Genomic DNA, 55,785 nt, shown 5'->3' on the forward strand with positions numbered 1-55,785 from the left:
GAGGGTGTTCGGGTGGTCCTCGCCCAGCAGCCGCTGGATGTCGGCGACGACCTGCTCTTCGATCTCGATCGCCTCGCTCGTGCGCCCTGCCTGCCAGTAGGAACCGGCCAGGTTTCCGCGAGCGGTGAGAGTGTCCGGGTGGTCCTCGCCCTGCAGTCGTAGCCGATCGGCGACGACCTGCTCCAGGATCTCGATCGCCTCGCTCGTGCGCCCTGCCTGCCAGTAGGAACCGGCCAGGTTTCCGCGAGCGGTGACAGTGTCCGGATGGTCCTCACCAAGGATGCGGAGAGCTTGCGCTGTGATTTCGCTCCAGTGCTTGATGGCGGGCGTGTGGTGGCCACATCGCATCAGGCTTATGCCTGCCTTGTAGAGAAGTGCATGCCCGTCGGGGTGCCAGAGAAGATCGCCTGCGATGGCGGCCAAAGTGTTGGTATTGCCGATCAAGGTCGTGAGTAGATCGGTAGCGGTGTGGTCGTTGGCTGGCCAGAGTTGCAGGAGTGCGTCAGCGGCGGCGCGAACGGCAGACGGTGTGAAGTCCGTTGTCTCGCGGGCGGCTCGTGCCGTCAACGCGTGGATTCGAACCGCCTGATGGCCATCGTTCGGCGTGTGGACGACCAAGCCGTAGTTGTGCAACGTGCGCAGTACTGCACGTACTTGTTGCGGCGTGACGGGCACGTCCGCAGCACTGGTGCGGTGGGCAGTGAGATAGTCGGCGACCGCCTGCACGGTCCAGAGGTCGTCCGGATGCCCGTCGGGGTCGAGTACTGCGGCCAGTGCAAGAGCCGGGCGGGCCAGCCCTACCGGCTTCTTGGCGTCTGCTGCGTCGAGCGCGAGAAGGAGTGCGACGGCCACAGGTCTGCCGTAGTCATCCGGGTCCACCCCTTCAGGCATCAGCTCGTCGAGCTGCTCATTGCCAGCCGTGTACCGGGCGAGATAGGCAGCGCACGTCTCGTGCTGATCGAGCATGTACGCCGCAGCATGCGACAGCGCCAAAGGCAGATGTCCCAGCGCCGCGGCCAAAGCCGGAACGGCGTCGTCGAGCAGGTGAGCGCAGTCGTCGCCGGTGAGGCGGTCACGCAGGTAAGCGGCGGATTCGTCGGCAGTGAAGGTGTCGATGTCGACGCGGTGGCGCCCTGAGCCGGTCAGCGATGCCTGACGCAGGCGGGTTGTAGCCAACGTCCACCTGTCTGGACGTCGTGGAGGCCATCTGCCGTTCAGGTGGGCTGCGTCGGTTACGTCGTCGAGAACGATCAGCCACGTGCGGTCGGTGGTGTGCAGCCACTGCAAGAACGCTGACGCATCACCAGCGGCGTCGCTGCCGTCCACACCAGATACACCCACCCGCTGAGCTGCCATGCCGTACGCAGTGGTCAGCTGCTCCGGGCTGGAAGCATTGACCCAGACAACCAGGTCCGTGCCATTGTCGAGGGCGTGGCGGGCGAACCAGGCTGCCAGCTGCGACTTGCCAACCCCTCCTCCTCCAGCTAGTACTTGCGTTCCTGCTGCTCTGGCGGAGTCGCGCTGGGTGAGAACAACGTCCTCACCCCGGCCGCTCGCGGCCAGCACACGGTCTCGTAGCTCACGCCGAGGCTGAAACGCCGACGCCAAAGGGGGTGGGTGCCCGACCAATACTGGCCAGTCTGGAGTCTGGGCGGACGCGGCGTAGTGGTAATGGTCTCCAGTAAAGACATCGCCCATCACGCCGCTGCTGGCCACGCCACCCTGGCTGGCGGTCGCCGACCCCGAGCGCTCGACCTCCACCGCGCCTTGGACCTTGGCGGACTGGGGTTCTGGACTGGTCACGAGCGGGGAAGACGCCGGACGCCGGTGTTCGCTACCGAGCCGGGTCCGTTGGCGACCGCTTTTCCCGATCCGGTCACCCGCACCGCACCCGTACCGCCGTCGACAGTCTCAACGCCGGCGTTCGCCACCCCACCTCCGGTGGCCTCCGCGTCACCAGAGTTCTCCACCACCACATCGTCGCTGACCTGTGGATCGTCTGGCACGAGGCTCTCCTTTCGCGGTTGCGGCAGCAGGTAGGGCGCTCCTAGCGCAACGAACGCGATGACACCACCGATGCTGCTACCTACTTTGTCGGCTTCATCCAGACCAACGCTGAACAGGTACACCACTAGTCCGACCACGATCACCGCGAAGACAACACGCCCAGCCCAAACCCACAACGCACTACGCCGAACGACCACGGCTCAGCCTCTCCCGAAGATCAGCGAAGGACCAACTCCGGGTCACAGCATCTATCTAGCTCTAACCCATCTTTGACCATCGTCGTCGGTATCCCGAACTGCGTTACGAGCTCAAGGCGATGTTGGTCGGACCAGGCTCCAAGTGCCCTGACCAAGCCACGCCCAATGCCAATAGACATGGAATTGCGGTGCTGGTCAGCTGGCATACGCCGTCGATGACCACAGCTCGTGCAGTACAACGGTGTCGTGGGTCTTCACTGCCTCAGTTCGCCGGAACCGCTCGGGTGTAAATCAGGTGGTTCGCTCCGTTGACGTGCTCGTTCCTCCGGACAGACGCCTCTAGAACCTTGGCTTCGCACCAGGTCAGTTCACGGCCGTACATCGCCGTTGATGTCGCGCGGTGATGTCAAGGACTTGGCAGCGAAGGACGTCCACGGGGTCCGGTACATGGTCACGAGGTGGTCGTGCAGTCCAATGCAGTGCGGACTCGCCCTCCGGCGATAGGGATGCACAACCGAACGCGTGAACAATCCAAGCGAGCGCCAGTCGGTACTATTGTGGCGCACCCACCATTCGCCCGAACTCATGTAGGTCGATCCTCGCTATGCATGATTAGAGGTGGACTCACTTTTCTGACCAGGCCAGCCTGAGCGCTGCACGGTTAGCAATCGTTACGCGGATTTGGCGGCACCTCACGACAGATCGCGGCTTGAAAACTCCTATATGCCTGGTGCCGATCCTCACTGTTGTAAGCGGTCGGATCATACTTCCTCGGGAATGGAATCTCTGAAGCCGGAAGAGTCTGCATTAACGCATCCGCAAGCTTGTTTGCATTCGAAGACCCGTACACGTAGACCGCGTTCCTGGCCTCATGGAGCGGCTTGCGGGCATCGTGAAATTCTGGACGGATCATGATGCACGACAACCCAGTTAGAGGATATGGGTCAGCTTCCGTCCAGACGGGCGGAGCATCGCACCTTGTCGTTAGAGGCGAAATTTTATCGACGTAAGTCGTACTTGCGTCGAGGAACTTCAGGTATACGTCGGCCCTCTTATCGCGCTCAACCTTCTTACGTTCCTCATCAACCTGCTTTTCCTGAACGCGGCGGCTCCCCTCATTCGCCAGACTCGCCCCATAGAACGATGAGCCGAAGGCAGCGATCGCGGCTACCGCCGCGAGGACGAGCGGCATGATGACTCGATCAAACCTCCTTGCGGAGATCAGGTCTCCGTTTTGACCGTCTTCAGGCATTCACGCCTCCACATAAGTTCTACACATCTAGAGTATTCCCCTAAGTAGCGTCGGCCATGGCCTGCCCGTTACAAGCTCAACGGCCTACCGAGCAATTGACCCTGAGATCTCTTCGTCCCGAACTAAGTTCACCTGCCGGATGACCTGCAATGAAGCTTCCCGACGTCGATGGCGAGTATGCAAAAACTACCCTTAGGAATACCGAATGACTCTGGCTTCGGTGCCGACTGGTCGATAGATGGCGCTGTCTATCGTCGACCTGCGTTGGCGGAGCCGTTCGGTGCGTTGCTGCTCGTGTCTGATCGCACTGTCACCTCGGACACGCTCCTGCGCTCTGATGGGAGTCAATGCCGTTCCGCTGGGGGAGGGCCGCTGGGAGCTTGAACGACCTGCTGCGGACCCGAATGAGACTGGGAATGAGACTGGATGCGAACGGGGGTGGCCCGCCGGTCGGTGGGCCACCCCCGTTTATGCTGGTCAAACTGCGGAAGCGGAGGGATTTGAACCCCCGGACGGTTGCCCGTCTCCCGCTTTCAAGGCGGGTGCATTCGGCCGCTCTGCCACGCTTCCAACGGCGCCACGAAGCGCCAGGCCCAAAGCCTAGCCGTTCGTGTCCCGCAGGTGTGTCATGACCCGGTCGAACACCTTGGCCAGCACCTCGCCCTCCTCCGGTGAGATCAGGTCCACGATGTGCGCCCGCACGCCGCGCAGGTGCGTGGGAGCAGCGGCGACGAGTTGGGCCAGGCCGGCGGCGGTCAGTTCGGCCAGCACTCCTCGGCCGTCCTCTGTGCACTCGCGGCGCGAGACGAGGCCGGCCTTCTCCATGCGGGCCACCTGGTGCGAGACGCGCGACTTCGAGGAGGCGACGTCTTCTGCCAGTTGCGTCATGCGCATGCAGTTGTTCGGCTGTTCGGAGAGGCGGACCAGGATTTCGTAGTCGGCCAGTGACACTCCGTGGGTGTCCTGCAGTTCGCGGTGCAGGCGGTCCATGAGCATCGAGGAACCGTTCACGTAGGTGCGCCACGCGCGCATCTCGCCCTCGTCGAGCCAGCGCGGCTCCTGCTCACTTGGTGTCACGGGAACAAGGCTAGACCGCAGGATGACGATCCTGTCATTCCTCTGGAAAACGTCGCAGCAAAAAGGCAGACTCCCACGCCGTACACGCGCGTTAACCACGCCTTCGAGAGGCTCTACCCATGAGTTCGTTCAGACGGCTTTCCGTTCTGGCGATCACCGCCGCCGCGGCCACTGTCATCAGCGCTACCGGGCCTGCCCAGGCCGATGTCCAGTCACTGCGCGGTCGGGGCACGGTTGACGTGCGCCTGATCGGCATCAACGACCTCCACGGCAACATCGAGCCGCCCAGTGGGTCCTCGGGGCGGGTCATCCTTCCTGACGGCACGACCGTCGACGCTGGTGGTGCCGCGTTCAACGCGACGCACATCAAGAACCTCCAGAAGGAGGTCAAGAACTCCGTCATCGTCGGGCAGGGCGACCTGATCGGCGCGTCACCGATCGTGTCCGCGCTGTTCCACGACGAGCCGACGATCGAGGTGCTCAACAAGGTCGGCATGGACGCGACCGCGGCGGGCAACCACGAGTTCGACGAGGGCTACAAGGAGCTGCTGCGCATGCAGCGCGGCGGCTGCCACCCGGTGGACGGGTGCCAGTTCAGCGAGAAGTACAAGGGCGCGAACTTCCCGATCCTCGGTGCGAACGTCACGGACGCGAAGCACGGGCTGCCGGCCCTGCCTCCGTTCTGGGTCGAGATCCGGGACGGGATCCCGATCGGCTTCATCGGCATGCCGCTCAAGGACGTGCCGATCCTGGTCGACCCGAACGGCATCAAGGAGATCAAGTTCGGTGACGAGGTGAAGGCGGCCAACAAGTACGCCAACCTCCTCGACGCCATCGGCATCAAGTCGATCGTGCTGCTCGTGCACCAGGGCGACCAGGTCACCTCGTCCGGTGGCGGCCCCAACGCGTGCAACGTCGCTCCCAACAACCCCGGCAGCGTCATCGCCACGCAGGTCAGCCCCAAGATCGACGCGGTCTTCTCCGGCCACAGCCACCAGCACTACAACTGCGTGGTCAAGGACCCGGCGGGCAACCCGCGGCCGTTCATCGAGGGCCTGGCGTTCGGTCGTGAGCTGAGCGTCGTCGACCTCAAGATCGACCGCCGGACGCGCGACGTCATCCGCGGCGAGACCAAGGCCGACAACAAGATCGTCACCCGCACCGTCACGCCGGACCCCGAGGTCCAGGCGCTGGTCGACACGGCCAAGGTCAAGGTCCGCCCGATCGCCAACCGGCCGGTCGGCACGATCAGCTCCGACATCCTCCGCGCGCAGAACCCCGCGGGTGAGTCGGCGCTGGGCAACCTGATCGCCGACTCGCAGCTCGCCGGAACCACGGGCAACGGCGCGGTGCTCGCGCTGATGAACCCCGGCGGTGTGCGTGCCGACCTCACGTTCCCCAGCTCGACGGAGAACGAGGGCAACGGCGTGGCGACGTACGGCGAGGCGTTCACCGTCCAGCCGTTCGGCAACATCCTGCAGACGGTCACGCTGACCGGTGCGAACATCAAGACCGTGCTGGAGCAGCAGTTCAGCGCGGCCAGGACGTTCGTCCTCCAGCCGTCGGCCGGCCTGAAGTACAGCTGGTCGCAGTCCGCGGCATTCGGCTCGAAGGTCTCGAACGTCACGCTCAACGGCGTGCCGCTCGACCCGAACGCCAGCTACCGCGTCACGATCAACAGCTTCCTGCAGGGCGGTGGTGACGGCTTCAGCGAGTTCACCAAGGGCACCAACATCACCGGCGGTGGCATCGACCTGGACGCGTTCTCCGCGTACCTGACGGCCCACCCCGGCCAGGGCGCCCCGGCGCTCGACCGCATCACGGTTCTGCCGTAACCGCAGACCGCACCAGAAGGGCCGTCCCGGCGACGCGAAGTCGCCGGGACGGCCTTTTTGACGCCCGGGACTGCTCCATTTGATCTAGGGTGAGGGCCGATGTCCTGGTTGCGTCGGCTCCTGCTGCTCGCCGGTCTGCTGACCGGCGCCTGGCTGCTGGGCGGAGCAGGCGAGGCGCACGCCGACGTGAAGATCGAGATCGACCAGCTCAAGATCGCGGTCGAGCTCCCCGTCGTCGAGATCGCGCTGAAGGTCGAGACCGCGCCGGAGCAACCGGAACCGCCCGTCCCGCCGAAGCCGGCACCGCGCGTCGAGACGACTCCCGAGGCCCCGGCACCGCCCCAGGCCGCGCCCGAACGTCTCACAGCACCCGTGCGAGCCGAGGTGCCCCAGCAACGCCAGGAAGCGCCGGCGCCACCAGAGGCGGCACCCGAACACCCCGCGCCCGTCCCGCAGCCCCAGCAGGCGGAGCAGCCGGTCCCCGGCACGCTCCCGCAGAGCGGCGCGGGCACGAGCACCAGCACCCAGACCCCGGTGGGCACGCTGCCGTGCACAACGCGCCCGCCCACCACCACAGTGCAACTCACGAACACCGAACACCACGACGTGCCGCACACCGTGCGCGCGGAGGAGCCGACGTTCTCCCCTGACTGATCTCCCCCTGGAAACCAGAAGGGATCAGCCACGAACCAGGGAGAACCAAGTCATGCGCAAGAACCTCAACCGCACCATGTCCGCCGCCCTGCTCACCGGTGGCCTGATGGTCGCGACCGCCGGCTGGGCCCAGGCCGTCCCGGTGCCGCTGAACATCGACGACGAGGTCCGCGTCGGCAACCTCGTCAGCGTCCCGGTCAAGGTCTGCGGCAACGCGATCAACGTCCTCGGCCACAGCGACGCCACCTGCGACACCGAGCCCGCCGAACGCCTCCAGGCCGACAAGGCACTGGTCTCCGCGCCCGTCACGGTCTGCGGCAACTCGGTCGGCGTCGCCGGCGGCGGCACGGGCAGCTGCGGCGAGACCAAGCCCGAGCAGGCCAACGGCACCATCGAGGCCCCGGTGACGGTCTGCGGCACCGCCGCGGGCGTGCTGGGCACCGCGAGCGGCGACTGCGGCAAGGCCTCCGAGACCCCCGAGCAGCCGGGTGAGAACCCCGAGCAGCCGGGTGAGAACCCCGGCGAGAACCCGGGCCAGAACCCCGGTGGCGAGAACCCCGGCGGCAACCCGGGCAACGAGAACCCCGGCAACGGCAACCCCGGCGGCGGCAACAACCACGACAACTCCGGCAGCGGCACCACCGGCGACGACTCGGGCGCGGGCCTCCCGCAGACCGGCAACAAGGCCTCCGAGCACGCCGCCCCGGTCATCCCGAACCTGTCGAGGACGGGTGCGGACCCGCTCGAGTTCCTGCTGGTCGGCCTCGGCCTGATGGCCGCCGGCGTGATGGCCCGCAGGGGTGCGCGCCGCATCACGAAGGCCTGATCAACAAATATCCGATCTTTTCTCACAATCGCCCGGCGAGATTTTCTCTCGCCGGGCGATTGCTGTCTGCAGTGTCGATCTCCGCAGGTCACCCGTCTGACTTCACCAATTCAGGTTTGCGGTGAGGTGTTGTGAAATGTGGCGATCAAGCGCATAGTCGATAACGAGCTGGCAACCGGCAGGTGAATGAACAAGACCGCCCGGAGGCCACGCCCAGAAGGGGTAGGTGGTGCTGTGCAGGTATCTCCTCGCTGTGGCGAAACGCGGTCTGTCGCATCCCCGCGAGTGGATCGGACGTGACCGGTCCGGTCGCGACTGTGTAGCGACGGACACGAGGTTTCGGGTGCCCAGGCGCCGTCAGGCGTTCGCTCGGCGCACTCCGACGCTGTTGAGCTCGGCATCGGTGTCGTCTCAAGGCGTCACCGGCTGAGCGCCACGCCAACCTTCGTGGGCCGTAGTCGTCACTTCCAAATGGGAAAGCCCAGGTGCGGTGCCCCGACGTCGGGTCCCGCACCTGGGCGTCTTTTGTGCTTTATCGTGTGCCGCCTACGGGTCCTTGGCATGGAGGCACGCGGTGCAGTTCAACGAAGGCGCGGAACTCGACCTTTCGCAGGTTTCGGACCAGCGCGGTGTCGGCGGGCGGGTCGCCGGTGTCGGTGGCGGCCTCGGCGTGGTCGGCCTCATCATCTACTTCCTGTTCCAGCAGTTCACCGGGATCCAGCTGCCCGCGAGCGGCCTGGAGGGCATGGGCAGCAACACCCAGGTCGAGTCCGGTCAGCTGGCGGAGAAGTGCAAGACCGGCGCCGACGCGAACCGCGACAGCGACTGCCGGGTGGTGGCCACGATCAACTCGATCCAGGGCTTCTGGACCGACCAGTTCGCCCGCTCGGGCAACACCTACCAGGTCACCAAGACCAACTTCTTCCGCAACAGCGTGAACACCCGCTGCGGCAACGCGACCTCGGCGGTCGGCCCGTTCTACTGCCCGGCCGACTCCCAGGTCTACATCGACCTGGACTTCTTCAACGAGCTGCGCACCAAGTTCGGCGCGACCGGCGGCCCGTTCGTCGAGGCCTACGTGCTCGCCCACGAGTACGGCCACCACGTGCAGAACCTGCTGGGCACCTCGGACCGCGTCCGCCCCGGCACCGGCCCGACCTCGGACGGCGTGCGCCTGGAGCTGCAGGCCGACTGCTACGCGGGTGCCTGGGGCAAGGCGGCGACGACCGTCCCGTCCGCCAACGGCCAGCCGCTGATCACGAACATCACCCAGGAGGACGTGAACGCGGCCCTCGACGCGGCGGCCCGCATCGGTGACGACTTCATCCAGCGCGAGCTCGGCGGCGGCAGGGTCGACACGACCAAGTTCAGCCACGGCAGCTCGGAGCAACGGCAGAAGTGGTTCACGCTCGGCCTGCAGACCGGCGACCCGGCCCGCTGCAACACGTTCGACACGAACAACCTCGGCTGACGGAACGAGCGGCCCGCCCTGGGAAGGGACGGGCCGCTCGTTTCTCACCGACGTGCCACGGCGAGCAACCGGTGGTCGCCCAGCCGGAACGCCCGGCCGTCGACGTCACCGAACAGCTCGACCGACGAGAACCCGGCAGACACGAGCATCCGGGTCAGCTCGGCGACCGAGTAGACGTGCTGCACGCAGGCCGACTCCTGGACCCGCTCCCCGTCGGTGAACGTGAAGTCGATCAGCAGCCGCCCGGTGGCGATGTCGTAGGTGTTCACGGCGACGCAGTCGACGCCACCGAACGACATCCGCAGCTCACCCGGCAGGTTCGGTAGCAACGACTCGGCCGTGCAGCCGTAGTCGATCACCAGCACGGGCGCGGCGGCGGCGAGGTCGCCCAGGAACCGCTGCGAGCCCTCGTGGTCGAGGTACCCGAAGCTGTTGCCCAGACAGAGGGCCAGATCGGCGGTCACGCCGAACGAGCCCAGCGACGCGAGGTCGCCCTCCCGCCAGTCGAGGTCCGGAGCCGACGCACGGGCGTGCGCGATGGCTTCAGAAGAGATGTCGATGCCGACGGTCGTGTAGCCACGGCGGGACAGCTCGATGCTGTGCCTGCCGCTGCCGCACGGAACGTCCAGCACGCGCGGACCGGCGCTGAACCGGGTGATGAAGTCGATCTCGGCCGAGGTCTGCTCCGGCTGGACGGCGCCACGCCAGAACCTGTTGGCGAGATCGGTGAAGAACGAGGTGTACCAACTCAAGGTGATGCTCCTGGTGATCGCGAGAATCAGTGCGCGAGAGTCACCGGGTACGGCTGAAGCACCCGGTGTGTCCGGGGGCTGCCATGGCATCGACCTTGTCTGTGTAACCGCCTGAGGGAACTACTGAAGCACAGCGGCGACCTATCCGGGAAACGGATTTCGGTGCGTCGACGAGAAGCGGATCATGTTGCCGGACGGGTCGCGGAACGCGCAGTCGCGCACGCCGTAGTACTGGTCGATCGGCTCCTGCATCACCTCGGCGCCGGCCGCCCGGACCTGCTCGAACTTCGCGTCCACGTCGTCGTGCGCGAAGATGATCCCCTGCAGCGATCCCTTGGCCAGCAACGCGTGCAGCGCCTCGTGGTCGGTCGGCGGGACGGGCGGGCCGATCAGGGCCAGTCCGATCTCGACCTCCGGCTGCTCGGCAGGACCGACGGTGAGCCAGCGGTAGCCGTTCTCGATGGTGGCGTCGGTGCGCACCTCGAGCCCGACGACGTCGCGGTAGAACTTCAGCGCGGCGTCCTGGTCGTGGACGAAGAGGAACGTGTGCGAGAGCTTCATGCCGCAAAACCCTAGGTACGCGGCGAAGGAGTCGCTTCTCGAAATCTGCTCGGCCGCGTCAGCCCCATCAGCCGGCAGCCGGGTACCGCGGCCAGCGCGTCGTGCGAGCGCGCACGGTAGGCCGACGGCGTCTCCCCGACCAGTTCGGTGAACCGCGCCGAGAACGACCCGAGCGACGTGCACCCGACCTCGACGCACACCTCGGTCACCGACAGCTTCCCCAGCCGCAGCAACGCCTTCGCGCGCTCGATCCGCCGCGTCATCAGGTAGCCGTGCGGGGTCTCGCCGTAGGCCGCGCGGAACTGCCGGGAGAAGTGCGACGGCGACATCAGCGCGGCACGGGCCATCGCGGGCACGTCCAACGGCCGCGCGTACTCGCGGTCCATCAGGTCGCGTGCCCGGCGCAGGTGCGCGAGGTCCTCCGGCGTCACGAAGACCAGCATGCCACCCCGAGAGCAGACGAACCCCCGCGATGCTCACGCTCGAAGAGCCCCGCCGGTTGCCTTCGTCCGCAGGAAAGTTCGGACCGGGTTTTTGACGCTGAACAAAGGGCTTTTGCCAGGTCACAGGCTTGCGGTACGGTCCGCGCGTGGTCAAGACCGGTGCACTGACAGCCGTCCTGATGCTCGCTCTCGGCACGACACCCGCCCTCGCGCAGGACGCCCCGACGGGCGGCGTCTCCGGTGTGGTCTACCTCGACAGGAACGACAACGGCGCGCTGGACCCCGGCGAGATCGCCAAGGGCGCCAAGGTGACCGTCACCGAGTGGATGGGCGCCGAGCACGAGACCACGACCGACGACGAGGGTGCCTTCGCCTTCACCGGCCTCCGGCCCGAGACCTACGAGGTGGCGTACGAACTGCCGGACGGCTGGGTCGTGCACAGGAGCCAGAGCGAGGACTACGAGCACCGGAACTACGAGTTCGAGGTCGTCGCCGGCCAGACCGCGCAGCTGACCGCCCGCGGCGAGCGCCCGTACTCCGAACAGCTGACGATCACCACGTCGGCCGACCGCGACAGCTACACCTACCCGTCGACGGCGAAGATCACCGCGACCCTGGAGAACATCAGCGCCCGTCGAATGGAAGGAATCCGTGCCCAGGCGGTGCGCCTGGGTTCGGGCAGCGAGGACGCCATCGCCGGCGCGTGGTGGGGCTTGGGCGGCAACCAGGGCATCGCGCTCGACCCCGGTCAGCGGGCGACGTACGTGATCGAGCAGCCCATGCCGGCGGACGCCCTGCCGGATGGGCGATTCGTGTACGAAGTGATGTTCTCCCCGCACGTCTACTCGAACAACGACGGCCCGAAATCGCGCATCGAGATGAAGCTGACCGGCGGCCTCGACCACAGCATGATCCTCGGCGAGGACCGGAACGCCGATCAGCGCATCGACGAATCCGAGCTGGTCAGCGGTGCGCAGGTCGTCCTGGTGAACCCGAAGGACGGGACGCGGATCACCGAGCGCACGAGCGGCGCCGACGGCAGGATCGACTTCAGCGGCCTGAGCGAGGGCGAGTACCAGGCGTTGCTGGTCGGGTCGTGGGACTTCACCGACGACAGCCAGCAGCGGATGGTCGTGCCCTCCCCGAGCGGCGCCGTCAGGTTCCTCAAACGCGCGGCTCCGGCGGCGTTGAGCGCCACGTTGAAGTTCGACAAGCCGAGCTACGGGTCGCACGAGACGGTGCGAGTCGACCTGACGGTCACGAACACCGGCGGCAAGACCGCGGAGCTGTTCACGGTGAACCCCGACTTCCAGGAGATAGGGGTCGACCCCGACACCTGGCAGGAGCTGATGGTGGTCGGGACGCGGATCCCGGCGGGGGAGTCGCGCACGTTCAGCGCCACGGCCACGATCCACGCTCCCCGCGACAACACGGTGGGCGCCGCGGCGTGGATCGACTACTTCGGCCTGCAGGAGAGCTGGAGGGTCAGCTCGGAGAGGGCCGAGGTCGTGCCGACCGACGGTGACGTCACCGGCGTCGTCTACGTCGACCGCAACGCCAACGGGCAGCGGGATCCCGGCGAGGAGGCCCCGGACGCCGTGGTCGAGGCCAACGGCGGTGCGCCCTACGGCTACTTCAAGACCACGACGGACGCCCAGGGCCGGTTCACGTTCCGCGACATCCCGTCCGGCCAGTACGTGTTCAGCTACACGTTGGCGGACGGCTGGATCGTGCGCTGGGAGACCTTGAGCATCCAGCACACCGTGAGCCCGGAGGAGCAGCTGCAGCTCGTCGCCCGCGCCGAGCGCCCGTACAACGAGAAGCTCGGGGCGACGGCGGTGCTCGACAAGTCGTCCTACGCGGTCGGCGAGGACGCCAAGATCACCATCACGCTCACCAACCGGACCAGTAACCCGTTGAAGGGCATCCAGGCCTACTGCAACCCGGCGGGCAAGCCGGACGAGTTCGGTGGCAGGCCCATGACCGAGGGCTGGGGCGACCTCCGCGACAAGGGGATCGACCTCGCACCGAACGAGACCAGGACGTTCACCCTCACCGAGAAGGTGCCCGAGAGCGCGCGCCTCCTCAGCCGCGTCACCCTGAACTGCAGGTTCTCGTCGTTCGTCGAGTGGAACGAGGACGGCTCGACGGCCTACGACTGGGCGGCGATCTCCGGCGAGACCGGCGACCTCAGGGTGACGCTCGGGCACGACGTGAACGGCAACGCGTGGCTCGACCCCGGTGAGGCGATCCCGAACGCCCGAGTCGTGCTGATGACCGAACGGGAGTTCGGCGGCATCGTCACCGAGGCCACCTCGGACGCCGCGGGCACCGTGCTGTTCTCGCAGGTGAGGTCCGGCGAGTACTGGGCGAAGATCGACGGCCCGTGGCAGTTCAAGGGCGACGACGGCCACGTGTGGGTGGCCGGTGGGCGTGAGGACAGGTACGCGTTGTGGGTCGTGCCCGGACCTCCGCCGGACCAGCCGAACCGGCCGGGTGAGCAGCCCGCCGACGACAGCGCGGTGCAGGGCGGGAGCAAGGCGCTCGCCAGGACCGGTGCCAGCGTGCTCGGCCTGGGTGTGGTCGCCCTGCTGCTCGTCGCGTTCGGCTTCGGCGCCCGAGTAGCGGCCCGCCGCCGCTCCTGAACCACGAGAAACGCAGGCCCGGTGCTCACGCTGAGTACCGGGCCTGTTGTCATGAGCGCCACAGTTCGTGGTCGCGAGTCAAGTGTTAGCGTCGCGAACCATCGGGTATCTGGGGGTGACATGTCGTTCTGGGAAGCAGTCCTCGTGGTCGTCGCGGGGATGTTCGCGGGCGGCATCAACACCGTGGTCGGCAGCGGCACCCTGGTGACGTTCCCCGTGCTGCTCGCCGTCGGTTACCCGCCCGTGGTCGCGAACGTGTCGAACAGCCTCGGCCTGGTGCCGGGCTCGCTCTCCGGCGCGTGGGGCTACCGCGAGGAGCTCAAGGGCCAGGGCGACCGGATCAAGCGGCTGCTGCCCGCGTCGATCCTCGGTGGCGTCATCGGCGCGATCCTGCTGGTCACGCTGCCGGACAAGGCGTTCACCGCGATCGTGCCGGTGCTGATCGTGATCGCGCTGGTGCTCGTGGTGATCCAGCCGTGGCTCAACCGCAAGCTCGCCGACCGCCGCAACGACAACGATGGCGGTCTGCTGCTGTGGTTCGGCGTCTTCGCCGCGGGCATCTACGGCGGCTACTTCGGCGCGGCCCAGGGCGTGCTGGTCATGGGCATCATGGGCGTGCTCGTCAGCGAGCACCTGCAGCGGATGAACGCGCTGAAGAACGTGCTGACGGCGTTCGTGAACCTCGTCGCCGGCGTCATGTTCATCTTCATCGCCGACGTCGCGTGGCTGGTCGTGCTGCTGCTGGCCGTCGGGTCCGTGGTCGGTGGCCAGATCGGCGCGAAGATCGGCCGCAAACTCCCACCCGCCGTGTTGCGCGGCGTCATCGTGGTGGTGGGAGTCGCGGCGATCGTTCAGCTGCTCACCAAGTAGCCACTACTTGAGGAACGCGCGGGCGGCGGCCAGGAAGGCGTCGTTCTCGTCCGGCTCGCCGATGGTCACGCGCGCGCCCTCCTCGACGAACGCCCGCACGACGACCTTGTGCTCCAGGCAGTGCGCGTTGAACTCGGCGGTGCGTTCGCGCAGCGGCAGCCACACGAAGTTCGCCTGCGTCTCCGGCACGTCGTAGCCCATGGCCAGCAGTTCGCCACGCACGCGCGTGCGTTCCGCGACGATCGCACGGCAGCGGACCATCAGCTCGTCCTCGGCGTCGAGCGACGCCATCGCGGCCACCTGGGCCAGCGCGTTCACCGAGAACGGCACGTAGACCTTGCGCAGCACGTCCGCGACGACCGGCGGCGCGACCGCGTAGCCGACCCGCAGGCCCGCGAGGCCGTACGCCTTGGAGAACGTCCGCAGCACGGCGACGTTGTCGTGGCCCGCGGCCCACTGCTGCTTCGCGAGCTCGACGCCGTCCGGCACGTGCGCGTCGTCGACGAACTCCTTGTAGGCCTCGTCGAGGATCACGAGCACGTCCCGCGGGACCTTCGCGATGAACGCCTCGATCTCCTCGGTGCGCAGCGCGGTGCCCGTCGGGTTGTTCGGGTTGCAGACGAAGACCATCCGCGTGTTCGGCGTGATCGCCGCCAGCATCGCGTCCAGGTCGTGCGTGTGCTCCGAGTTCAGCGGCACGCGGATCTGCTTCGCGCCCGCCACGTGCGTGACGATCGGGTACGCCTCGAACGACCTCCACGCGAACAGCACCTCGTCGTTCTCGGTGCAGGTGGCCTGGACGAGCTGCTGGCACAGGGTCACCGAGCCGCAGCCGATGGCGATGTGGTCGGCGGGGACGCCGAGCCGGTCCGAGAGCCGGTCGGTGAGTTCGACGCTGCCCGAATCGGGGTACCTGTTGATGCCGGTGGCCGCGTCGGCGATCGCCTTGACGACGCTCGGGAGCGGTCCGGCGGACACCTCGTTGCTCGCGAGCTTGATGGCGCCGGGGATGGACCTGCCGGGCACGTAGGACGGCAGGGACGCCAGGTCGGCACGGGTTCGCACGCTCATACCCGCGATCCTCGCATTGCTCCGTCCGATTGGTCACGTTGACTGGAGTTCACCCCGTCGTGGAAGGGTGGGAATCATGACCAGTACCCGCGTCGAGACGCTTTCCCTCACCGACGGCCGTGAGCTGAGGGTGACGATCGCCGAACCCGACTCCGCCGTCCGGGGCGGACTCGTGGTGCTGCACGAGGCCCGCGGTATCACCGCCGGTGTGCGCACGCTCGTCAGCAGCCTGGCGGACGAGGGATGGCTCGCGATCGCGCCGCACCTCTACGACGCCGACCGCGTGCACGGCGACGACATCCGGGACCAGGTCAGCAAGCTCAACGGCGACCGGTTGCTCGCGGACACCGACGTCGCGTTCGTCTGGCTGGGCCAGCAGGGCGTGAGCGCTGACCGGATGGGCGTCGTCGGGTTCGACATCGGCGGCACGATCGCGATGGTCGTCGCCGCGAGCCGCACGATCGGCGCGGCCGTCACCGTGCAGGCGCCGGGCATCCTCGAGCCGCTGTCGGAGGGCCTTCCCGCCCTGGTGGACGTGGCCGGCGACCTCACCTGCCCGTGGCTCGGCATCTACCGCGACGAGGACTCGGAAGAAGTGAGCAAGCTTCGCGATGCTGTGATCAGCTCCGAAACCGCGTCAGATCTGGTCCGTTTCAACGTTTCGAGTGACGAAGCATGGGTTCGTGCGTTGAACTGGTTTGACGCTCACATGAGGTAAGAGTCTTTCCGGCGGATTGGAACCGAACCGTCCTCCAGGTACATCTAAGGAGTGCTTCGGACGGCTGACTGGGTGTAGCTGTGAGTAACGCCCAGTGCTGCGGTGACGAGTTATGCAGTGCAGGGGGTTATAAGGGATGGCTGAAGGCACTGGGACAGGCACCACCACTGGTACGACGACCGGTACAACTGCGACCACGCCGACGACGGGCACGGGCGCTCCACCGGTGACGCCTGACGTCTCGACGTCGGTCACCGCGCCGATCACGGCTGAGCAGCTCGCGGCGGCGAAACCCGTCCTCCAGCAGCAGATGCTGGCGGACAAGGCGGGCGCGAGTCACGCGGCGGCCAAGCTCGACGAGGCCGCCGACTCGGGCAAGCTCACGCTCGACGTCGAGGCGGCCGACGCGCTGATCAAGGCCGTCGACACCGCGCGCGACCAGGTGATGGACCTGTGGCAGCGCGCCACCGACCAACTGGCCACTCCGCTGCAGCTGGGGGAGAACCCGGTCGCCAAGGCGATCAGCGCGAGGTTCTCCGACCTGGCCGTGGGGGAGGACTCCGGGGCCGCCAAGGCGTTGCTGGACCTGTTCAAGGTCCTCGACGACATCGGCAACGCCCTGCGCCGCAACCGCGACAGCATCCGCGATGCCGACGAAGAAGCCGAGAAGTCGATGAAGAACGCCGGGGGGTCCTGGTGAGCCACGGTTCGCACGGCAACAAGGGCAACGACAACAGGGGCGACGACGACAAGGACAACAAGTCGTCGCACCACGACGACGACAAGTACGACCGCAACGACCTGCACGAGCCGGTCGACTGGATGACGTACACGCACGAGCAGCTCTACAACATGGTGCACACGGGCGTGAACCTCGACGGTGCCCAGGCCGCGGCCACGAACTGGAAGAAGATCGGCGAGGACATCGCCGGCGTCCGGACGAGCCTGCTCAAGGCCGTCGAGGACTCCTCGGTCGGCTGGGACAGCGAGTCCGCGCGGCTCGCCCGCGGTGGCATCACCGAGGTCACCAACTGGGTCGACGACACCGCGAACTACGCGACCAAGGTGTCGGCCGCGATCACGACGGAGACCAGCAACGTCGAGACCGCCCGCGCCGCGATGCCGCCGCCGCCCGCCGCACCCGCACCGCCGGTGCCCACGGACGCCGCGGTGGCGAACCCGGCGCTGGCCAACCCGGCGCTCGTCAACCGGTTCCAGGCCATCGACCAGGTCGACAGCTTCAACAGCCCCGCGTTGCGCGATCGGCTGATCACGCAGAACACCGCTGATTTCGCGGGCTTCCAGACCGTCGGCAGCAGCCCGGTCGACACGCTCGCGGCCAACGACGCCTCGCACCGCCTCGCCGCGGACGTGATGGCGGCGTTCCAGCGCAACTCGGCGGCCGTCGACCAGACCGTGCCGTCGCAGTTCACGCCTCCGGTCAACCCGCTCGCACCGACGCCGACCGGTCCCGACCTCACCACCCGCGGTCCGGGTGGCGGCGACGGTGGTGCCGGTGGTGGCGCGGGTGGCCCCGTCACGACGACGAACCCGCAGAACGCGCAGAACCGCGGCACCACGAACACGTCCTCCCGCTACGGCGGTGGTGGCGGTGCCGGTGGCCGCGGTGGCGCCGGAGGGTTCGGCGGCTTCGGCGGCATGGCCCGTCCGTTCGGCTCCGGCAACCAGGGCGCTGCCGCCAGCGGTGGCGGCGCGGGAGCCGGTGGCGGTGTCGGTGGTGGTGCGGCCGGTGTGAGCGACGGCGCGCGCGGTGGTGGCGGTGCCGGTGGTGCGGCGGCCGCGGCCTCGGCGGCACCGGGCAACACGACCAAGGCGTTCCAGAACCCGCTCGCGATGGGCGGCGCGCCGATGGCGGCCGGTGCTCCCGGTGCCGGAGGCCAGAACGACTCCCGCGAGCACAAGACGGCGAGCTACCTGGAAGAGGACGACAACGTCTTCGGTCTGGACCGCAAGGCGGCCCCGCCGGTGATCGGTCAGTGAACCAACGCCAGTTCACGGTGAGCTCGCAGGAGTTCTTCCTGCTGTGGCAAGCCGTGCACGGCGAGGACCGCGTCGTGCCGCTCGGCACGCCCCACGTGGGCGCGACCAGGGCGGCACGGCAACGTCTCGTCGAACAGAGCTCGCAGACGCTCAGCGCGCGGCGGCTCGGCACGATCCAGCGACCGGACCCCGACCTGCGCGCCCTCGTCGCCGGCCTGGGCGAGTTCGACCGGGCGCTGGAGATCGCGTACTTCAAGGGGACCGAACTGGCCCGCGGCATCGCCTGCGCGGGCTGGGGCGGTGCCTTCGCGGCCCGCGTGAACGACCAGGTGCACCTGTACCCGTTCCACCCGACCGCGCTGGCCTCGGCCACGGTGTCATCGTTGCCAGGCCTCGCGCCGGGTACCGGCCGTGCCGTGAACGTGCGCTGGGACGACTACGTCCGCGCAGGTCAGGCGGGCGAGCAGGAGGGCAAGCAGGCGTTCCTCGACATCCTGCGCGACGCCGGCATCCGCGAGCCCGAGGCCCACAACCTGATGCGGATCATCACGTCCCGCATCGGCGGCGGTGAACTGGGCCTGACCGCCCGCAACCGCGACGGCGTGCCGCGCCCGACCGGCCGCTCGGTCTCGTGGCTCGACACCCGCGAGGGCCGCTACCTCCTGCGCAAGCAGGACGGCTGGCTGGTGCTCGCGCCCGCCGACGCCTCGCGGCTGACCAGCGCCGTCGACGAGCTGATCGCGGCGGGCTGAGACCACACAGGCGGGCTGCGGCAAGTCCGCCAATCACACATGGACGTGCGGTTGTGCCTCGGTTAGACATGGGGCATGACCGACACCGACGTCGAACTGCTGTGGCGCCCGGACCCCACAAGGGACAACGGGATGACCGCGTTTCGCTCCTGGCTCGCCGACCGCGGGCACTCCTTTGACGACTACGAGTCGCTCTGGGCGTGGTCCGTCTCCGACCTCGAGGGGTTCTGGGGCGCCATTGCTTCGTACTTCGACGTCCGGTTCCACACGCCTCACGAGCGCGTGCTGGGGTCCGCGGAGATGCCGGGCGCCTCGTGGTTCCCCGGCGCGACCCTGAACTACGCCGAGCACGCGTTGCGGCGCGGAGCCGACGACGACCTCGCCGTGATCTTCCATCGCGAAGACGGCGTCGCCTCTTCTTTGACGTTCGGCGCGCTGCGTTCCCGCGTGGCCTCTTTCCGGGCCGCATTGGCGTCTCTGGGCGTCTCCGAGGGCGACCGGGTGGTGGCACTCGTCCCGAACGCCCCCGAGGCCCTCATCGCCTTCCTGGCGGCCGCCTCCCTGGGTGCCACGTGGTCGTCCTGCTCCCCGGACTTCGGCGCCCGCGCCGTGGCCGACCGCTTCACCCAGATCGAGCCCGCGGTCTTCGTCGCCGTCTCCGGCTACGTCTACAACGGACGGTCGTTCGACTGCCGCCCGGTCGTCGAGGAGATCCGCTCCCAGCTGCCGGGCCTGCGCGCCACCGTCCTGATCGACTACCTGGACAACGGCTCGACGCTCCCCGACACGCTGTCGTTCGGCGAGCTGCTCGCGGAGCACGAGGGCGCGGCCCTGGAGTTCACGCCGGTGCCGTTCGACCACCCGCTGTGGGTGCTCTACTCGTCCGGCACCACGGGCCTGCCGAAGGGCATCGTCCAGGGCCACGGCGGCATCGTCCTGGAACACCTCAAGATGCTGGGCCTGCACAGCGACCTGGGCCCCGGCGACCGCTTCTTCTGGTTCACCACCACGGGCTGGATGATGTGGAACTACCTCGTCGGCGCGTTGATGGTCGGCACGACCATCGTGCTGTACGACGGCAGCCCGGCCTACCCGTCGCTGAACACCTTGTGGCACCTGGCCGAACAACACCGAGTCACCTACTTCGGCACCTCGGCCCCGTACGTCCAGTCGTGCCTGAAGGAAGGCCTCGACCCGTCGTCCCGCTACGACCTGACGGGCCTGCGAGTGGTCGGCTCCACCGGCGCACCCCTGACGCCGGAAGGCTTCCGCTGGATCGCCTCGGCCGTGGGCAAGGACGTCCAGATCGCCTCGGTCTCCGGCGGCACCGACCTCTGCACGGCCTTCGTGGCCGCCTCCCCGGACCGCCCGGTCTGGCTGGGCGAACTCTCCTGCCGAGCCCTAGGCGCCGCCGTCTTCGCCTACGACGAAGCCGGTGTGGCCCTAGAGGACGCCGTGGGCGAGCTGGTGATCACGGCACCGATGCCGTCCATGCCGGTCTTCTTCTGGAACGACACCGACGGCTCCCGCCTCCGCGACGCCTACTTCGACACGTACCCGGGAATCTGGCGCCACGGCGACTGGATCCGCATCACCCCGCGCGGCTCCGCCGTGATCTACGGCCGCTCCGACTCGACCCTGAACCGGGGCGGCGTCCGCATGGGCACCTCGGAGTTCTACCGGGTCGTCGAGTCGATCGACGGCGTCGTCGACTCCCTGGTCATCGACACCTCGGGCGTCGCCGAAGGCGAACTGCTCTGCTTCGTGGTGCTCGACGGCGTGGCGTTGTCCGACGTGGAACCGTTGCTGCGCAAGGAACTGCGTTCGTCTTTGTCACCGCGCCACGTCCCGAACCGCTTCGTGGCCGTGGCCGAGATCCCCAGGACGTTGAACGGCAAGAAGTGCGAGGTCCCGGTCAAGAAGATCCTCGCCGGCGTGGACCCGGACAAGGCCGTCAGCAGGGGCGCGCTCCGCAATCCGGAGTCGCTCCGACCCTTCCTGGAAATCGCCTCGGAATGATCTAGGTCACTCCGCGCGCGGTGACCAGGCGTTTAACGCCCCTCTCCGGCTCTCTGAACGTGCTCTGACCAGCAGGTTCAGGTGTTAGAGGGGGGCGTTTTGCAACTCGGTTGAGGACCTGTGTAACCTATGTCCCGTGGCCAAGGATGGTCCCGGGAGGCTTCGCCTAGTCTGGTCTATGGCGCCGCACTGCTAATGCGGTTTGGGGTAACCCCCCATCCCGGGTTCAAATCCCGGAGCCTCCGCAAGGCCGAGCCTCTAGGGGATCGGTTACAATTGAATAGCCTGCGCTCGTAGCTCAACGGATAGAGCATCTGACTACGGATCAGAAGGTTACAGGTTCGAATCCTGTCGAGCGCGCTCACGACGAAGCCCCAGCGAATTCGCTGGGGCTTCGTCGTTTCTCCGGTGAAGATGACCGCATGGCCCCGTGCTTCGACGTCTACGTCCGGCTCCCGCACCTCGACCGGCCGACGGTCGAGTCCTTTCTGGAAAGGCATCTGCCGTCGTGGCGCGACCCGGACGCCTGGCTCGCGGACGATGCCGGCGAGATCATCGAGGCCGGGCTTTCCGGGGCGCTGTCCGGCGAAGTGCTGTACAGCCGCGACACGAGGGGACTTCTCCCACCGGAGTTGGACTTCGTGATTCTCGCCTTCCAGCGAGACGGCGGCGTGGTGCTCGGCGTCTCGGTCGACATCGGCGTGGACCAGGACGCCGCAGTGCTGGTGTCCGACGCCTGGCTCACCCGCCTGTTGGCGGAAACCGGGGCGCCACAGGGGTTCTTCCAGGCGGAGGACCCTCCACCGTTGACGGCGGCGGAGTGGCAGGAATCGGTGGGCAGGGCGTTCGGCACGCGGTCCGCGTGATCCACGTCCGGCGCGGACCGGGATCGTGGACAACTGGTTGAACCGGCTACTACGTTGAGCCCCGCCGGTGCTGGTCGACTTCGGTGTGGCCCGACGAGTTCTCGCTGGCCCTTCGATGCGCGGCCGCGAGCTCAACACGAAAGGCCGGGTTTGGTGAACACCACTGTCGAGCAACAGGTCCGCGAGTACTACAACCACGCAGGGCCCGCCTACCACGCGCTCATGGGGCAGTTCTGGCACCACGGAGACCTGGAGGCCGACCGGGCCGGGCTGTCGCCCGAGGACGCCGCCAAGGCGTTGGCGCGCAAGCAGGTCGACGCCGCCGGTCTGCGGCCCGGCGACACCGGGCTGGACTTCGGCAGCGGGGTCGGCGGGACGGCCGTCTACACCGCGGAGATCTCCGGCGCGAACGTCGTCGGCATCTCCAACAACGAGTGGCTCTCGGCGCAGGCGCGCCAGTACGCGGCCGACCACGACCTCAGCCACAAAGCCGTGTTCCTCACGGTCGGGGACGAGGACTACAAGACGCTCACGCCCTGGCCCACGAACTCGCTCGACGCGGTCAGCTTCTACGAGTCGGTGTGTCACCTGCCGGACAAGGCGGCGTTCTTCGCAGCCGCGTTCCGGGTGCTCAAGCCCGGCGCGGCGCTCATCGGGGTCGACTGGATTCGCCGGCCGTTCGGGGAGTACCGGACCGAGGAGCAGATCGCGCCGTTCATCGGGCCCGTCGAGGAGGTCATCTCCATCCCCGGGCTCGGGACGCTGGACGAGTACCGCGAGATGATGTCGGCCGCCGGGTTCGTCATCGAGGCCGCCGAGGACCTCTTCCCCGACGTCGAGTGCTGGGGGTCCACGCCTCCGGACGACGGGCAGGGCTGGGGCGAGTACGAGGGCGAGCAGAACACCGTGATCCACGACGGCAAGCGGGTGCTGGACGCCGCTCGGGCCGCCGGGGTGTTCTCGGTGGCGCGGTGGGTCGCCCGTAAGCCCGGCTAACGACTTCTACTGCGGACCAACCCGGACCGCAAACGATTCCACAGTGGTTGATCTGCGGAAACGCGGAGACAACCGGTCGTCGTGTCACGTACGCCGTTCGGCGCGGGCAGCCGCCGTTCGCAGATGGGAAGGACCGTTCGCGCCGCTGGAATCGCCATCATCGACGGATGGCGATTCTGGCGGGCAAGGCCGTGGTCATCACCGGCGCCGGGCAGGGGTTGGGGCGCGCGTTCGCCGCGCACGCCGCTGCCGCGGGCGCCGCGGTGGTGGTCAACGACGTCAACGAGCCGCTCGCCAGGCAGGTCGCCGACCTCATCACGATCATGGGCGGCAAGGCCGTCGTCAGCGCCGGTCCCGTGCAGGATCCCGACGTGGCCGAGGCCATGGTCGACACCTGCACCGCGGCGTTCGGCCGGATCGACGGGCTCGTCAACAACGCCGGCATCCGCCACCAGGCCGAGCTGGGCGAGGACGATCCACAACGGATCCGCGAACTGGTCGAGGTCAACGTCCTCGGCACGCTCTTCTGCACCAACGCGGCCGTCCGGAGCATGCGCGGCGGCTCGATCGTCAACCTCGGCTCGGTCGCGATGGTCGGCCAGCCGACCGCCATCGCCTACTCCGCGTCCAAAGGCGCCGTGGCGAGCATCACGGCCGGGGCGGCGGCGGAGCTGCACGACAAGGGCATCCGGGTCAACGCCGTGTGCCCGCTCGCCTGGACGCGGATGGCCGTGGCCGACACCAAGGCCACTCCGTGCGGTCCGCCCGAGACGATCGCGCCGCTGGTCACGTACCTGCTGAGCGACCGCGCGGCCAAGGTCACCGGTCAGCTCGTCCGGTTCGCGCACGGCAGGCTGCACGTCATGGGGCAGACCTCGCCGGTCGAGCCGGTCCTCGAACGCGAGGCCTGGGACGTCGACGACATCGCCGAGGCCTTCGAGAAGCAGCTCGAACCCGTGGACCCCGCCTGGGTCCGTTGGGGTGTCGGAAGGTGACGGACGCCTGATCAACAGGCAGAGTGGCGGCGTGGAGCAGCGGGAGATCATGCAGCGGGCGCTCGGCGTCCTCACGCTCACCTACGACGGCGCCGGCTCGAACGACTACCTGCGGATGGCGCTGAAGTCGTTGCAGGAGGGCGTGTTCAGCTACGAGGTCAAGGTCGACGGCGAGCTGAACGAGGCCGGCGCGCAGGCCCTCAAGCAGGCGATGGACCAGGTCCTGTCGCAGTTCGGCTGGTTCACCGCGGGCCTGCTCTACGCCTTCCACGGCGTCGCGCAGGCCTACGAGAACGACTACGAGGAAGCCGACGTGCAGGAGATCCTGCGCCAGCTCGCCCTCAGGCTCGCCGACTGACCAGCTCGGCGCGGACGCCGTCTGAGAACGGCGTCCAGGCCTCGATCGCCCACGGCCCGAACCGCAGGTCGGTCAGCGCGACGCAGGCCGCCGAGATCGTCGGGTCGACCCACAGGAACGTCCCGGACTGCCCGAAGTGACCGAAGGTCGAAGCCGAGAAGGAATTCCCCGTCCAGTGCGGTGACTTCGTGGCACGGATTTCGAAACCGAGACCCCAGTCGTTCGGCTTCTGCATTCCGTAACCGGGCAGCACGCCGTTCAGGTCGGGGAAGACGACCGAGGTCGCCGCCGCGACCAGCTCGACCGAGACCAGCTGCGGCGACAGCAGCTCGGCGGCGAACAACGCCAGGTCAGCGGCACTGGACTCGGCCCCGGCGCCGGCCGAGCCGACCAAGGCGGACGACTTCATCCCCAACGGCTCGAAAACAGCCTCGTGCAGATAAGTCGCGAACGGCATCTCGCACGCGTCGCTCACAAAAGACGCCAGCACGTCGAAACCGGCGTTCGAATAAATGCGCCGCGTGCCGGGAGCCGCCTGCACCTCGGCCTTGTCGAACGCGTACCCGGCGGTGTGCGAGATCAGGTGCCGGACGGTCGCGCCCTCGGGCCCCGCCGGCTGGTCCCACTCGACCGCGCCCTCCTCCACGGCCACCAGCACCGCGTACGAGGTCAGCAGCTTCGTCACCGACGCCAGCGGGAACACCCGCTGCTGGTCGCCCAGCGCGCCCACCACGCCGTCGGACGTCACCACGGCCACCGCGACGTTCTCGACAGGCCAAGTCGCCGCAACTTCCACGCTCCGCATGGGACAGACGCTAGCGTCAGGGGGTGACAGTCCGGGAACTGATCGTCCTGGGAACGGCCAGCCAGGTCCCGACCCGCCAGCGCAACCACAACGGCTACCTGCTCAGGTGGGACGGTGAGGGCTTCCTGTTCGACCCGGGAGACGGCAGCCAGCGCCAGCTCCTGAGGTCGGGCGCGGCGGCGAGCGACATCACCCGGATCTGCGTCACCCACTTCCACGGCGACCACTGCCTGGGCGTCCCCGGCATCGTGCAGCGGCTCAGCCTCGACCGCGTCCCGCACACCGTCCACGCCCACTTCCCGGCCTCGGGCGCGCACTTCTTCGAACGCCTCCGGTACGCCAGCGCGTTCTACGACGCCGCGGACATAAAGGAGGTCCCGGTCACCGACGACGGCGAGATCGCCAACGGGAAGTTCGGCAGGCTGGAGGCCTACGAGCTCGACCACGGCATCGACAGCTTCGGCTACCGCCTGGTCGAGCCGGACGGCCACCGGATGCTGCCCGAGAAGCTCAAGGAACACGGCATCGCGGGCCCCCAGGTGCGCACGCTGCAGCAGGAGGGCGAGTTCAACGGCGTCAAGCTCGCGGACGTCAGCGAACCCCGCAAGGGCCAGCGGTTCGCGTTCGTCATGGACACCCGGCTCTGCGACAACGTCTTCGAGCTCGCCGACAACGCCGACATGCTGGTGATCGAGTCGACCTACCTCGCCCGCGACACCAAGCTCGCCGGCGACCACGGCCACCTCACCGCCCAGCAGGCCGCCCGCGTCGCGCGGGACTGCCGCGTCCGCAAGCTCGTCCTCACGCACTTCAGCCAGCGCTACGAGGACCCTGCCGAGTTCCACGCCGAGGCCGCCGCCGAGTTCGACGGCGAGATCGTCATCGCGAAGGACCTCGACCGGATTCCGGTGCCGAAGCGAGCCACTGGTCCCTGACGATCTCCTCCAGCGACCCGAACCCGGGCTCCCAGCCCAACGCCCGCAGCCGCGACGTGTCCGCCCGCAGTGAGCGGACCTCGCCGGGGTGCGCGGGCTTCCACGTCACGTCCACGGCCCGGCCCGTCACCGCCTCGACGGCGTCCAGCACGTCCCGCACCGACGCCGCGGTCCCGCTGACGTTGTAGACCGACGACGTGCCCACCTCGCACGCCTCCAGCGCCACGACGAACGCGGCGGCGACGTCGCGCACGTGCACGAACTCGCGCACGGCCCCGCCGTCGCCGTAGACCTCCATCCCGGGCACGGTCCCGGCGGCGCACGCCACGGCCCGCGTGATCACCCGAGTGGTGTCCGTGTCACCACCTCCAGCGACGTTGAACAAACGGAGAGTGGTCGCCCCGATCTGTCCCGACCGCGCCGTCCACGCCACGAGGTCCTCGGCGGCGGCCTTCGACGCGGCGTACGGGGAGGAGGGTTCGAGGGGCGATTCCTCGGTCAGCACGGCTGCTGAGGGGCGGTACACCCCACCAGTCGAGGCGAACAGGAATCGTTGCCCCTTCAACACCTTCAGCATGTCGAGCGTGCCGCCGACGTTCGCCTCGTAGTACGAAACCGGGTCATGGAACGACTCCCTGACACGGGCCGCCGCGGCCAGGTGGATGACGGCGTCGACGCTCTCGACTTCGACTGGTTCCGCCAGGCGCCGACTCCCCGCAACAGGTTCATGACCGTGAACCCGCAGCTCACGAACTACCTCGCGGCCTACGTATCCCGTGGCGCCGGTCACCAGAACTCGCACGAGTTGACCCTAAAGGTCGACCCCGATCGCGCCGATAACACCCAAGTGAGTTACCCCCATCGCGCTGTGCACACGAGCATCGCCGGACTCCTGCACGATCACGCCGTGCACGAGTTCAAGCGGCAGGAGTTCCTGCGCAACGTGGCTGAGATCGTGGGAGCCGCACCCGCACCCCAGCCCGCAGAGCTCACGGCACCGCTGCCGTCGATCAACCCGAAGCGCAGCTTCCTCAACCGCGTTGACCAGGTCCTCCGGGACGCGGCACGCTCGCTCTGAGCAGCGAGATCATCAGCAGTTCGTCTTGAGCGCGGGCCTGCGCCGAAGGGCCCGCAGCAAGATTCATCCGGCCGTTGCCGGACCGTGCTTCGACACACATACCGGGTGGCTCTACGCTACGCGCTACCCGGCATTCGCCGGTCACGTCCTCCGCTTCTCTTAAGCGAGTTTTCGGCGATGAATCATGTCCTCTCCGCGCTCAACGCGCGTCTCGGCAAGTTGTTCGGTGACCGGCTGGTAGTGCTGGCCGGTGGTACCCGTCTGGCGAAGCGCGCGCAGGAACTCCATGCGCTCGGCGCTCGCCATACGCTCGTGCTCGATACCGACGATCACGCGCCGCTGCATGATTCGCAGATCGCCCGCTGGGTCTCGCTGGGCATCAAGGGCAGCCTCGTCGCGGTCGAGCAGCGCCGTCTCGGCAAGCTGCTGACCAAGCCGGGCGCCGAGGTGAAGGCGATCCTGCGCGACTTCGACGCGAAGAGCGAAGCGGTCGTGATCAGCACGCCCTACAACGAGATCAGCGAGTTCCAGGGCCGTCCCGTGCTCAACGCGCGGCAGCACGACTGGGTCGAGCTGGAGAACAAGACCACGATCGACGCGCTGTGGGACGAGCTGTCCGCTCGCCGCGCGCCCGCGATGGTGTTCGACCTCGACTTCGAACGCCTCTGGGGCGCGTCGGAGATCCTGGACCGCGGCGCCGGCGTCGTCTGGTCCGGTGACGGCCCCGCGATCAACGGCGGTGCCAACTTCGTGCGCCGCGTGCGGTCGTACGAGGAGGCCAAGGAAGCCTTCGACGTGCTCGCGCCCAAGTGCGACCAGGTCCGGGTCATGCCGTTCCTGGAAGGCATCCCGGTGAGCGTGCACGGCATCGTCTTCCCGGACGGCACCGCGGTGCTGCGCCCGATCGAGATGGTTGTGCCGCGCCGCCAGGGCCAGGCCAAGTTCCTCTACGCGGGCTGCGCGTCGTTCTACGACCCGCCCGTGTGGATCCGCGACGAGATGCGCAACCTGGCCCGCCGCGTCGGCGAGCACCTGCGCGGCACCGTCGGCTACCGCGGCACGTTCACGCTGGACGGCATCGCGACCGAGGACGGCTTCCTGCCGACCGAGATCAACACCCGCTACGGCGGCGCGATGGTGTGCTTCGAGGACGCCGTCCCGACCCTGCCGCTCGCGCTGGTCCAGGTCGCCCTCGTGGCCGGCTGGGACCTGGACATCTCCTCGATGGAGTTCGAGGAGCTCGTGCTCCAGGCCGCGGACAACCACCGCGCCGGTGCCGTGGGCGCCAACGTGCGGGCCGTGCAGCCGACCGAGGTCGACGAGCGCCGGGTGATCTTCACGGGCTGGGCGTGCCGCCTCGCGCACGCCGACGAGCCCGCGCACGCGACGCTGCGCCTGTCCCCGTCGCCGATCGGTGGTCGCCTCGACCTCGACCTGCACCGCGAGAACATGCCGGTGGGCGCTCCGGTGGCCGCGCTGACGGTGGCCGCGTTCGCGCTGGCCGACCAGGAGTGGGGGACGGGCCTCGGTGCCCTGGAGCCCGCCATCGCGGTCGAGGACGCCATGCCGGTGGAGGAGACCTTCGAAGAGGCCGTGATCGCCTAGGAAGGCCTACCAGGCGCCCTCGTCGCCGTACGCGGAGACGAGGGCGGACCGGTAGCCCAGCAGGGCGGCGGTGACCTCACGGGGCTGGTGCGCGGGCCGCACCAGCCCTTCGCCGAGCACCTTCGGCAGGTCCACGCCCAGTAACTCGGCTTCGTCCTTCAGCAGCGCCACGGCGATCTCCGCGGCGTCCGCGAGCATCTCCTCGTTGGGCAGCTCGACCATCTCGTTCATCAGCCCGACGACGAACTCCGGCAGCTTCTCCGGCACCGCGCAGGCGAGCGCGACGAGGCACGCGACCCGTTCCGACGCCAGCGCCTCGAAGATCTTCGGCGCGCCCTGGGCGACGGCGTGGCGGGTCTGCGTCAGCCAGTCCGGCGCGGTGCGCGGCAGCTCGCGGCCCAGCGCGTTCCAGCGGCGGTGCGTGCGCCGGCCGTCCTCGGTGAACCCCTTGCCCGCCAACGCCATGGCGGCCAGCAGGAAGATCACGCGGTCCCGCACGTCGCCGGTGACCTTGTAGGACGCCCCCAGTTCCACCAGGAACGGCACGGCGCAGAACGAGGCCTCCGACACGGTGTCGTCGGCGAGAAGCCTTTCCGCGAGCGATGAGAGCGCATCCAGGCGCACGTCCGCGTCGGCGTCCATCAGGGAGCGCAGCAACCGGGGCACGCGACCGGCGCCACCCCGGCCGTCGTAGACCTCGGTCCAGGAAATCCTGTCGAGGCCGCGCAACGGGTCGGGCCGTTGCCAGGCGCGCGGCAGCTCCATAGGCGGGAAAGGTACGGGATGGCACGGAAACCTCCTCGGCGCCTCGCCCGTACGATCTCGCCGTGTCCTTCTCGGTGGCCGACATCTTCTCCGGCGCGGGCGGCATGAGCTTCGGCTTCCACGCCCACCGCGACTTCCGGGTGGTCGGCGCCGCCGACGCGCAGATCGGCAAGCCGAGCTCGAAGCTCGGTTCGTTGCGCTGCAACGACACCTACCGCGTGAACATCGGCGTCGACCCGCTGGAGGTCGACCTCGGCAAGGTCTCGCCGTCGGCGTTGCGCGAGGTCTGGGGCCTCAAGCGCGGCGAGCTGGACGTGCTGCTGGCGTGCCCGCCGTGCTCGGGCTTCAGCCGGATCAGCTCGCTGAACCACCTGCGCGACGACCCGAGGAACTCGCTGGTCGGCCGGATCGCGGTGTACGCGCAGGAGTTGCGCCCCAAGGTCGTGCTGATGGAGAACGCCCGCGAGCTCGTCAAGGGCAAGCAGCGCCACCACTTCAACAGCCTCGCCGAAGAGCTCACCCGAATCGGGTACTCCGTCTGGGGCGGCACGCACATGCTCTCGAAGTTCGGCCTGCCGCAGCTGCGCGAGCGGACGCTGATGGTCGCGGTCGACGGCGGCCTACCGCTGCTGACCTTGGACGACCTGTGGGAGGGCCGGGTGATCCGGCCGTCCGCGACCACGGTCCGCCGGGCGATCGGCAAGCTGCCGCCGGTCGAGGCGGGCGTGGCCGACCTGGAAGACCCCATTCACGTCTCGCCGACCTTTTCCCAGGACCGCAGTCTCGAAAGAATGCGTGCGATTCCGGCGAACGGCGGATCGTGGGCTGATCTGCTCCGCTCACCCGAGACCGCCGAGTTGTTGAATCCGGCACAACGCAAGATCGTCGAACAGCAGAACTGGGGTTCCCACCCCGACGTCTACGGCCGGATGTGGTGGGACGAACCGGCCCGAACGATCAAAAGGGAATGCGGCCACGTCGGCAACGGGCGATATGCCCACCCCGTCCAGCACCGCCTGTGCACGGTCCGCGAGATGGCTCTCCTGCAGGGGTTTCCGCGCCAGTTCCGCTTCGACGTCTCGATTCTCGGGAACGCCTACCGGCACGTCGGCGATGCCGTTCCGCCACTCATCGCCTACCAGTTGGCCGGACTCACCCGCTGGATTCTCACCGGCGACCGCCCGGAGCCCCGCGAGATGTGCCTGCGCGGCACTTCGCTGCGTCCGGGTGACATTCGTCCCACCGAAGTCGCCGAATTGGTCGCGTAGTCGGTTGAACCGCTAACGGTGATCATCCGTAGCAGGTTGCACCAATAGGTAACTGTTCGGCAACGAATCTAACGTCACCTGACGGAATGAATGCATCGCAGCCCTATCCACTGTGGACACCCTGAGTATGTTTTGGCTGCTCACGCACAGTGGGTGATGCTCTCCTTACCTCACTCATACGTGTGTCACCCCATCGGCTAACGTCCCGGTCGCTTCCTGTCGGTTCTGTGTCGCTGTCGACGAGCCGACCGTCCCGACGGATGACTGACTTCCCGCCGCGTTCGGGCTAACTTCAGTGAGCAAGGAGACCCATGGCTTCCCGGTTCAGGATCGGCACCGCGCTGCTCGGCGCCACTGCTGCTCTGGCCTTCTCGGCCCTTCCCGCCAATGCCGAGGTTGTGATCATCCCGGACCGTGGTGACCAGCCCAAGGGCGAGCACGTCGCGCTGAAGCGCGGCGTCGGCAACCTTCCTGACCACGGCGAGAACTACCTCGACACCTCGGTCATCAAGCTGCGCATCAAGGACCAGGACGAGACGAAGGTCTACGCCTACTGCGTCGAGCTGCCGACCCCGCTCAAGGACGGCGACCACCTCCGCGAGGCGACGTGGGGCACGCACCCCAACAAGGACTCGAAGTTCCCGCAGAACGCGGGCAAGGTCCTCTGGATCCTGACGAACTCGTTCCCGGCTCTCTCGATGGACGACGTCAAGAAGAAGTGGGGCAGCCAGTTCTCGAAGGAGGAGACGATCGCGGCCACGCAGACCGCGATCTGGCACTTCACCGACGGCGCTGAGCTCGACACGAACGACGGCCGCAACAAGCAGGACGTCAAGGACCTGTACGCGAAGCTCGTCGAGCAGGCCGAGAAGAACGAGATCAAGGACCAGCCGAAGCCGACGCTCGAGATCGAGCCCGTCTCGCAGACCGGCAAGACCGGCGAGAAGATCGGCCCGTTCACGGTCACCACGACCGCGTCCGAGGTCAAGCTGACGGCGGACCTCCCCGAGGGCGTCACCATCACCGACGAGGCGGGCAACCCGCTGCAGGTGAAGAAGAAGGGTGACCAGCTCGCCGTTCAGGGCACCGGCGACAAGATCTCGAAGTTCTTCGTGAACGTCCCGGCCGACGCCAAGGACGGCGAGGCGAAGTTCAAGCTCTCCGCCGAGGCCACGCTGCAGGCCGGTCGCCTGTTCGTCGCGAAGGACAAGGCGTCGACCGGCGACGACGGCAAGGCCCAGTCGCTCGTCGTCGCGCAGCCGACCAAGGCCAAGGTCGAGAAGGAAGCCAAGGCGGACTGGAAGGCCGGCGTCGTGCCGCCCACCACGACCACCACCACGGCTACGACCACCACCACGACGACGGAGACCACCCCGCCGTCGACCACCTCCTCCACCCCGGCCAACCCGGCTCCGGGTGGCGGCGAGGACGACCTGGCCTCGACCGGTGCGTCCATCCTGTGGCCGCTGCTCGGCGGTCTGGTCCTCGTCGGCGCCGGTGTCGGTGCGCTGTTCGTGGTCCGTCGCAAGAAGGCCGGCGCCTGATAGGCAGCTAGCCCCCAAGACGAACGCCCCCTGGTTCCGCGCCGGAGCAGGGGGCGTTTGCCTTTCCTCAGAACGTCCTACAACGACTCACCAGCGGCTCTTGATACCCGCCACGGAGATGTCGCCGTCGGCGATCGCGGCGTCCCGGTCGGACGACGCACCGGAGAAGATCGCGCGGGCGGGATCGCGGAAGTTCTCCACGACCTCGACGCGCTGCACCGGCTTGGCCGTCGGGATCACGGCCTCCGGCGACCAGAAACGGCCCAGCCGCACCAGGTACGTGTTCACGTTCGGCTTGCCGTCCTCGGTGGCGTAGACGCGCCAGGTGAACAGGTCGACCTTCTCGACCTCACGGGTGCGCAGGCCCCGTGCGACCTCCTTGGTCTCCCACTTCCGGCCGTTCCAGACGGACAGGAAGTTGTGCAGCGGGCCCCCGGCCTCGTCGCCCATGAACCACAGCACGAACGGCTGCCCCAAGGTCGAGCCGACCTGCTGGATGTAGTCGGGCGACTTCACGTTGTTCGGCAGGGTCAGCGGGGTCTCCGCGATCTTCAGGTGCTTCTCCTGGTCGGCGTCGTCGATCTGGGTGCCCAGATCCTTGCCGGACGCCGCGTAGAAGTGCCGGTTCTGCGGGTCGAACCACGTGTAGTACATGTTGCGGTGGTAGCGGTCGTGCTTGTTGCCCTCGGGGCCACCGCCGGCGAGCGTGTACGCGATCAGCACGCGGCCGTTGTCCTCCTGGCGGAGCTGGCCGATGTAGATCTCGTTCATGTTGTCGGCGCGGGCCGTAGACCCGATCGCGAACCGGTCACCGGTCAGTTCCGTGGAGGTCTTCCACGTCTTGCCGTTGTCCTTCGACACCACGTAGAGCATCGGACGCGTGTCCGTCGGCGTGGTGCCGTCGAGGTCGCGGGTCGTCTCGCGGTAGAAGACGTAGATCGTGCCGTCACGCGTGACGAACGGCATCGGGTACGTGGCCGCGTTCTTGGAGAGCAGCGTCTCTTCCCAGACGCCGTCCGCCGAGTTGGGCTGGGGCGAACGGGACATGCGCAGCTCGACGTTGTGCATGCCGCGGAAGATGAGCAGGTGCCCGTCCTTGGCCTGGACCATGGTCGGGTAGTTGTGGGTGTCGTTCGCGCCGTCCGCGATGCGGTTCGGCGTGGACCACGTGGACTTGCGGTGGTCGTACGTCTGGACGTAGCTGTCTTCGTACCGGCCCGCCCAGGAGATGAACGTCTTGTTCACCTTCTTGTCGTAGACGCCGCCTGCGACCGGACGCCGGTCACTGCGGGCCGCGACGGACGTGGCCGTGGTCGTCACCGTGAACTTCGCGTTCCCCTGAACGTCGGCCGTGGCGTTGGCCGAGGAGACCGCGACGAGCGGCAACAGCAGTACTGCGGACATAACTCCACGCAGGAGTCGTGCCATCGAACATCCTCCTGGTTCTGACCGCGACGGCGGCCGACCCAGGCGGCGGTATCGACATCTTTGTTGTCACCGAGCCAACTTGTCCAGGCACAGTTAGCGTGATCGCGGGCTATCAACACGCGGGGCCTACTCGGGTACCCTGCGTCAGGAGTGAAGGAGCAGGACATGAACTTCGACGAGATCAAGAACAAGGCCATGGACCTCGCCGAGCAGAACCACGAGAAGGTCGACCAGGGCGTGGACGCCGCGGCGGACTTCATCGCAGGCAAGTTCGGTCACGAAGAGCAGGTCGACTCGGTTGCCGAGAAGATCAAGGACATCCTTCCAGGTGGATGAGTGAACTCCTTCAACGCCACTGACGCAGGGCGGGTCACCTCCACCGGAGAGACCCGCTCTCCTTCTGCCCGCAGGCCGGACATGATCACCTGGCAGGGCATCCACGAGCCGAGGCTGGAGCAGGTCCGCCTGCTCCTCTCCAGCGACCAGCGCCTCCGTGCGTCCGGCCGCCTGGTGGCCGCAGGCCCCGACGAGCAGTTCAACGCCTCCTTCGAGGTGTCGGTGGGTGAGAGCGGCCAGGTCAACAGGCTCCTGCTGCGCACCGCCACCGTCCTCGAAGAGCGCCAGTGCTCGCTGTCCCGCACCGAGGACGGCGCCTGGCTGGTCGACCACGGCCAGGGCAGCAAGCGCGAGACGTTCAACGGCGCGCTGGACGTCGACGTGCAGTTCGCCGTCCTGTTCAACGCGATCCCCATCAGGCGGTTGAACCTGCATCGCGAACCGGGCGAGCACGCCCTGTCCGTCGTGCGGGTGTCGCTGCCCGACCTGTCGGTCAAGGCCGTCACCCAGACGTACAAGACGGTGTCCGTGGGGGACGACGTCTCGGTGGTGCGGTTCAAGAGCGGCGGGTTCGAGCAGAACGTCAAGGTCGACCCCAACGGCCTGGTCCTCGAGTACCCGCTCATCTCGAAGCGGATCTGAGGCGGTCGCGACGCGCAACGCCGACCACGCGCACGAGGCGTGGCCGGCGTCGATGACGCGTTCGTCAGAGCATCTCTCCCAGGACCTCCGGGTCGATCACGATCGGCGCCGGCCGGTACTTCGGCGGCTCCACGCCCAGGAGCGCGCGGACCAGGAAGTCCCACGCCTTCGTGCGCACGTACGCCATCCGGTCGAGGAACAGGTGCTCCGACCCCGGCACGATCACCAGCTCGAACTCCTTGCCGGCCGCGATCAACGCGTCGGCCAGCCGCAGCGAGTGGTCCGGGTGCACGGTGTCGTCCAGTTCGCCGTGCACGAGCAGCAGTTCGCCCTCCAGCCGGTCCGCGATCTCCACGTTGGAAGCCCGCAGCCAGGCTTCCGGGTTGTCGGCGCCGTCCACGTTCTCGGCCCACCCGAGCCCGATGTACCGGGCGTCGTGCGACCCGGACAACGCGACGCCGGCCTTGTAGGTCGACGGGTGAGCGAGCATCGCGCGTCCCGCCGCGAAGCCGCCGCCGGAGTGGCCCATGACGCCCACACGTGCCAGATCCATCCACGGCCGTGATGCGGCCAGTTGCTCCAGCGCGACGACGTGGTCCTCCAGGCTGCCGGCAGAAGCAAGAGTGCTGCTTTCGAGGAATGCACGTGAACGTCCCGGCGTGCCGCGGCCGTCGAGGGCGACCACCACGAAGCCGAGTGCTGCCAACGGTTCCGCGTCCAGGCCCATGCCGCCGGGGTCGAAGCACGGGTCGACCCGCGTGACCTGCGGGCCGGGATAAACGCTGTCCACCACGGGATAGCTCGCGCCGGGATCGAAACCGGCAGGCTTGTAGAGCACGCCGTAGACGTCCGTGACGCCGTCGGCCGCCTTGACCCGGAAGCGTTCCGGCGCGGTCCATCCCGTTGCCACCAAACGGCTCACGTCCGCGGTCTCCAACGGCACCAGCACCGTGCCGTCCCACGAGCGCACGGTGATCACCGGCGGGGTGTCCACAGTGGACGCCGAGTCGACGAAGCACGAGCCGTCCGGCGAGACCGTGACGACGTGGTCCAGTGAGTCGTCGGTGACGATCCGGAACCCGGTCCCGTCCAGCCCGACCTGGCACACCGTCCGCCGGTACGGGTCCTCCGCCACCAGACCGGAGGCCACGAACGAGACGGTCCGGGAGGTCTCGTCGACGTGCAGGATCTCGCGGACCAGCCAGGAACCCGACGTGACCTGGCCCAGCAGCTCACCGGTGTGCAGCGAGTAGCGGTACAGGTGGCCCCAGCCGTCGCGCTGCGAGAACCACAGCACCTCGTCGGCGAGCACCCGGACGAGCGGCAAGCCGTACATGAACTGGTTGGGGCCGACGCGCACCGAGTCGGTTTCGCTGACCACGACCCGCACCTCGCCCGACACCGCGTCCATCCGGTTCAGGGTCAGCGTGCGCTGGTCACGGGGCCGCGACAGGAAGTAGACGGCGGTGCTGTCCGCCGACCACCACGCCCAGCCCGCCATGATCGGCGAGAACTCCGGCATCAGCAGCGGGTCGCACTGGGCGAAGACGGACGTGCCGGCCTCGATGTCGAACACCACCAGCGAGGCCAGCGGCATCGAGGGGTCGCCGGGGTAGGCGTAGTGCTGGACGTGGGACACGGGCGCGCCGCCGTCGGCCGGGCGCGACTCCAGCAGCACGGTCTGCCGTACGGAGCGCTGGTCGGTGCGGTGGGCGAGGACCTTCGACGAGTCGGGGGACCAGGCGACGGCCGGGGGCATGTGCGGCATGCCGAACTTCCGCATCAACGTGCCGTAGCTCATGGCGTCCGGGCCGTAGCCGTAACCGAAACCGGGAACGCCGTCGGTGGTCAGCGCCCACGTGCGGTCGTCCGAGCGTGCCTGCAGGTCGTGGCCGGAACGCGAGACCGCGACCTTGCCGTCCGGTGAGGTGACCTCCAGCGGGTTGCCTGGGGCCGCGAGGAACGGCATCGGGTCGAAGCCGGGGGTGCGGGTGCCGGCGGCCGGGTCGACCACCACGAACTCGCGGTCGGCGCCGTCGCGGACCTGGTACCAGAAGCGGCCGCCATCGATCCACTGTGGACGGACACGGTCACCGACGACGAGCTCGCCGGGAGCGGCCGGGCGGCGGAGGAGTTGTTCTGCGGCTTGATAACGGGCGTCGGTGATCACGGAAGTCTCCCCAGTGAAGGAATGGTCAGAGGCTGCGGGCGGTGATGTCGCCGTACGACGTGGTGGCGCGGATGGTGATGACGTCCGTGCCGTCGTTGCGCAGCGAGTTGGTGATGCGGCCGTACGAGGTGCCGGCGTCGAGCGAGGCCGACAGCGGCGAGCCGACGGTGATGTCGCCCTTCAGGGTGTTGATCTCAGCGGAGCCGGTGAGCCGGCCGATCGTGACGTCACCAGCCTGCGTGGACACCCGCACGGCGGCGGCCTCGTCGATCCTGATGTCGCTCTGCGCCGCTTCGAACGCGATGTCGCCGAGCCGGCCGACGCCGCGGAACTCGGCGCTCGCGGCCTTGGCCTCGACCCGGGAACCGGCGGGCAGCTGGACGGTCACCTCGACGGCGCCGGACGAGCCGAGCAGCTTGCCCGCCTCGCCGTTGATCCGCAGCACGCCGTCGGCGAACGAGACCTGGACCTTCGAGGCGGCTCGGACGTCACGACTGTGTGCGGTGTTCAGGGGCAGGACCTCGACGGCGGTGTCGGCGCGGTCCGCGGCGATGAACTGGACCCGGCCGGCGGGGATGTCGAGGAGGGCGGCGATGGGGGCGGGGGTGGCGAAGGTCTGCATCTCGGGCTCCTGTGGCTCGTTGTTTCCGATGTGCAAAAAGCTACGTTGCGTTTCCAGATCTCGGCAACATGTTCGTTGCGACGAGGAAGCATCTGTGCAGTTCAAAGCCGCAGTTTCGTTGCAACCGGCTGTAGATCTAATGCAACGAGCGTTGCAATGAAGTTCGGATGAACGCTATGCTGGAGCGCATGCCAGGAGGTCGACTCACCCAGCAGGAACGCCGCCAGATCGCGATCGGGCTCGCGGACGGTCTCGCCTACGCGGAGATCGCGCGCGGCCTCGACCGGCCGACGTCGACGATCACGCGCGAGGTCATGCGCAACGGCGGCCCGGCCGGGTACAAGGCCGACATCGCCCACCTCGCCACCGAACGCCGCGCCCAGCGCCGCAAGCAGGCGACGCCGCGCCGAAGCCAGGCGCCGCAACGCGCCGACGGCCGCGACCCTGAAGCCGTGCGGGCGTTCGAGGACGTGTTCGCGGGCATCTTCATCGGCCAGGGCCTGCCGAAGATGCCGGCGAAGACCCTCGCGAGCCTCTACGCCACCGACGAGGGCAGCCTCACCGCGTCGGAACTGGTGGCACACCTGCAGGTCAGCCCCGCGTCGGTGTCGAAAGCCGTGGCGTACCTGGAAAGTCAGGGCCTGATCGGCCGCGTGCGCGACGAACGCCGCCGCGAGCGGTACGTCGTCGACGAGGGCGACATCTGGTACCAGTCGATGATCGCGAGCGCCGCCGGCACCACGACGCTCGCCGAGGCCGCGCGCCACGGCGTGAGCAGCCTCGGGCCGGGCACCCAGGCCGCGACGCGACTGGAGAACATCGCGCGGTTCCTGGACTTCGTGAGCGAGAGCATCGTGCGGGCCGCCGAACAGGCCCGCGACATCCTGCACCCCAAGAACTAGACGCGTACCGCCACGGCCACGCCCTGCCCGACGCCCACGCAGGCCGCCGCGATCCCGATGCCGCCACCCCGCGCCCGCAGGTGGCGGCACACGTCGACGATCACCCGCGGCATCGACGCGCCGAGCGGGTGGCCATAAGCGATCGCGCCGCCGTGCACGTTCACCTTCTCCTTGTCGATCTCGGGAAGGTGGTGCACGACCGACAACGCCATCGCCGCGAACGCCTCGTTGATCTCCCACAACGCGACGTCCGAAGCCTCGATGTGCAGGCGCTTCACCAGCTTCCGGATCGCCGACACGGGCGCGACCGTGAACCGTTGCGGCTCCTCGCCGGTGGTCGCCGACCCGAGCACCTCGCCCAGCGGCTCGACCCCGAGCTCCGACGCGATCGCCTCCGTGCCGAGCAGCGCGGCCACCGCGCCGTCGTTCAGCGGCGACGCGTTGCCGGCCGTCACCGACCCGTTCTCGGAGAACGCGGGCTTGAGCTTCGCGAGCTTCTCGACGCTGGTGTCCGCGCGGACGTTCTCGTCGCGCCGGATCGCCGTCCCGTCCGGCAGCTGCACGGGAAACGCGAACCCCTCGTGCACACCGGCACCCCACGCCGCCGCCGCACGCCGGTGCGAGCGCAACGCGAAGTTGTCCATCTGCTCGCGCGTGATCCCGAGCTCCACAGCCACGTTCTCGGCGGCCAGCCCCAACGGCACGGTGTAGTGCTTGGGCATGCGCGGGTTCACGAACCGCCAGCCCAGCGCCGTCGACACGGTCTCCATGCGGTCGGGGAACGTCTTGTCCGGCCGGGCCGTCACGAACGGCGCCCGCGACATCCCCTCGACGCCACCGGCGACGATCAGGTCGGCGTCCCCGGTGATCAACGCCCGCGCGCCCTGGATGATCGACTCACCACCCGACGCGCACAGCCGGTTCAGCGTCACGCCCGGCACGGAGACCGGCAGCCCCGCCAGCAACGCGGCCATGCGGGCGACGTTGCGGTTGTCCTCGCCGGCCCCGTTCGCGTCCCCCAGCAGCACGTCGTCGATGCGCGCCAGGTCGAGCGACGGATAGCGGCGCAGCAGGTCGACGATGGGCAGCGCCGCGAGGTCGTCCACGCGGATGCCGGAGAGACCTCCCCGGTACTTGCCGAACGGCGTGCGGGCGGCGTCGATGATGAGTGCGCGAGCCATAGACCCATCTTGGAGCAGGAGTGCTGCGGCCCGAAATTTGGCGAGCCAGTTCACGCTCAGCAGGGCGGCTCGCGATACCGCCCCCACGCCCCCATACGACTCCGGTATGAGGGCGTGGGGGCGGCACCGCGATCCACCCGTCTGACCGCGAACTGACCCGGCAAATTTCGGGCCGCAGCACTCAGGGCTTCAGCAAAAAGGGAACGTACCCCGTTTCCGGATGCACCTCTGAATCGGTGCTGAACGCCTTGACCTCGATGGCGTGTGCCCCCGCGGTCATGGCCGTGGCGTTGAGAGAAATTCGCCACCGGCCCGCGGCGGACGGTCCGTCGGCGGTCGTCGGCACCGTCGCGATGTGGTTGCCGTCGAGCCTGATCTCGAACCCGGCGAGGCCCGCGACGGCCGCGTCCAGGGCGGCGATCCGCACCTCCAGCACCACGCGGCCGCGGTTGAACGCGGCGCCGTTCTCGACGGGCTGGCCGCTCGCGTCCAGGACCTCGGGCACGGGGTCGGCCAGCGTCGGCTTGGCGTCGACCAGCGGCGTGCCGGGCTGGCGTTGCGGGGTGGGTTTCGAGCCGGTCAGCTCGACGTCGGTGTGCGTGATCTGGATGCGTTCCTGCGTCTCCAGCTGGACGTTCACGTTGTCGGTGAAGGCCTCTTTGGGCAGGTCGGCGACGGCGGGGTACTCCGCGCCGGGCTTCCACGGCGTGCCCTCGACGGCCGGGCGCAGCGGCACCGCGATGCCGTTGACCTTGATCGACGTCAGCGGTTCGCTCTCCCTCGACGGGATCATCGCGATGCGCAGCTGACCCGCGGTGACGTCCGGGAGCGGGTGCGGGCTGGTGGCGGCGGGACCGTCCACGCGCACCTGCGGCGTCGGGCCCGTGGGCGGGACGTCGACCTTGGCGGTGCGGTAGCCGATCAGGTCGATGCCGGCCCGGATCCGGTCGCCCGCCAGCGCCGCGATGCCGACCAGGGCCGTCGCCTCACGCCACTGCGGCACGAACGGCGAGGTGGCGACGACCTCGCCGTTGCGCAGGACCCTGGTGCCCTCAGAGGTCAGCGCGATCTCCCACAGCACGCTCACGCCCGGCACGGCGGGCGGGATCGCCTTGACCGCGGTGCCGTCCGGGGTGAGCTCGACGATCGAGTTGCCGGAGTTGTCGGTCGAGACCGTGGCGCGGACGGTGTTCGGCGGCACCGGATCGCCCTGGACGCTGACCGGGCCCGGCACGAGGTCGAGCAGCAGCTTGCCGCCGGTGCCGGGCGCGTCGGTCTCGACGGCCAGCCTGCTCTCGCCGTCGGAGGAGCGGACGAACGGCGTGCGCGAGCGGAGCGTGACGGCACGGGTCCCGCAGCTGCTGCTGATGATCAGCCGCTTGCTGTCCTCGCCGTCGCCCGAGGTCGCGCGGGCGCAGTCGGTGCGCTTGGAGAGCCTCCACCGCTGGAGGTCGGGTTCGTCGGTCGCGTCGAAGCGGTCGGCGTAGGTGTACTCGGTGCGGTCCGCCTGCGGGCTCGCGGTGGCCTTCGCGGGCTGGGAGCGCTGACCGAACTCGTCCACCGCGCGGATCTCGACGTCGACGGGCCGGTCGTTCTCCAGGCCGTTCAGCTGAGTGCCGGGCCTGGTGACGAGCTTGACCCCGCCCGCCCAGCGCACCTCGTACGCGGGTGCCTCACCGGTCCAGGCGAGCCGCAGCCGGTGGTTGCCGGGGTCGGCCTTGACGTTCACCGGCGTGCTCGGCCTCGTCTGCGGGCCGGGGACCAGCACCTGGTCGGCGACGAACGGCTTGAGCTTCGTCGGCGGGGGAGGTGCGGACGGCAAGCCGTCACTCCCGCCGGTGTCGCGGAGCACGATCACGCCCGCCACCAGCGCGATGCCCACGACGGCGAAGGCCACCCGCTTCATAGCGGTCACGCTAAGGCGTTCACCCCAGCTCGAACACGGTTTCCGCGATAACGGGTTCGCCACCGTCCGCCGGAAGGACGCTGAGCTTGAGCCGAGCGCTCGACCGGGCGGGCAACGCGTCCGCGTCGAGCCAGAACTCGTGCCTGCCGGGAACGCCCTGACCCTGTTCGTTCGTGGGCAGCGCGACGATCCGCCTGCCGTCGAGTTCGAGCTCGATACCGCGGTGGCCGATGGCGTTGACTTCGGCCGTGACGAGCACACGGCCGTTGCGCGGCAACGGTTGTGGCGGCTTGGTGCCGTCCTCGTGCATGACGTGCAGTCGTGGCCCGCCGGTCTTGATGCCCGCGGGCCGGTCCGTGAGGCGGGGGAGCGCGCCGGGGCGGCTCTCGGGCTTGCGGATGACCACGAGCTGGGCGTTCTGCTCGGCCTGGATCCTGCGGTTCGCGAGCGGCAGGTCGGTGACGTTGTTGTTCGACACCAGCTTCGCGGCGACCGCGTCCAGCGGCAGTTCGACGGCCTGGGTGAGGGGGAGGACCTCGGTGGGCACAACGCGTTCGGGCACGCCGCCCACGCCGAACGCGTCCAGGAACCCGCCGCCGTCGATGCGGACCCTCGGGTGCACCAGCCGTTCCCTGATCGCGACGGGCTCGTAGGCGACGACGACGCCGTCGCGCAGCGCCACCACGGCGTCCGGCAGCACCCGCATCTCCCAGCGGTGCCGGACGCCCGCGACGAGCCCGGTCATGGGGGCGTCGCCGAGGGTGACCTGCTTGCCGGTGCGGGGGAGTTCGGGGTCGGCGATGATCCGCGTGCCCTGTGTGGTGATGTCGAGGCTGACCGCGCCCTTCGGCTGCGCGTCCGTCTCTTTGAGGTACTGGTAGGGGTCGGGCAGCAGGGTCAGCCTGACGTGGCTCGACTCGACCGCGCCCGCGACGCTGATGATCGCCCGGCCGGTCGCGCCGTCCGCCGCCGGCACCCCGAACCGGAGGGGCGTGTTGGACTGGAACGCCGCCATCGGGCAGTCGACGTCGATGCGCTTCGCCGTGCCGAACGGCCGCAGCCCGAGGCACTCGGACTCCGCCTCCACCCGCCACTTGCGGGGGTCGAGCGCCTCCGGCCCGTCGAACCGGTCCGTCTGGCCGACCAGCAGGTCGTCCCACTTGTCGTCGTAGACGTCCTTGGGCTTCGCGGCGATCCGGAGCGGCTCACTGCGCTTGCCCGTCGCGCTGACCGCGCGGATCTCGACCTGCGTCTCCTCGTCGGGGTTCAGGCCGGCGAGCTCCACCTCGGGCGTCGGCACGAGCTGCTCGTTGCCGTTCCAGCGCACCTCGTAGGCCGACGCGGACCCGTTCCACGCGATCTGCAGCGCGTCGGCGTCCAACGCCTGAGCCCGCGCGTTGGCGGGCCTGGTCGGCTCCTGCGACGCCACGACCTCGACGCCGTCAGCGACTTCCTTCTTCAGCGTGTCCGGCGCGTCCCCGCTCCGAAGTGCCACGACGGCACCCACGACGAGCGCGAGACCACCGAGCCCACCGGCGAGCGTCCGTCGATCCACTCGGCGACCCTACGACGTTTCCGCGTGGGCGGTGCTGCCGTTCAGCCCAACCACCCGTCCACCCCGGGACCCGAGATTCCGCAGCGCGGCGAGCGCGCCGGGCTTGGTCAGGTCGATCGTGATGGGCGTCCTGGCCGGCTGCTCGACCAGCGCGTTCCTGCCTTCGTGCCCGGCCTCGATCGTCTTGGCGAGGCCCCCGGTGGACGCCAGCGAGCCGCGCGCCGCCCCGAGCCTGCCGAGCGCGTCGTCCACCGCCATCAGCAGCGCGTCCCGGTTCCCCTCGCACATCGCCCGGACGAGCTCGGGCCGGCTGCCCGCAACCCGCGTCCCGTCCCCGAAGCTCCCGGCTGCGAGTGCCATCGCGAGCGGCCCGCCGTCGGCCCCGACCGCGGCGAGGATCGCGGCCATGATGTGCGGCAGGTGACTGATCCGCGCAACGGCCTCGTCGTGCTCCTCCGGCGTCGTGGGCACCACGTGCGCCCCGAGATCGAGCGCGAGCTGCACGACGTCGTTGAGGTGGTCGTCTGCTTCTTCCGGGGTGACGACCCACGCGGCGTTGCGGAAGAGGTCCGCCGTGCCCGCGTCCCACCCGCTCCTGCTGGTGCCGGCCATGGGGTGCCCGCCGACGAACCTCGTGTCGGGCGCGTACCGGTGCACGGCGTCGTGCACGGGCCCCTTGACGCTCGTGACGTCGGTGAGCCTCGTGCCTTGGGGAACCTTCCGCAGCAGGTCAGGCAGTGCGGGCAGCGGCACCGCGAGAACGACCAGCGCCTCGGGGTCACGGCCGAGGGCCTCGTCCACCGAGACGATGTCGAAGCCCTCAGCCCGTGCCTTCTCCGCGTCCTCTTTGCTCGCCGTCGCACCCCACACCGTGCGCCCGGCAGCCTTGGCGGCCCGCAGCACGGAGCCGCCGATCAGTCCCAGTCCGATCACGCACACGTCTCGCACGGCGCCCATCATTCCGTGCGACGCGTACCTGCTCCTATCGGAGGGCGTCCAGCGCGAACGCCGCGTACATCGCCACCCCGTGCTCCATCGCGGCCTCGTCGAACAGCACGCGGTTCGAGTGGTTCGGCGCCGCGTCGTCCAGCTCGACCCCGCGCGGGCAGGCCCCGAGGAACGCCAACGCCCCCGGCACCCGCTGCAACACGTACGAGAAGTCCTCGGCCCCCATCAGCGGGTCGGCCATCGGCTCACTCCACGAAGCACCCATGGCCGTCGCCGCCAGGTCGACGACGTGCGCGCCCACGACGTCGTCGTTCACCGTCACCGGATACCCCGGCACGATGCTGACCTCGGCGTGGCACCCGTAGGCGGCGGCGGTGTGCTTCACGGCCTGCTTGAGTTCGCGGTGCACCAAGGCGCGCGTCTCCTCGGACAGCGTGCGGATCGTGCCGTCGAGCGTGGCCACCTCGGGGATGATGTTCGTGGTCGTGCCGGCGTTGATCTGCGCGACCGTCACGACGGCGGGCTGGTGCACGCTCACCCGGCGGCCGAGCATCGTCTGGATCGCCCCGACCATCGCGGCGGCGGCGGGGATCGGGTCCAGGGCGTTGTGCGGCATGGCGCCGTGGCCGCCGCGGCCCTTCACGTGCACGTGGAACGTGTCGGCGGACGCCATCATCGGGCCCGGCCGGCAGGTGACGACGCCCGACTTCATGGTCGAGGTGATGTGGAGCGCGAACGCCTTCTCCACGCCGTCGTCGAGCAGGCCCTCCTCGATCATGTACCGGGCGCCGTGGTGGCCCTCCTCGCCCGGCTGGAACATGAAGAGCACTCGGCCTTTCAGCGCGTCGCGCCGGTCCGCCAGCAGACGGGCGGAGGAGGCCAGCATCGCCACGTGGGTGTCGTGGCCGCAGGCGTGCATGGCGCCGTCCACTTCGGACGCGAACGGCAGGCCGGTCTCCTCCTGCAGCGGCAGGCCGTCCATGTCGCCGCGCAGCAGCACCGTCGGTCCCGGCTGGTCGCCTTCGAGCACGGCCACGACCGAGGTCGTCGACTCGCCCTTCGTGACCTTGAGCGGCAGACCGTCCAACGCGTGCAGGATCGCCGCCTGCGTCTTCGGGTTCTGGAGCCCCTGCTCGGGGTGTTTGTGGATCTGCCTTCGCAGCGCCACCGTGCGGGGCTGGAGCGAACGAGCCCCTTCGAGCAGTCCGGCGAGACGGGGGTCCGGCGTAGTTGTGCTCATCTACCGATGGTGCCACCACCTCGGCTACCGGGAAGGTCGTCTGGGCCCTACGGTGTGCACATGACACAGCAGGAGCCGGTCAACGGCTTCGCGGTCGCGGTGGTCCGGGAGGACGGCCGCTGGCGGTGCAGCAGGATGGACAGCTCCGCGCTGTCGGAGCTGGACGCGGCGATCACGGAGCTGCGCCAACTGAGGTCGACCGGGGCCGTGTTCGGGCTCCTCGCCGTCGACGACGAGTTCTTCATCATCCTCCGCCCCGTGCCGGGAGGCGTGGCGCTGCTGCTGTCCGACGCGGCCGCCGCCCTCGACTACGACATCGCGGCGGACGTCCTCGACCTCCTGCGCGTCGAACCTCCCGACGAGGAGGACAACGACATCTGGCCGGAGGGCGACCTGGGCATCGTCGCGGACCTCGGCATGCCGTCGCACGAACTCCAGATCATCGTCGACGAGGTCGACCTCTACCCGGACGAGCAGCTCCAGATGATCGCCCAGCGCATCGGCTTCATCGACGAGTTCACGAAGCTGCTCGACACGATCCAAGCGTGATCTCCTCAGAAGCCATGATCAGGGCCGCCCTCAAGGCGGCAGCGGCGTCCGGCACCGACGTCCCGATCGGTGCCGTCGTCTTCGCCCCGGACGGCACCGTCCTCGCCGAGGCCTGCAACGCCCGCGAGGCCCTCGGCGACCCGACCGCCCACGCCGAGATCCTCGCCCTGCGCGAAGCGGCTCAGAAGCACGGCGACGGCTGGCGCCTGGACGGCTGCACCCTCGCCGTGACCCTCGAACCCTGCACGATGTGCGCCGGCGCCCTCGTCCTCGCCCGTGTTTCGCGTCTCGTCTTCGGCGCGTGGGAGCCCAAAACAGGCGCGGTGGCCTCCCTTTGGGACGTCGTGCGCGACCGCAGGCTCAACCACCGGCCCGAGGTCGAGGGCGGCGTGCTCGAGCAGGAGTGCGCTGACCTGCTCGAACGCTTCTTCCGGACCCAGCGTTAAACCGCCTTGGACGGCTGTGTATTGTTCTTATCGGTGGCGTGTCCGAGCGGCCGAAGGAGCACGCCTCGAAAGCGTGTGAGGTGCAAGCCTCCGTGGGTTCAAATCCCACCGCCACCGCTGACGAAGGGCCCCGGAGCAATCCGGGGCCCTTCTTGCATCTTCAGAACCTCGCCGCCTCGATGAACTCGCGCAGCAGCTGCTTGTCGCCGGTCACCTCGCTCTTCGCCGGCCGCCGCCGTCCGTACAGCATCAGCACTAGATCGGCGATCGGCGCCCGCACGTACACCGAGCACCTCATCTCGACGTCCCGCCGCCCCATCGGCACGTCCCCGCTCAGGTCGACGGTCCACCGCGACGACGCCGAGGTGTAGTCGGTCGCGAAGAACCGCAGCCTGTGTCCCTGCCCCAGCAACGATCCGAGGGCGGGACGGCGTGCGTGGATGATCGGCAGGAGAATCAGCATCCACTCGTACATCGCGTCCCACGCCACGTCCCGGTCGATCTCGAACGGCAGCCCGAGCGCGTGGAACGCGTCGTACCGGTGCACCCACGTCTCGTGCGCCATCCGCCGCGACCAGAAGCGGTGGCTGGGCTCGCCGGGCACGAACACCGCCACGTCGTCGGGGATCCCTCCGAGCATCGCCTTCTCGAAGAGCTCGACGCCCTCCATCAGCCACGGCCCCAGTTCGGCGGCCGACTCGCCCGCGAACCCGTCGACCGAGTGCGCCCGGCTGAGCGACTTGTCCGCGGTGGGGTGGCGCTCTCTGACCACCTGCTCGATCCACCTGTGCGCGAACCCGAGGTGGCGCAGCAGCTGGTTCAGCGTCCAACCGGGGCAGGTCGGCACCGGCACGCTCAGATCGACGTCGTCCAGAGCCGAGACCAGCAACGACGTCTCCTCGACCGCCGTCGTCAGCCTCCGCTGGTAGCTCAACATCCCCATGGTCGAAAACGTACGTGGTTCACGTACTTGATCACTGTCTGAGAGCTACCTGTCGACGACGCACAAAACGTTGATACTTCAACCTTCGCTCGGTAGAGGTGTTCGTGGGCGCACCACGTCTACGAAGGAGCGAAGGATGCGCAATGCGTTGACCCGCACCGCGATCGGCCTCGCGGCTGCCGCGGCACTCGTCGGAACGGCGGCCATGCCCGCGGCCGCCACGCCCGGCGACCCGGAGACCGGGCTCTCGTTCTACGTCTACAAGGAGTGGAAGTTCGTCGCGAACTTCCCGCAGCCCGACACCGGGTGTCATCTGGTGCCGGCCGGGGCGGACCTGCTCGTCGGCTGGAGCGGTCTGGAGAACGTCCGCGCCTACTCCACGCCTGACTGCACCGGGCAGTACTCGTCGCTCGGCACGCTGCGCAGCGTCGTCCCGGGCTACGTCTCCTTCCGCACCGAGTAGCGGTGACGGCGGGCCCGCGCCGAAGAAGGTGCGGGCCCGTCCGCGAGGTCAGAACCTCACGCGGTCCAGCATCAGGTCCAGCAGGCCTGAGTCCCCGAACACCTCCAGCCCCTCGAGCGATCGTCGGCGGTACACGGCCAGCACGAGGTCGACGACGGGGCCGCGCACGGCCACCGACGCCTTGGCGTGCCCCTCCGTCACGACTGGCGTGGAGCCCGTGAGATCGATCACGAACTCCGCCTCCACGTCCGTCGCGTGCAGGTGCACGGTGCCGGTGCCCGCGAGGGGCGCCGTCTCCTCGGGCCAGCGCGAGAAGGCGTACGGCAGCGCGAGGCCGGTCCACTCGCGCAGGGTGTCCTGGGCGAGATCGACGTCCAGCGTGAACGGCACGCCCAGGGCGTTGCACACGTCCCACCTGTGGATCACGGTCTCGTGCGTCATCCGGCGCGACCACACGCGCGGGCCGGGATGGCCGCCCAGCGGCGCGATCATCTCGTCCGGGTCGACGGACCTCAGCACCTCGGCGAGCAGCGCCGCGCCCTCCCGCAGCCACGGGATCAGCACGGTCGGCGACTCACCCACATACGACGACAGGAGTTGCGCGCCGTTGCGGGAGAAGTCGATCTCCGGCAACCTGTCGCGCAGCATCGAGTCGGCCCAGCGGTGGGCGTGACCCACGTGGCGGAGCAGTTGGTTGAGCGTCCAGTCCGGAGCGGACGGGACCTGGATGCCCAGGTCAGCGTCGTCCAGGGACGCGACCAGTAGTTCGGTTTGGTTGACGATCTCGGCGCAGCGGCGCTCGTAGCTCGGAATCCCCACACGCCCAAATGTAGGGACGCCGGCCGGTGCCTGGGAGGGGCCCACTGGCCGGCGTTCCGAAATCGAGCATACACCATGATCGAACACTTGTTCGAGTGATGTTTGATGGGCCAACCGGTTAACCGTTAGTAACAACGGCTACCAAAGCTCACTCGATCGAGGAAAGATGCGTCGGTCCGCCGCATCCCCTGGAGGAAGTTTTGAGACCCACCCTGCCCGTCGTCGGGACAGCGGTGGCGGCACTCGTGCTCGCCGCCGTCCCCGCCGTCGCCGCACCCAGCACCGACGCGTTGATCTCCGAGGTCTACGGAGGCGGCGGCAACTCCGGCGCCACGCTGACCAACGACTTCGTCGAGCTCGCCAACAAGGGCGCGACCCCGGTCTCCCTCGACGGCTTCAGCGTCCAGTACATCTCGGCCAGCCCCGGCGCGAGCACGCAGTGGGGCGTCACGCCGCTGACCGGCTCGGTCGCGCCCGGCAAGACGTACCTCGTCGCCGAGGCCAAGGGCACCGGCGGCACGGTCGCGCTGCCGACCCCGGACGCCACCGGCACCATCGCCATGAGCGCCACCGGCGGCACCATCGCGCTGGTCGACGGCACCACGCCGCTCACCTGCAAGACGGCGGCTGACTGCGCGGCCGACACGCGCATCAAGGACCTCGTCGGCTTCGGCACGGCGGCTGTCCGCGAAACCACGGCGACGGCCGCCCTCAGCAACACCACCTCGGCGTCGCGCAAGGCCGGTCTCCCGGACACCGACGACAACTCGGCGGACTTCACCACCGGCGCCCCCACCCCGGTCAACTCCAAGGGCGAGACGACTCCGGGCGGCGGCGACCCGGACCCCGACCCCGAGGACCCGACCCCCGGCGACAAGCGCATCCGCGACATCCAGGGCGTCACGCGCGTCTCGCCGCTGGTCGGCCAGAAGGTCACCAACGTCCCCGGCGTCGTCACCGGCACGCGCGCCACGGGTGACCGCGGCTTCTGGATCCAGGACACCGCTCCGGACAACGACCCGCGCACCAGCGAGGGCGTCTTCGTCTACACCGGCGGCACCGCGCCGACCGTGGCCGTCGGCGACAGCGTCGTCGTGAGCGGCACGATCGCCGAGTACCGGCCGGGCGGTGAGACGGGCTCCAACCAGACCCTCACCGAGATCACCACGCCCACCACGATCACGGTCTCCAAGGGCAACCCCGTCCCGGCGCCGGTCGTCGTGAAGAACGTCCCGGCGGGCTACCTCCCCGCGCCCGGCGGCAGCATCGAGCAGCTCCCGCTGGAGCCCGCGAAGTACGGCCTCGACCTGTTCGAGTCGCTCGAGGGCACGCTGGTCCAGGTCGACGACGTCCGCGTCGTGGGCCCGAGCAACGCGTTCGGCGAGGTCTGGGTGACGGTCAACCCCGACCAGAACAAGAACCTGCGCGGCGGCACCACCTACCCGAGCTACGACCAGCAGAACAGCGGTCGCCTGAAGATCAAGACCGCGGGCACGCTGCCCGCCGCGAACGTCGGTGACGTGTTCGCCGGCGCGACCGTCGGTGCCATCGAGTACACGAACTTCGGCGGCTACACGCTGGCGGCGCTGAACCTCGGCCAGCACGTGTCGTCCAACCTGCAGCGTGAGATCACGGCGCAGCAGAAGGAGTCCGAGCTCTCGGTCGCGACCTACAACGTCGAGAACCTCGACCCGTCCGACCCGCAGGAGAAGTTCGACCGGCTCGCGGACGGCGTCACGACCAACCTGCGCAGCCCGGACGTCGTGGTGCTGGAGGAGATCCAGGACAACAACGGCGCCACCAACGACGGCGTCGTCGCGGCGGACCAGACGCTGCAGAAGTTCTCCGACACGATCTTCGCCAAGGGCGGCCCGCGCTACCAGTGGCGGCAGATCGACCCGGAGAACCTCAAGGACGGCGGCGAGCCCGGCGGCAACATCCGCGTCGGCTTCTTCTTCAACCCGCAGCGGGTGTCCTTCGTGGACCGTCCGGGCGGCGACTTCCAGACGCCCGTCCAGGTCGTGAAGAAGAACGGCCGCGCCGCGCTTTCCGTGTCACCGGGCCGGATCGACCCGCTGAACGACGCGTGGGCCAGCAGTCGCAAGCCGCTCGCCGGCGAGTTCAAGTTCCGCGGCCGCACGGTCTTCGTCGTCGCGAACCACTTCAACTCCAAGGGCGGCGACGAGGCCATCCACGGCCGCAACCAGCCGCCGAACCGCACGTCCGAGGTGCAGCGCGCCAAGCAGGCCACCGCGCTCAAGACGTTCACCGAGCAGATCCGCGCGATCGACAAGGGCGCCAACGTGGTGCTCGCGGGCGACCTGAACGACTACCAGTTCTCGCCCGCGCTGAAGACGCTGACCGGTGACGGCAACCTCAAGGCGCTGATCGACACGCTGCCCGTCAACGAGCGGTACAGCTACGTCTTCGAGGGCAACTCGCAGACGCTGGACCACCTCGTGATGAGCAAGAACATCACGCGCTTCAGCTACGACGTGGTGCACATCAACGCCGAGTTCGCCGACCAGGCGAGCGACCACGACCCGCAGATCGTCCGCGCCCGCCCGTCCACGGGTGACGCGAACGTCGACAAGATCGTGTTCGCGATCGAGGACATCCTCGACTGCCTGAAGAAGTAGGCACGGCACCAGGTGGCCGCTACCTCAGCTCGAGGTGGCGGCCACTTCCGCGTTCACTCCCCAGAAGCGGCAGCCGTGGCGGCGGCGGTCACCCCGGCCTGGATCGCTTCCACCGCACGGCGAACGGCGTCGCCCGCCCAGTTGCCGCGCGCGATCTCCTTGGCCCGCCGCTTGATCTCGCGCTTGTCGCCGGCGAACACCTTGTGCACGGCGTCCACCGCGTACAGCAACGTGATCAGCGACCCGATCCGCGCGTCGGCACCCCGATACCCCGCCACGACCTCGCCGACGTCCTTGCGCAGCCTCTCCGCCCCGGCCTCGTCGACGATCGGGTAGCTCTTCGCGGGGAAGATCCCGAGCACCTTCCGCGGCTCGACCCTGATCGCGCCGGCGTCCTGCAGCTGCCGGAGCACGTTGTCCCACAACCGCTTCCGCACCCGCTCGACCGCCGACTGCGGCCGCAACGGCTTGGTCAGCAGGCCGAGCGCGTGGTTCAGCACCGGGTCGTTCACCGGCGACGGATCGACGACCTGCATCTTCTTGCCGTTGGGCTCGAACGCGACGCGCCCGGAGTTGACCAGCTCGATCAACACCGCGCCCGCCAGCGCGTTCTCGGCGGCCGACGAGCTGACGTGCAGCCGCCCGGTCTCCGGAACGATGAACAGCAGCATCAGCTCTCTGTGCAGCATCAGCTGGAACCTCCGCCGGTGGAAGCCGTCGCCGCCGTCGAGGCCACCACGGCCGCCATGACCGCGGCGTGCACCGCCTCCAACGCCTTCTTCACCGCGTCGCCCGCCCAGTTCCCGGCGGCGATCTCCTTGGCGCGGGCGTTCATCTCGCGCTTGTCGCCCTTGAAGACCTTGTGCAACGCCTTCACCGCGTACAGCAAGGAGATCAGCGAGCCCGTGCGGTCGTCCGGCGCCGCGTACCCGAGCGCCACGTTGCCCACGCGGTCACGGATCTCGCTGACCGCCTTGGAATCCTGGATCACGTAGCGCTTGCTGGGGAAGATGCCGAGCTTCTTGGTCTTCTCGACCGTCAGCACCCCACGGCCTTCGAGCTGCGCCATCACGTTGTCCCGCACGTGGTTCCGCAACCGCTCCACCGCGCGTTGCGGCTTCATCGGCTTGTTGATGCGCGTCACCGACTCCTGCAGGAACTCGCTGCGCAACGGCGTCGGGTCGACCACCGCGAGCTTCTTGCCGTCCGGCTCGAACGCCACGCGCCCGGAGTTGACCAGCTCCAGCAGCACCGCCCCGGCCAGCGCGTTGTGGATCGACGTCGAATCCAGCAGGACGCGCCCGTCGGTCTCGTCGATGAACAGCAGCATCAGGTCTTCAGGCAGCATCATGCAACGTTAACGCCAGAAGGGCGCCGACCGTTGAAGATCGGCGCCCTTCTGCAGCGAGCGGAGGATACGGGATTTGAACCCGTGAGGGGGTGAACCCAACACGATTTCCAGTCGTGCGCACTAGGCCGCTATGCGAATCCTCCGTGGAGAACCTTACCGGACGGGTGTTCCGAGACCCAAAACGGGGGTCGCCGAAAAAAGTTCGGCGGCCGTGTCGATCTGGCGGGGGCCTGCTCGTCGTGATCCCGTAAGACCGGACCGAGGAGGACGAACGTGAAGTACATGCTGTTGATCTACGCGGCCTCTGACCAGCAGGCGACCTGCACCGTCGAGGACTGGATCGCCTACGAGAAGGAGATGAAGGACGCCGGTGTCCTGGTCTCCGGCCACTCGCTCGCGGACCTCGTCACCGCCACCACCGTCCAGGTCGGACAGGACGGCAGGCGCAGCGTCACCGACGGACCGTTCGCGGAGACGCGGGAGGTGCTCGGCGGGTACGACGTCATCGACGTGCCCGACCTCGACGCGGCGCTGGAGTGGGCCGCGAAGTGTCCCGGGTCGCGGGACGGCGGGGCCGTGGTGGTCAGGCCGATCGCCGAGTTCGACTTCTGAGCCGATGAACGTCGAGCAGGTGTTCCGGGAGGAGCGCGGCAGGCTGCTCGCCACCCTGGTCAAGCGCTTCCGCGACCTCGACCTGGCCGAGGAGGTCACCTCCGACGCCATCGAGGCGGCGCTGCGGCACTGGCCGGTGGACGGGGTGCCGGACCGGCCCGGCGCGTGGTTGCTCACGACCGCGCGCCGAAAGGCCGTCGACCGGCTGCGGCGCGACCAGGTGCACGCGGCTCGGCTCGCGATCCTCCAGGTCGAGGTGGACCGGGCGGACGCGCCGGTGGGGGACGCGCTGCCGGACGAGCGGCTGGAGTTGTTCTTCACGTGCGCGCACCCCGCGCTCGCGGAGGAGGACCGGGGAGCGCTCGTCCTGCGGTGCCTGGCCGGGTTCACGACGCCCGAGGTCGCGCGGGCCTACCTGGTGCCGGTTCCGACCATGCAGCAACGGATCGTGCGCGCCAAGAAGAAGATCAGCCAGGCGCGCATCCCGTTCCGCGTGCCGGACCCGGACGAGTTGCCGGAACGCCTGCCCGGCGTGCTGCAGGCCGTCTACTCGATCTTCACCGAGGGGTACGCGGCGCAGCGCGACGACCTGGCGGAGGAGGCGATCAGGCTGGCCAGGATCCTGCACGGGCTGCTGCCCGAACGCGAGGTCGCGGGGCTGCTGGGGTTGATGTTGCTGATCCACGCGCGCCGCAACACCCGTGGCGACCTGCTGGAGGACCAGGACCGTCAGGTCTGGGACCGCGACATGATCGCCGAGGGGAGCGCATTGGCCGAGCGCGCGCTGACGGGCGGATTCGGTCCGTACGGCGTGCAGGCGGCCATCAACGCGTTGCACGACGAGGCCGCGGACTTCGCGAGCACGGACTGGCCGCAGATCGTGGCGCTCTACGACGTGCTGACGAAGCTCGCGCCGTCACCCGTGGTCGCGGTGAACCGGGCGGCCGCGATCGCCATGCGCGACGGGGCCGCCGCCGGGCTCGCGTTGCTCGACGCGCTGGCCGGCGAACCCCGGCTGCGCGACTACCACCCGTTCCGCGCGGCCCGCGCCGACCTGCTGCACCGCCTGGGCCGCGACGCCGAGGCCGCCCAGGCCTACCGCGAGGCCATCGCACTCGCGGGCACCGACTCCGAACAGGACTTCCTGCGCCGCAGGCTCGCGGCCGTCGAGGAGCAATCATGATCATGAAGTGGCTGGAGGCCGAACGCCTGGGCGTCGCGGACCTCCTCGAGGACCTGACCGCCGACGAGTGGCAGCGCGAGACGCTCTGCGCCGGCTGGACCGTGCAGACGATGGCCGCCCACCTGACCACGTCGACCCGCACCGGTTGGGGTGACGTGCTGACCGGCATCGTGAAGGCGCGGTTCGACTGGGAACGCATGGAGGACCTGAAGGCCCGGGCGATCGCCGCGAAGTTCACTCGATCGGAGTTGATCGAGCAGATCCGCGAGACCGCCGCCTCCCCGAAGCGCGCCCCGATGGCCGCGCCGATCGACCCGCTGGTCGACTTCCTGGTCCACGGTCAGGACGTCGCCCGCCCGCTCGGCCGCGTCCGCGAGATGCCCCTCGAACCGGCCCAGGCCGCGCTGGAGCACGTGCTGAAGAGCCCGTTCTGGGGCGCGCGCAAGCGTTTCCGCGACACCGGAATCCCCGACCTTCCGGCCCCTGAGCTGCTGCTTCTCGCCACGGGCCGGAAGTTGTCCACAGGTGGGGACAACGTTGTGGACGACTCGAACACACGTTCGAGTTAGAGGTTCGGCGCCTTGGTCAGGAACTTGTCGAGGGTGCCGTCGCCGAGCTTCAGCTCCTTGTTCAGCTGCTTCGCGATCTCGGCGGACTCGGCGAACCGCTCGCGCCGGCCGTCCAGTCCGTCGACGGTGGCCTGCAACGCCCTGCCGTACAGCTCGGCCTGCGCGAGCCAGGGCTCGGAGTCGGTGACGAAGCCCTTGTCGATCTTGTCCCGGATCGTCTTCGGGGCGGTGGCGAGCACGTCGGCGTAGGTCCGCAGCTTCGCGACGGCGGCCTTCTTGTCGCCCGACCGCCACTGGTCCTCGAACTCCTTGAGCTCGTCGGCGAGGCGCGGAGCCGTCCACGAGCTCATGTCGAAGAACGAGAGCAGCGCGATCCGCACGCGCTCATCGCCGTTGGCGAGGATGTTCGCGTAACCGAGCTCCGACGCGTCCTCGTCGTACATGGCGTCGTTCCAGGCGTAGTCGGCCATCTCGAACATCGCGACGCGACTCGCGTAGGCCTGGCTCATCGGGTTGCTGAGCAGGCCGACGACGCTCAGGCCCGGTTCGCGGCCGGAGTACGAGCCGAGCAGCAGCCGGCCCTTGGCGATCGGGTAGTCGGCGACGGGGTAGTTGTCCCAGATCAGCGTCTTGCGGCCCCACAGCTGCTCGGCGCGCCGCGAGTGCTCGCGGGTGATCGTCGCGGGGATGACGGCCGTGCCGGTCCACATCACGACCACGGACTTGTCGAGGTTGTCGCGGAACACCCTCTTGTACGGGGTCGGGTCGATGTCGCCGTACTCGGTGAGCACGGTGATCAGCGCCTTGCTGCCCGGCAGCTCGTTGCGGATGGTCGCCGCGGTGTCGTTGAGCAGGTCGTTCTGCGCCTTCGCGGCGTTCTCCTTGCTCGGGGGGCCGTAGGCGGCCTGGTCCTCC

Annotated in this window: 55 protein-coding genes and 5 tRNA genes (1 of these 60 only partly in view); 33 read left to right on the forward strand and 27 right to left on the reverse strand. The window is 68.7% G+C overall.

The annotated features are described in order from the left end of the window. The 5 genes from ACFWNN_RS24865 to ACFWNN_RS24885 all read right to left on the reverse strand — a co-directional run. Positions 1-1,761, reverse strand: a 1,761-nt coding sequence (locus tag ACFWNN_RS24865) for a tetratricopeptide repeat protein (RefSeq protein WP_382442316.1), incomplete at its 3' end; no start/stop codon positions are given. A gap of 38 nt (positions 1,762-1,799) precedes the next feature. Beyond that, positions 1,800-2,150: a hypothetical protein gene (locus ACFWNN_RS24870; RefSeq protein WP_382442317.1), complete on the reverse strand. Its 351-nt coding sequence runs from the start codon at positions 2,148-2,150 to the stop codon at positions 1,800-1,802. 715 nt (positions 2,151-2,865) lie between these two features. Further along, entirely contained in the window at positions 2,866-3,456 is a 591-nt protein-coding gene (locus ACFWNN_RS24875) for a hypothetical protein (RefSeq protein WP_382442318.1), read from the reverse strand. A 485-nt stretch (positions 3,457-3,941) separates the two neighbouring features. Continuing rightward, positions 3,942-4,026: transfer RNA gene (locus ACFWNN_RS24880), tRNA-Ser, on the reverse strand. 30 nt (positions 4,027-4,056) lie between these two features. After that, a complete protein-coding gene (locus ACFWNN_RS24885; RefSeq protein ID WP_382442377.1) occupies positions 4,057-4,488 on the reverse strand; it encodes a MarR family winged helix-turn-helix transcriptional regulator in 432 nt (143 codons plus the stop codon). A gap of 164 nt (positions 4,489-4,652) precedes the next feature. Between ACFWNN_RS24885 and ACFWNN_RS24890 the strand changes: the two genes are divergently transcribed. The 4 genes from ACFWNN_RS24890 (at position 4,653) to ACFWNN_RS24905 (ending at position 9,319) form a co-directional block, all read left to right on the forward strand. Next, positions 4,653-6,368: a bifunctional metallophosphatase/5'-nucleotidase gene (locus ACFWNN_RS24890; protein ID WP_382442319.1), complete on the forward strand. Its 1,716-nt coding sequence runs from the start codon at positions 4,653-4,655 to the stop codon at positions 6,366-6,368. A 99-nt stretch (positions 6,369-6,467) separates the two neighbouring features. After that, complete coding sequence (locus tag ACFWNN_RS24895) at positions 6,468-7,022, forward strand: hypothetical protein (RefSeq protein WP_382442320.1); 555 nt, start codon at positions 6,468-6,470, stop codon at positions 7,020-7,022. A gap of 52 nt (positions 7,023-7,074) precedes the next feature. Beyond that, complete coding sequence (locus ACFWNN_RS24900; RefSeq protein ID WP_382442321.1) at positions 7,075-7,848, forward strand: hypothetical protein; 774 nt, start codon at positions 7,075-7,077, stop codon at positions 7,846-7,848. A gap of 574 nt (positions 7,849-8,422) precedes the next feature. After that, positions 8,423-9,319 (forward strand): neutral zinc metallopeptidase, encoded by an 897-nt coding sequence (locus tag ACFWNN_RS24905; RefSeq protein WP_382442322.1) that lies wholly within the window; start codon positions 8,423-8,425, stop codon positions 9,317-9,319. 44 nt (positions 9,320-9,363) lie between these two features. On the opposite strand, the gene ACFWNN_RS24910 is transcribed toward ACFWNN_RS24905, so the two are convergent. From ACFWNN_RS24910 to ACFWNN_RS24920, 3 genes are all read right to left on the reverse strand, one after another. Then, positions 9,364-10,071, reverse strand: a complete 708-nt coding sequence (locus tag ACFWNN_RS24910) for a methyltransferase domain-containing protein (RefSeq protein WP_382442323.1) — start codon at positions 10,069-10,071, stop codon at positions 9,364-9,366. Between the two features lie 141 nt (positions 10,072-10,212). Further along, positions 10,213-10,632: a VOC family protein gene (locus ACFWNN_RS24915; protein WP_382442324.1), complete on the reverse strand. Its 420-nt coding sequence runs from the start codon at positions 10,630-10,632 to the stop codon at positions 10,213-10,215. Positions 10,633-10,643: 11 nt separating this feature from the next. After that, positions 10,644-11,075: a helix-turn-helix transcriptional regulator gene (locus ACFWNN_RS24920; RefSeq protein ID WP_382442325.1), complete on the reverse strand. Its 432-nt coding sequence runs from the start codon at positions 11,073-11,075 to the stop codon at positions 10,644-10,646. A gap of 146 nt (positions 11,076-11,221) precedes the next feature. Here ACFWNN_RS24920 and ACFWNN_RS24925 point away from each other — a divergent pair, with 146 nt between their 5' ends. Next, positions 11,222-13,720, forward strand: a complete 2,499-nt coding sequence (locus ACFWNN_RS24925; protein WP_382442326.1) for an SdrD B-like domain-containing protein — start codon at positions 11,222-11,224, stop codon at positions 13,718-13,720. A 120-nt stretch (positions 13,721-13,840) separates the two neighbouring features. Next, positions 13,841-14,590, forward strand: a complete 750-nt coding sequence (locus tag ACFWNN_RS24930) for a sulfite exporter TauE/SafE family protein (RefSeq protein ID WP_382442327.1) — start codon at positions 13,841-13,843, stop codon at positions 14,588-14,590. 3 nt (positions 14,591-14,593) lie between these two features. Here the strand turns inward: ACFWNN_RS24930 and hisC are convergent, their stop codons facing one another. Continuing rightward, positions 14,594-15,661, reverse strand: a complete 1,068-nt coding sequence (gene hisC / locus ACFWNN_RS24935; RefSeq protein ID WP_382442328.1) for a histidinol-phosphate transaminase — start codon at positions 15,659-15,661, stop codon at positions 14,594-14,596. 76 nt (positions 15,662-15,737) lie between these two features. Between hisC and ACFWNN_RS24940 the strand changes: the two genes are divergently transcribed. From ACFWNN_RS24940 to ACFWNN_RS24990, 11 genes are all read left to right on the forward strand, one after another. After that, the gene (locus ACFWNN_RS24940; RefSeq protein WP_382442329.1) at positions 15,738-16,379 is read left to right on the forward strand and encodes a dienelactone hydrolase family protein; all 642 of its coding nucleotides are present in this window, start codon (positions 15,738-15,740) and stop codon (positions 16,377-16,379) included. A gap of 136 nt (positions 16,380-16,515) precedes the next feature. Next, a complete protein-coding gene (locus ACFWNN_RS24945) occupies positions 16,516-17,079 on the forward strand; it encodes a hypothetical protein (protein WP_382442330.1) in 564 nt (187 codons plus the stop codon). Next, entirely contained in the window at positions 17,076-18,380 is a 1,305-nt protein-coding gene (locus tag ACFWNN_RS24950) for a PPE domain-containing protein (protein ID WP_382442331.1), read from the forward strand. Before ACFWNN_RS24945 ends, ACFWNN_RS24950 begins: the two co-directional genes overlap by 4 nt. Then, entirely contained in the window at positions 18,377-19,132 is a 756-nt protein-coding gene (locus ACFWNN_RS24955; RefSeq protein ID WP_382442332.1) for an ESX secretion-associated protein EspG, read from the forward strand. Before ACFWNN_RS24950 ends, ACFWNN_RS24955 begins: the two co-directional genes overlap by 4 nt. Positions 19,133-19,207: 75 nt before the next feature. Continuing rightward, positions 19,208-21,151, forward strand: a complete 1,944-nt coding sequence (locus tag ACFWNN_RS24960; protein ID WP_382442333.1) for an acetoacetate--CoA ligase — start codon at positions 19,208-19,210, stop codon at positions 21,149-21,151. Positions 21,152-21,306: 155 nt separating this feature from the next. Beyond that, positions 21,307-21,396: transfer RNA gene (locus ACFWNN_RS24965), tRNA-Ser, on the forward strand. Between the two features lie 42 nt (positions 21,397-21,438). Further along, positions 21,439-21,511 (forward strand) — tRNA-Arg (locus ACFWNN_RS24970). Positions 21,512-21,573: 62 nt separating this feature from the next. Further along, positions 21,574-22,017 carry a hypothetical protein gene (locus ACFWNN_RS24975; protein WP_382442334.1) on the forward strand — a complete coding sequence of 148 codons (444 nt, stop codon included), beginning with the start codon at positions 21,574-21,576 and terminating at the stop codon, positions 22,015-22,017. A 153-nt stretch (positions 22,018-22,170) separates the two neighbouring features. Continuing rightward, complete coding sequence (locus ACFWNN_RS24980; RefSeq protein ID WP_382442335.1) at positions 22,171-23,013, forward strand: SAM-dependent methyltransferase; 843 nt, start codon at positions 22,171-22,173, stop codon at positions 23,011-23,013. 167 nt (positions 23,014-23,180) lie between these two features. Beyond that, positions 23,181-24,008, forward strand: coding sequence for an SDR family NAD(P)-dependent oxidoreductase (locus ACFWNN_RS24985; RefSeq protein WP_382442336.1), 828 nt, complete (start codon positions 23,181-23,183; stop codon positions 24,006-24,008). A gap of 31 nt (positions 24,009-24,039) precedes the next feature. After that, complete coding sequence (locus tag ACFWNN_RS24990) at positions 24,040-24,366, forward strand: hypothetical protein (protein WP_285635835.1); 327 nt, start codon at positions 24,040-24,042, stop codon at positions 24,364-24,366. On the opposite strand, the gene ACFWNN_RS24995 is transcribed toward ACFWNN_RS24990, so the two are convergent. Further along, the gene (locus tag ACFWNN_RS24995) at positions 24,350-25,171 is read right to left on the reverse strand and encodes a serine hydrolase domain-containing protein (RefSeq protein ID WP_382442337.1); all 822 of its coding nucleotides are present in this window, start codon (positions 25,169-25,171) and stop codon (positions 24,350-24,352) included. The genes ACFWNN_RS24990 and ACFWNN_RS24995 overlap by 17 nt on opposite strands. 23 nt (positions 25,172-25,194) lie before the next feature. Between ACFWNN_RS24995 and ACFWNN_RS25000 the strand changes: the two genes are divergently transcribed. Then, on the forward strand, positions 25,195-26,106 hold the full coding sequence (locus ACFWNN_RS25000) for a ribonuclease Z (protein ID WP_382442338.1): 912 nt from the start codon (positions 25,195-25,197) through the stop codon (positions 26,104-26,106). On the opposite strand, the gene ACFWNN_RS25005 is transcribed toward ACFWNN_RS25000, so the two are convergent. After that, complete coding sequence (locus ACFWNN_RS25005) at positions 26,051-26,908, reverse strand: NAD-dependent epimerase/dehydratase family protein (RefSeq protein ID WP_382442339.1); 858 nt, start codon at positions 26,906-26,908, stop codon at positions 26,051-26,053. The two genes, ACFWNN_RS25000 and ACFWNN_RS25005, sit on opposite strands and share 56 nt — an antisense overlap. Positions 26,909-26,974: 66 nt before the next feature. Between ACFWNN_RS25005 and ACFWNN_RS25010 the strand changes: the two genes are divergently transcribed. Next, on the forward strand, positions 26,975-27,184 hold the full coding sequence (locus tag ACFWNN_RS25010) for a hypothetical protein (protein ID WP_382442340.1): 210 nt from the start codon (positions 26,975-26,977) through the stop codon (positions 27,182-27,184). A gap of 159 nt (positions 27,185-27,343) precedes the next feature. Here the strand turns inward: ACFWNN_RS25010 and ACFWNN_RS25015 are convergent, their stop codons facing one another. Next, on the reverse strand, positions 27,344-27,517 hold the full coding sequence (locus ACFWNN_RS25015) for a hypothetical protein (RefSeq protein WP_382442341.1): 174 nt from the start codon (positions 27,515-27,517) through the stop codon (positions 27,344-27,346). Between ACFWNN_RS25015 and ACFWNN_RS25020 the strand changes: the two genes are divergently transcribed. Continuing rightward, positions 27,497-28,789: a hypothetical protein gene (locus tag ACFWNN_RS25020; protein WP_382442342.1), complete on the forward strand. Its 1,293-nt coding sequence runs from the start codon at positions 27,497-27,499 to the stop codon at positions 28,787-28,789. The genes ACFWNN_RS25015 and ACFWNN_RS25020 overlap by 21 nt on opposite strands. Positions 28,790-28,795: 6 nt before the next feature. Here the strand turns inward: ACFWNN_RS25020 and ACFWNN_RS25025 are convergent, their stop codons facing one another. Then, positions 28,796-29,554, reverse strand: a complete 759-nt coding sequence (locus tag ACFWNN_RS25025; RefSeq protein ID WP_382442343.1) for a hypothetical protein — start codon at positions 29,552-29,554, stop codon at positions 28,796-28,798. Positions 29,555-29,616: 62 nt separating this feature from the next. On the opposite strand from ACFWNN_RS25025, the gene ACFWNN_RS25030 reads away from it, so the two are divergent. Both ACFWNN_RS25030 and ACFWNN_RS25035 read left to right on the forward strand, forming a co-directional pair. Further along, on the forward strand, positions 29,617-30,822 hold the full coding sequence (locus tag ACFWNN_RS25030; protein ID WP_382442344.1) for a DNA cytosine methyltransferase: 1,206 nt from the start codon (positions 29,617-29,619) through the stop codon (positions 30,820-30,822). A gap of 311 nt (positions 30,823-31,133) precedes the next feature. Beyond that, positions 31,134-32,366: a thioester domain-containing protein gene (locus ACFWNN_RS25035; RefSeq protein ID WP_382442345.1), complete on the forward strand. Its 1,233-nt coding sequence runs from the start codon at positions 31,134-31,136 to the stop codon at positions 32,364-32,366. Positions 32,367-32,453: 87 nt separating this feature from the next. On the opposite strand, the gene ACFWNN_RS25040 is transcribed toward ACFWNN_RS25035, so the two are convergent. Beyond that, the gene (locus ACFWNN_RS25040) at positions 32,454-33,770 is read right to left on the reverse strand and encodes a BNR-4 repeat-containing protein (RefSeq protein ID WP_382442346.1); all 1,317 of its coding nucleotides are present in this window, start codon (positions 33,768-33,770) and stop codon (positions 32,454-32,456) included. Positions 33,771-33,959: 189 nt separating this feature from the next. On the opposite strand from ACFWNN_RS25040, the gene ACFWNN_RS25045 reads away from it, so the two are divergent. Next, positions 33,960-34,130 (forward strand): antitoxin, encoded by a 171-nt coding sequence (locus tag ACFWNN_RS25045; protein WP_382442347.1) that lies wholly within the window; start codon positions 33,960-33,962, stop codon positions 34,128-34,130. Beyond that, entirely contained in the window at positions 34,131-34,772 is a 642-nt protein-coding gene (locus ACFWNN_RS25050; protein WP_382442348.1) for a putative glycolipid-binding domain-containing protein, read from the forward strand. Positions 34,773-34,836: 64 nt separating this feature from the next. On the opposite strand, the gene ACFWNN_RS25055 is transcribed toward ACFWNN_RS25050, so the two are convergent. Further along, positions 34,837-36,942 carry a DPP IV N-terminal domain-containing protein gene (locus tag ACFWNN_RS25055; RefSeq protein WP_382442349.1) on the reverse strand — a complete coding sequence of 702 codons (2,106 nt, stop codon included), beginning with the start codon at positions 36,940-36,942 and terminating at the stop codon, positions 34,837-34,839. A 25-nt stretch (positions 36,943-36,967) separates the two neighbouring features. Further along, on the reverse strand, positions 36,968-37,564 hold the full coding sequence (locus tag ACFWNN_RS25060) for a DUF4097 family beta strand repeat-containing protein (RefSeq protein WP_382442350.1): 597 nt from the start codon (positions 37,562-37,564) through the stop codon (positions 36,968-36,970). 188 nt (positions 37,565-37,752) lie between these two features. On the opposite strand from ACFWNN_RS25060, the gene ACFWNN_RS25065 reads away from it, so the two are divergent. Continuing rightward, on the forward strand, positions 37,753-38,466 hold the full coding sequence (locus ACFWNN_RS25065; protein WP_382442351.1) for a helix-turn-helix domain-containing protein: 714 nt from the start codon (positions 37,753-37,755) through the stop codon (positions 38,464-38,466). Here ACFWNN_RS25065 and ACFWNN_RS25070 read toward each other — a convergent pair. From ACFWNN_RS25070 to ACFWNN_RS25090, 5 genes are all read right to left on the reverse strand, one after another. Then, entirely contained in the window at positions 38,463-39,647 is a 1,185-nt protein-coding gene (locus tag ACFWNN_RS25070; RefSeq protein ID WP_382442352.1) for a thiolase family protein, read from the reverse strand. The two genes, ACFWNN_RS25065 and ACFWNN_RS25070, sit on opposite strands and share 4 nt — an antisense overlap. A 181-nt stretch (positions 39,648-39,828) precedes the next feature. Then, positions 39,829-41,553, reverse strand: coding sequence for a hypothetical protein (locus tag ACFWNN_RS25075; RefSeq protein ID WP_382442353.1), 1,725 nt, complete (start codon positions 41,551-41,553; stop codon positions 39,829-39,831). Positions 41,554-41,572: 19 nt separating this feature from the next. Next, complete coding sequence (locus ACFWNN_RS25080; protein WP_382442354.1) at positions 41,573-43,108, reverse strand: hypothetical protein; 1,536 nt, start codon at positions 43,106-43,108, stop codon at positions 41,573-41,575. A 9-nt stretch (positions 43,109-43,117) separates the two neighbouring features. Further along, complete coding sequence (locus ACFWNN_RS25085; RefSeq protein ID WP_382442355.1) at positions 43,118-44,068, reverse strand: prephenate dehydrogenase; 951 nt, start codon at positions 44,066-44,068, stop codon at positions 43,118-43,120. Between the two features lie 22 nt (positions 44,069-44,090). Continuing rightward, a complete protein-coding gene (locus ACFWNN_RS25090; RefSeq protein ID WP_382442356.1) occupies positions 44,091-45,296 on the reverse strand; it encodes a M20 family metallopeptidase in 1,206 nt (401 codons plus the stop codon). Between the two features lie 60 nt (positions 45,297-45,356). On the opposite strand from ACFWNN_RS25090, the gene ACFWNN_RS25095 reads away from it, so the two are divergent. The 3 genes from ACFWNN_RS25095 to ACFWNN_RS25105 all read left to right on the forward strand — a co-directional run bounded on the left by ACFWNN_RS25095 (position 45,357) and on the right by ACFWNN_RS25105 (position 46,408). Next, positions 45,357-45,845: a tRNA adenosine deaminase-associated protein gene (locus ACFWNN_RS25095; protein ID WP_382442357.1), complete on the forward strand. Its 489-nt coding sequence runs from the start codon at positions 45,357-45,359 to the stop codon at positions 45,843-45,845. Between the two features lie 14 nt (positions 45,846-45,859). Beyond that, complete coding sequence (locus ACFWNN_RS25100; RefSeq protein ID WP_382442378.1) at positions 45,860-46,291, forward strand: nucleoside deaminase; 432 nt, start codon at positions 45,860-45,862, stop codon at positions 46,289-46,291. 32 nt (positions 46,292-46,323) lie between these two features. Then, positions 46,324-46,408 (forward strand) — tRNA-Ser (locus ACFWNN_RS25105). Between the two features lie 43 nt (positions 46,409-46,451). Here ACFWNN_RS25105 and ACFWNN_RS25110 read toward each other — a convergent pair. Further along, on the reverse strand, positions 46,452-47,234 hold the full coding sequence (locus ACFWNN_RS25110) for a maleylpyruvate isomerase family mycothiol-dependent enzyme (RefSeq protein WP_382442358.1): 783 nt from the start codon (positions 47,232-47,234) through the stop codon (positions 46,452-46,454). A 136-nt stretch (positions 47,235-47,370) separates the two neighbouring features. On the opposite strand from ACFWNN_RS25110, the gene ACFWNN_RS25115 reads away from it, so the two are divergent. Next, positions 47,371-47,697 carry a hypothetical protein gene (locus tag ACFWNN_RS25115; RefSeq protein WP_382442359.1) on the forward strand — a complete coding sequence of 109 codons (327 nt, stop codon included), beginning with the start codon at positions 47,371-47,373 and terminating at the stop codon, positions 47,695-47,697. Between the two features lie 48 nt (positions 47,698-47,745). Here the strand turns inward: ACFWNN_RS25115 and ACFWNN_RS25120 are convergent, their stop codons facing one another. Continuing rightward, positions 47,746-48,516 carry a maleylpyruvate isomerase family mycothiol-dependent enzyme gene (locus tag ACFWNN_RS25120; protein WP_382442360.1) on the reverse strand — a complete coding sequence of 257 codons (771 nt, stop codon included), beginning with the start codon at positions 48,514-48,516 and terminating at the stop codon, positions 47,746-47,748. A gap of 200 nt (positions 48,517-48,716) precedes the next feature. Between ACFWNN_RS25120 and ACFWNN_RS25125 the strand changes: the two genes are divergently transcribed. After that, entirely contained in the window at positions 48,717-51,155 is a 2,439-nt protein-coding gene (locus tag ACFWNN_RS25125; RefSeq protein WP_382442361.1) for an endonuclease/exonuclease/phosphatase family protein, read from the forward strand. 53 nt (positions 51,156-51,208) lie between these two features. Here the strand turns inward: ACFWNN_RS25125 and ACFWNN_RS25130 are convergent, their stop codons facing one another. The 3 genes from ACFWNN_RS25130 to ACFWNN_RS25140 all read right to left on the reverse strand — a co-directional run bounded on the left by ACFWNN_RS25130 (position 51,209) and on the right by ACFWNN_RS25140 (position 52,649). Continuing rightward, positions 51,209-51,844 (reverse strand): GPP34 family phosphoprotein, encoded by a 636-nt coding sequence (locus tag ACFWNN_RS25130; RefSeq protein WP_382442362.1) that lies wholly within the window; start codon positions 51,842-51,844, stop codon positions 51,209-51,211. Beyond that, the gene (locus ACFWNN_RS25135; RefSeq protein WP_382442363.1) at positions 51,844-52,503 is read right to left on the reverse strand and encodes a GPP34 family phosphoprotein; all 660 of its coding nucleotides are present in this window, start codon (positions 52,501-52,503) and stop codon (positions 51,844-51,846) included. The genes ACFWNN_RS25130 and ACFWNN_RS25135 overlap by 1 nt, the downstream gene beginning before the upstream one ends. Before the next feature lie 61 nt (positions 52,504-52,564). Beyond that, positions 52,565-52,649, reverse strand: a tRNA-Ser gene (locus ACFWNN_RS25140). 130 nt (positions 52,650-52,779) lie between these two features. On the opposite strand from ACFWNN_RS25140, the gene ACFWNN_RS25145 reads away from it, so the two are divergent. From ACFWNN_RS25145 to ACFWNN_RS25155, 3 genes are read left to right on the forward strand one after another with little or no spacing between them, the layout of a single operon-like run. Beyond that, entirely contained in the window at positions 52,780-53,118 is a 339-nt protein-coding gene (locus tag ACFWNN_RS25145) for a YciI family protein (protein WP_382442364.1), read from the forward strand. Positions 53,119-53,122: 4 nt separating this feature from the next. Then, positions 53,123-54,301: an RNA polymerase sigma factor gene (locus tag ACFWNN_RS25150; protein ID WP_382442365.1), complete on the forward strand. Its 1,179-nt coding sequence runs from the start codon at positions 53,123-53,125 to the stop codon at positions 54,299-54,301. Then, on the forward strand, positions 54,298-54,870 hold the full coding sequence (locus tag ACFWNN_RS25155; RefSeq protein ID WP_382442366.1) for a maleylpyruvate isomerase family mycothiol-dependent enzyme: 573 nt from the start codon (positions 54,298-54,300) through the stop codon (positions 54,868-54,870). Before ACFWNN_RS25150 ends, ACFWNN_RS25155 begins: the two co-directional genes overlap by 4 nt. Here ACFWNN_RS25155 and ACFWNN_RS25160 read toward each other — a convergent pair. Continuing rightward, positions 54,867-55,785: the 3' portion of a beta-N-acetylglucosaminidase domain-containing protein gene (locus tag ACFWNN_RS25160; protein ID WP_382442367.1), read on the reverse strand. Its footprint extends 821 nt past the window's final position; only the last 919 of its 1,740 coding nucleotides appear in the window; the start codon falls outside the window, past its right edge; the stop codon is at positions 54,867-54,869. The genes ACFWNN_RS25155 and ACFWNN_RS25160 overlap by 4 nt on opposite strands.

This window comes from Lentzea sp. NPDC058450, assembly GCF_042721395.1.
In the GTDB taxonomy this organism is placed as follows: Bacteria; Actinomycetota; Actinomycetes; order Mycobacteriales; family Pseudonocardiaceae; genus Lentzea.

Bases quoted from the DNA above. Each gene is read 5' to 3' on its own strand.
- ACFWNN_RS24875 (WP_382442318.1), bottom strand. From the start codon at position 3,456: ATGCCTGAAGACGGTCAAAACGGAGACCTGATCTCCGCAAGGAGGTTT.
- ACFWNN_RS24885 (WP_382442377.1), bottom strand. From the start codon at position 4,488: ATGCGCGCGTGGCGCACCTACGTGAACGGTTCCTCGATGCTCATGGAC.
- ACFWNN_RS24890 (WP_382442319.1), top strand. From the start codon at position 4,653: ATGAGTTCGTTCAGACGGCTTTCCGTTCTGGCGATCACCGCCGCCGCG.
- ACFWNN_RS24895 (WP_382442320.1), top strand. From the start codon at position 6,468: ATGTCCTGGTTGCGTCGGCTCCTGCTGCTCGCCGGTCTGCTGACCGGC.
- ACFWNN_RS24900 (WP_382442321.1), top strand. From the start codon at position 7,075: ATGCGCAAGAACCTCAACCGCACCATGTCCGCCGCCCTGCTCACCGGT.
- ACFWNN_RS24915 (WP_382442324.1), bottom strand. From the start codon at position 10,632: ATGAAGCTCTCGCACACGTTCCTCTTCGTCCACGACCAGGACGCCGCG.
- ACFWNN_RS24920 (WP_382442325.1), bottom strand. From the start codon at position 11,075: ATGCTGGTCTTCGTGACGCCGGAGGACCTCGCGCACCTGCGCCGGGCA.
- ACFWNN_RS24930 (WP_382442327.1), top strand. From the start codon at position 13,841: ATGTCGTTCTGGGAAGCAGTCCTCGTGGTCGTCGCGGGGATGTTCGCG.
- hisC (WP_382442328.1), bottom strand. From the start codon at position 15,661: ATGAGCGTGCGAACCCGTGCCGACCTGGCGTCCCTGCCGTCCTACGTG.
- ACFWNN_RS24940 (WP_382442329.1), top strand. From the start codon at position 15,738: ATGACCAGTACCCGCGTCGAGACGCTTTCCCTCACCGACGGCCGTGAG.
- ACFWNN_RS24945 (WP_382442330.1), top strand. From the start codon at position 16,516: ATGGCTGAAGGCACTGGGACAGGCACCACCACTGGTACGACGACCGGT.
- ACFWNN_RS24960 (WP_382442333.1), top strand. From the start codon at position 19,208: ATGACCGACACCGACGTCGAACTGCTGTGGCGCCCGGACCCCACAAGG.
- ACFWNN_RS24975 (WP_382442334.1), top strand. From the start codon at position 21,574: ATGGCCCCGTGCTTCGACGTCTACGTCCGGCTCCCGCACCTCGACCGG.
- ACFWNN_RS24985 (WP_382442336.1), top strand. From the start codon at position 23,181: ATGGCGATTCTGGCGGGCAAGGCCGTGGTCATCACCGGCGCCGGGCAG.
- ACFWNN_RS24995 (WP_382442337.1), bottom strand. From the start codon at position 25,171: ATGCGGAGCGTGGAAGTTGCGGCGACTTGGCCTGTCGAGAACGTCGCG.
- ACFWNN_RS25025 (WP_382442343.1), bottom strand. From the start codon at position 29,554: ATGGAGCTGCCGCGCGCCTGGCAACGGCCCGACCCGTTGCGCGGCCTC.
- ACFWNN_RS25035 (WP_382442345.1), top strand. From the start codon at position 31,134: ATGGCTTCCCGGTTCAGGATCGGCACCGCGCTGCTCGGCGCCACTGCT.
- ACFWNN_RS25040 (WP_382442346.1), bottom strand. From the start codon at position 33,770: ATGTCCGCAGTACTGCTGTTGCCGCTCGTCGCGGTCTCCTCGGCCAAC.
- ACFWNN_RS25045 (WP_382442347.1), top strand. From the start codon at position 33,960: ATGAACTTCGACGAGATCAAGAACAAGGCCATGGACCTCGCCGAGCAG.
- ACFWNN_RS25060 (WP_382442350.1), bottom strand. From the start codon at position 37,564: ATGCAGACCTTCGCCACCCCCGCCCCCATCGCCGCCCTCCTCGACATC.
- ACFWNN_RS25065 (WP_382442351.1), top strand. From the start codon at position 37,753: ATGCCAGGAGGTCGACTCACCCAGCAGGAACGCCGCCAGATCGCGATC.
- ACFWNN_RS25070 (WP_382442352.1), bottom strand. From the start codon at position 39,647: ATGGCTCGCGCACTCATCATCGACGCCGCCCGCACGCCGTTCGGCAAG.
- ACFWNN_RS25075 (WP_382442353.1), bottom strand. From the start codon at position 41,553: ATGAAGCGGGTGGCCTTCGCCGTCGTGGGCATCGCGCTGGTGGCGGGC.
- ACFWNN_RS25085 (WP_382442355.1), bottom strand. From the start codon at position 44,068: ATGATGGGCGCCGTGCGAGACGTGTGCGTGATCGGACTGGGACTGATC.
- ACFWNN_RS25090 (WP_382442356.1), bottom strand. From the start codon at position 45,296: ATGAGCACAACTACGCCGGACCCCCGTCTCGCCGGACTGCTCGAAGGG.
- ACFWNN_RS25095 (WP_382442357.1), top strand. From the start codon at position 45,357: ATGACACAGCAGGAGCCGGTCAACGGCTTCGCGGTCGCGGTGGTCCGG.
- ACFWNN_RS25100 (WP_382442378.1), top strand. From the start codon at position 45,860: ATGATCAGGGCCGCCCTCAAGGCGGCAGCGGCGTCCGGCACCGACGTC.
- ACFWNN_RS25110 (WP_382442358.1), bottom strand. From the start codon at position 47,234: ATGGGGATGTTGAGCTACCAGCGGAGGCTGACGACGGCGGTCGAGGAG.
- ACFWNN_RS25115 (WP_382442359.1), top strand. From the start codon at position 47,371: ATGCGCAATGCGTTGACCCGCACCGCGATCGGCCTCGCGGCTGCCGCG.
- ACFWNN_RS25130 (WP_382442362.1), bottom strand. From the start codon at position 51,844: ATGCTGCACAGAGAGCTGATGCTGCTGTTCATCGTTCCGGAGACCGGG.
- ACFWNN_RS25135 (WP_382442363.1), bottom strand. From the start codon at position 52,503: ATGCTGCCTGAAGACCTGATGCTGCTGTTCATCGACGAGACCGACGGG.
- ACFWNN_RS25150 (WP_382442365.1), top strand. From the start codon at position 53,123: ATGAACGTCGAGCAGGTGTTCCGGGAGGAGCGCGGCAGGCTGCTCGCC.
- ACFWNN_RS25155 (WP_382442366.1), top strand. From the start codon at position 54,298: ATGATCATGAAGTGGCTGGAGGCCGAACGCCTGGGCGTCGCGGACCTC.